Source organism: Sinomonas susongensis (assembly GCF_005877005.1).
GTDB lineage: Bacteria > Actinomycetota > Actinomycetes > Actinomycetales > Micrococcaceae > Sinomonas > Sinomonas susongensis.
Window position 1 is genome coordinate 56,439 of record NZ_SSNH01000004.1, and the last position, 55,667, is coordinate 112,105.

General features: G+C 67.1%; 61 protein-coding genes, 1 pseudogene and 1 riboswitch (2 of these 63 cut by a window edge). Of the genes and pseudogenes, 44 read left to right on the forward strand and 18 right to left on the reverse strand.

Features of this window, described 5'->3' with window-relative positions; genetic code table 11:
• The 6 genes from E6A21_RS06805 to ftsY form a co-directional block, all read left to right on the forward strand.
• A protein-coding gene (locus E6A21_RS06805) for a YceD family protein (RefSeq protein ID WP_138443397.1) crosses the window boundary here: on the forward strand, nt 1-113 show its end. Its footprint begins 418 nt before the window's first position; the window shows 113 of its 531 coding nt (coding positions 419-531); its start codon lies beyond the left edge, outside the window; the stop codon is at nt 111-113.
• A gap of 31 nt (nt 114-144) precedes the next feature.
• The gene (rpmF, locus tag E6A21_RS06810; protein WP_138443398.1) at nt 145-348 is read left to right on the forward strand and encodes a 50S ribosomal protein L32; all 204 of its coding nucleotides are present in this window, start codon (nt 145-147) and stop codon (nt 346-348) included.
• Nucleotides 349-367: 19 nt separating this feature from the next.
• Nucleotides 368-1,105 (forward strand): ribonuclease III, encoded by a 738-nt coding sequence (gene rnc / locus E6A21_RS06815; protein WP_138443399.1) that lies wholly within the window; start codon nt 368-370, stop codon nt 1,103-1,105.
• Between the two features lie 2 nt (nt 1,106-1,107).
• Entirely contained in the window at nt 1,108-2,064 is a 957-nt protein-coding gene (mutM, locus tag E6A21_RS06820; protein ID WP_138443400.1) for a bifunctional DNA-formamidopyrimidine glycosylase/DNA-(apurinic or apyrimidinic site) lyase, read from the forward strand.
• 109 nt (nt 2,065-2,173) lie between these two features.
• Nucleotides 2,174-5,752: a chromosome segregation protein SMC gene (gene smc, locus E6A21_RS06825; protein WP_171041299.1), complete on the forward strand. Its 3,579-nt coding sequence runs from the start codon at nt 2,174-2,176 to the stop codon at nt 5,750-5,752.
• 58 nt (nt 5,753-5,810) lie between these two features.
• Nucleotides 5,811-7,031 carry a signal recognition particle-docking protein FtsY gene (gene ftsY / locus E6A21_RS06830; RefSeq protein ID WP_138443402.1) on the forward strand — a complete coding sequence of 407 codons (1,221 nt, stop codon included), beginning with the start codon at nt 5,811-5,813 and terminating at the stop codon, nt 7,029-7,031.
• A 30-nt stretch (nt 7,032-7,061) separates the two neighbouring features.
• Here ftsY and E6A21_RS06835 read toward each other — a convergent pair whose 3' ends face one another.
• Nucleotides 7,062-8,285, reverse strand: coding sequence for an MFS transporter (locus E6A21_RS06835; protein WP_138443403.1), 1,224 nt, complete (start codon nt 8,283-8,285; stop codon nt 7,062-7,064).
• A 204-nt stretch (nt 8,286-8,489) separates the two neighbouring features.
• On the opposite strand from E6A21_RS06835, the gene E6A21_RS06840 reads away from it, so the two are divergent.
• From E6A21_RS06840 to E6A21_RS06855, 4 genes are all read left to right on the forward strand, one after another.
• Nucleotides 8,490-9,866: an ammonium transporter gene (locus tag E6A21_RS06840; protein ID WP_138443404.1), complete on the forward strand. Its 1,377-nt coding sequence runs from the start codon at nt 8,490-8,492 to the stop codon at nt 9,864-9,866.
• Nucleotides 9,863-10,201, forward strand: a complete 339-nt coding sequence (locus E6A21_RS06845) for a P-II family nitrogen regulator (protein WP_138443405.1) — start codon at nt 9,863-9,865, stop codon at nt 10,199-10,201. The genes E6A21_RS06840 and E6A21_RS06845 overlap by 4 nt, the downstream gene beginning before the upstream one ends.
• A 307-nt stretch (nt 10,202-10,508) precedes the next feature.
• Complete coding sequence (locus E6A21_RS06850) at nt 10,509-11,912, forward strand: ammonium transporter (RefSeq protein WP_138443406.1); 1,404 nt, start codon at nt 10,509-10,511, stop codon at nt 11,910-11,912.
• Nucleotides 11,909-12,247, forward strand: a complete 339-nt coding sequence (locus E6A21_RS06855; RefSeq protein ID WP_138443407.1) for a P-II family nitrogen regulator — start codon at nt 11,909-11,911, stop codon at nt 12,245-12,247. The genes E6A21_RS06850 and E6A21_RS06855 overlap by 4 nt, the downstream gene beginning before the upstream one ends.
• Nucleotides 12,248-12,297: 50 nt before the next feature.
• Here E6A21_RS06855 and E6A21_RS06860 read toward each other — a convergent pair whose 3' ends face one another.
• Entirely contained in the window at nt 12,298-13,824 is a 1,527-nt protein-coding gene (locus E6A21_RS06860) for a glucose-6-phosphate dehydrogenase (RefSeq protein ID WP_138443613.1), read from the reverse strand.
• A gap of 88 nt (nt 13,825-13,912) precedes the next feature.
• Between E6A21_RS06860 and ffh the strand changes: the two genes are divergently transcribed.
• Nucleotides 13,913-15,493, forward strand: a complete 1,581-nt coding sequence (gene ffh / locus E6A21_RS06865) for a signal recognition particle protein (RefSeq protein WP_138443408.1) — start codon at nt 13,913-13,915, stop codon at nt 15,491-15,493.
• A gap of 57 nt (nt 15,494-15,550) precedes the next feature.
• On the opposite strand, the gene thiC is transcribed toward ffh, so the two are convergent.
• Nucleotides 15,551-17,317 carry a phosphomethylpyrimidine synthase ThiC gene (thiC, locus tag E6A21_RS06870; RefSeq protein ID WP_281281560.1) on the reverse strand — a complete coding sequence of 589 codons (1,767 nt, stop codon included), beginning with the start codon at nt 17,315-17,317 and terminating at the stop codon, nt 15,551-15,553.
• Between the two features lie 7 nt (nt 17,318-17,324).
• Nucleotides 17,325-17,432: riboswitch (TPP riboswitch) on the reverse strand.
• Nucleotides 17,433-17,557: 125 nt separating this feature from the next.
• Here thiC and E6A21_RS06875 point away from each other — a divergent pair.
• The 17 genes and pseudogenes from E6A21_RS06875 to E6A21_RS06950 all read left to right on the forward strand — a co-directional run bounded on the left by E6A21_RS06875 (nt 17,558) and on the right by E6A21_RS06950 (nt 29,322).
• Nucleotides 17,558-18,451: a VOC family protein gene (locus tag E6A21_RS06875; RefSeq protein WP_138443410.1), complete on the forward strand. Its 894-nt coding sequence runs from the start codon at nt 17,558-17,560 to the stop codon at nt 18,449-18,451.
• 115 nt (nt 18,452-18,566) lie between these two features.
• On the forward strand, nt 18,567-19,028 hold the full coding sequence (locus E6A21_RS06880) for a hypothetical protein (RefSeq protein ID WP_138443411.1): 462 nt from the start codon (nt 18,567-18,569) through the stop codon (nt 19,026-19,028).
• Between the two features lie 182 nt (nt 19,029-19,210).
• Complete coding sequence (rpsP, locus tag E6A21_RS06885; protein ID WP_138443412.1) at nt 19,211-19,609, forward strand: 30S ribosomal protein S16; 399 nt, start codon at nt 19,211-19,213, stop codon at nt 19,607-19,609.
• Between the two features lies 1 nt (nt 19,610).
• Entirely contained in the window at nt 19,611-19,853 is a 243-nt protein-coding gene (locus tag E6A21_RS06890; protein ID WP_138443413.1) for an RNA-binding protein, read from the forward strand.
• 109 nt (nt 19,854-19,962) lie between these two features.
• The gene (rimM, locus tag E6A21_RS06895) at nt 19,963-20,529 is read left to right on the forward strand and encodes a ribosome maturation factor RimM (RefSeq protein ID WP_138443414.1); all 567 of its coding nucleotides are present in this window, start codon (nt 19,963-19,965) and stop codon (nt 20,527-20,529) included.
• The gene (gene trmD, locus E6A21_RS06900; RefSeq protein ID WP_138443415.1) at nt 20,530-21,336 is read left to right on the forward strand and encodes a tRNA (guanosine(37)-N1)-methyltransferase TrmD; all 807 of its coding nucleotides are present in this window, start codon (nt 20,530-20,532) and stop codon (nt 21,334-21,336) included.
• 211 nt (nt 21,337-21,547) lie between these two features.
• The gene (gene rplS / locus E6A21_RS06905) at nt 21,548-21,907 is read left to right on the forward strand and encodes a 50S ribosomal protein L19 (protein ID WP_138443416.1); all 360 of its coding nucleotides are present in this window, start codon (nt 21,548-21,550) and stop codon (nt 21,905-21,907) included.
• A 39-nt stretch (nt 21,908-21,946) separates the two neighbouring features.
• Nucleotides 21,947-22,633 (forward strand): signal peptidase I, encoded by a 687-nt coding sequence (gene lepB, locus E6A21_RS06910; protein ID WP_138443417.1) that lies wholly within the window; start codon nt 21,947-21,949, stop codon nt 22,631-22,633.
• A complete protein-coding gene (lepB, locus tag E6A21_RS06915; RefSeq protein WP_425471529.1) occupies nt 22,630-23,415 on the forward strand; it encodes a signal peptidase I in 786 nt (261 codons plus the stop codon). Before lepB (E6A21_RS06910) ends, lepB (E6A21_RS06915) begins: the two co-directional genes overlap by 4 nt.
• Before the next feature lie 76 nt (nt 23,416-23,491).
• Nucleotides 23,492-24,166: a ribonuclease HII gene (locus E6A21_RS06920; RefSeq protein ID WP_246036251.1), complete on the forward strand. Its 675-nt coding sequence runs from the start codon at nt 23,492-23,494 to the stop codon at nt 24,164-24,166.
• A complete protein-coding gene (locus tag E6A21_RS06925; RefSeq protein ID WP_043127802.1) occupies nt 24,163-24,486 on the forward strand; it encodes a DUF2469 domain-containing protein in 324 nt (107 codons plus the stop codon). Before E6A21_RS06920 ends, E6A21_RS06925 begins: the two co-directional genes overlap by 4 nt.
• A gap of 108 nt (nt 24,487-24,594) precedes the next feature.
• Nucleotides 24,595-24,951, forward strand: a complete 357-nt coding sequence (locus tag E6A21_RS06930) for a YraN family protein (protein ID WP_138443419.1) — start codon at nt 24,595-24,597, stop codon at nt 24,949-24,951.
• A pseudogene (locus E6A21_RS06935) lies at nt 24,948-25,916 on the forward strand (ATP-binding protein); the annotation flags it as partial. The gene E6A21_RS06930 and the pseudogene E6A21_RS06935, both read left to right, overlap by 4 nt.
• A gap of 282 nt (nt 25,917-26,198) precedes the next feature.
• On the forward strand, nt 26,199-26,783 hold the full coding sequence (locus E6A21_RS06940; RefSeq protein ID WP_171041300.1) for an HNH endonuclease: 585 nt from the start codon (nt 26,199-26,201) through the stop codon (nt 26,781-26,783).
• Nucleotides 26,784-27,660: 877 nt separating this feature from the next.
• On the forward strand, nt 27,661-28,551 hold the full coding sequence (locus tag E6A21_RS06945) for a TIR domain-containing protein (RefSeq protein WP_138443422.1): 891 nt from the start codon (nt 27,661-27,663) through the stop codon (nt 28,549-28,551).
• A gap of 98 nt (nt 28,552-28,649) precedes the next feature.
• Nucleotides 28,650-28,829, forward strand: a complete 180-nt coding sequence (locus E6A21_RS18005) for a hypothetical protein (protein WP_212745885.1) — start codon at nt 28,650-28,652, stop codon at nt 28,827-28,829.
• 193 nt (nt 28,830-29,022) lie between these two features.
• Entirely contained in the window at nt 29,023-29,322 is a 300-nt protein-coding gene (locus tag E6A21_RS06950; RefSeq protein ID WP_138443423.1) for a hypothetical protein, read from the forward strand.
• Between the two features lie 102 nt (nt 29,323-29,424).
• On the opposite strand, the gene E6A21_RS06955 is transcribed toward E6A21_RS06950, so the two are convergent.
• The 5 genes from E6A21_RS06955 to E6A21_RS06970 all read right to left on the reverse strand — a co-directional run bounded on the left by E6A21_RS06955 (nt 29,425) and on the right by E6A21_RS06970 (nt 31,692).
• On the reverse strand, nt 29,425-29,685 hold the full coding sequence (locus E6A21_RS06955; RefSeq protein ID WP_171041297.1) for a hypothetical protein: 261 nt from the start codon (nt 29,683-29,685) through the stop codon (nt 29,425-29,427).
• Entirely contained in the window at nt 29,639-29,899 is a 261-nt protein-coding gene (locus tag E6A21_RS18400) for a DUF3846 domain-containing protein (RefSeq protein ID WP_425471533.1), read from the reverse strand. Before E6A21_RS18400 ends, E6A21_RS06955 begins: the two co-directional genes overlap by 47 nt.
• Before the next feature lie 23 nt (nt 29,900-29,922).
• On the reverse strand, nt 29,923-30,108 hold the full coding sequence (locus tag E6A21_RS06965; protein ID WP_138443426.1) for a hypothetical protein: 186 nt from the start codon (nt 30,106-30,108) through the stop codon (nt 29,923-29,925).
• A gap of 657 nt (nt 30,109-30,765) precedes the next feature.
• Complete coding sequence (locus E6A21_RS17785; protein WP_171041301.1) at nt 30,766-30,903, reverse strand: hypothetical protein; 138 nt, start codon at nt 30,901-30,903, stop codon at nt 30,766-30,768.
• Nucleotides 30,904-30,954: 51 nt separating this feature from the next.
• A complete protein-coding gene (locus E6A21_RS06970) occupies nt 30,955-31,692 on the reverse strand; it encodes a DUF4839 domain-containing protein (protein WP_138443427.1) in 738 nt (245 codons plus the stop codon).
• A 154-nt stretch (nt 31,693-31,846) separates the two neighbouring features.
• Between E6A21_RS06970 and E6A21_RS06975 the strand changes: the two genes are divergently transcribed.
• Nucleotides 31,847-32,725, forward strand: coding sequence for a hypothetical protein (locus tag E6A21_RS06975; RefSeq protein WP_138443428.1), 879 nt, complete (start codon nt 31,847-31,849; stop codon nt 32,723-32,725).
• Here E6A21_RS06975 and E6A21_RS06980 read toward each other — a convergent pair.
• Entirely contained in the window at nt 32,722-32,973 is a 252-nt protein-coding gene (locus tag E6A21_RS06980) for a hypothetical protein (protein ID WP_138443429.1), read from the reverse strand. The two genes, E6A21_RS06975 and E6A21_RS06980, sit on opposite strands and share 4 nt — an antisense overlap.
• Before the next feature lie 78 nt (nt 32,974-33,051).
• Nucleotides 33,052-33,600: a hypothetical protein gene (locus E6A21_RS17790; RefSeq protein ID WP_171041302.1), complete on the reverse strand. Its 549-nt coding sequence runs from the start codon at nt 33,598-33,600 to the stop codon at nt 33,052-33,054.
• Between the two features lie 197 nt (nt 33,601-33,797).
• Between E6A21_RS17790 and E6A21_RS06990 the strand changes: the two genes are divergently transcribed.
• The 9 genes from E6A21_RS06990 to E6A21_RS07030 all read left to right on the forward strand — a co-directional run bounded on the left by E6A21_RS06990 (nt 33,798) and on the right by E6A21_RS07030 (nt 39,855).
• Nucleotides 33,798-34,169 carry a hypothetical protein gene (locus tag E6A21_RS06990; protein WP_138443431.1) on the forward strand — a complete coding sequence of 124 codons (372 nt, stop codon included), beginning with the start codon at nt 33,798-33,800 and terminating at the stop codon, nt 34,167-34,169.
• A 215-nt stretch (nt 34,170-34,384) separates the two neighbouring features.
• Nucleotides 34,385-35,488, forward strand: coding sequence for a hypothetical protein (locus E6A21_RS06995; RefSeq protein WP_138443432.1), 1,104 nt, complete (start codon nt 34,385-34,387; stop codon nt 35,486-35,488).
• A 166-nt stretch (nt 35,489-35,654) separates the two neighbouring features.
• On the forward strand, nt 35,655-36,176 hold the full coding sequence (locus E6A21_RS07000; protein ID WP_138443433.1) for a hypothetical protein: 522 nt from the start codon (nt 35,655-35,657) through the stop codon (nt 36,174-36,176).
• Nucleotides 36,177-36,242: 66 nt separating this feature from the next.
• Complete coding sequence (locus E6A21_RS07005; protein WP_171041303.1) at nt 36,243-36,638, forward strand: hypothetical protein; 396 nt, start codon at nt 36,243-36,245, stop codon at nt 36,636-36,638.
• A 195-nt stretch (nt 36,639-36,833) separates the two neighbouring features.
• The gene (locus E6A21_RS07010; RefSeq protein ID WP_138443435.1) at nt 36,834-37,589 is read left to right on the forward strand and encodes an NINE protein; all 756 of its coding nucleotides are present in this window, start codon (nt 36,834-36,836) and stop codon (nt 37,587-37,589) included.
• Nucleotides 37,590-37,863: 274 nt separating this feature from the next.
• Nucleotides 37,864-38,202, forward strand: coding sequence for a hypothetical protein (locus tag E6A21_RS07015; RefSeq protein WP_138443436.1), 339 nt, complete (start codon nt 37,864-37,866; stop codon nt 38,200-38,202).
• 258 nt (nt 38,203-38,460) lie between these two features.
• Nucleotides 38,461-38,646: a hypothetical protein gene (locus tag E6A21_RS07020; protein ID WP_138443437.1), complete on the forward strand. Its 186-nt coding sequence runs from the start codon at nt 38,461-38,463 to the stop codon at nt 38,644-38,646.
• Nucleotides 38,643-38,879, forward strand: coding sequence for a hypothetical protein (locus E6A21_RS07025; RefSeq protein WP_138443438.1), 237 nt, complete (start codon nt 38,643-38,645; stop codon nt 38,877-38,879). Before E6A21_RS07020 ends, E6A21_RS07025 begins: the two co-directional genes overlap by 4 nt.
• A 160-nt stretch (nt 38,880-39,039) precedes the next feature.
• Nucleotides 39,040-39,855, forward strand: coding sequence for an Rv1352/Rv1906c domain-containing protein (locus E6A21_RS07030; protein WP_138443439.1), 816 nt, complete (start codon nt 39,040-39,042; stop codon nt 39,853-39,855).
• Nucleotides 39,856-39,971: 116 nt separating this feature from the next.
• Here E6A21_RS07030 and E6A21_RS07035 read toward each other — a convergent pair whose 3' ends face one another.
• Nucleotides 39,972-40,928 carry a PDDEXK family nuclease gene (locus E6A21_RS07035; RefSeq protein WP_138443440.1) on the reverse strand — a complete coding sequence of 319 codons (957 nt, stop codon included), beginning with the start codon at nt 40,926-40,928 and terminating at the stop codon, nt 39,972-39,974.
• A gap of 396 nt (nt 40,929-41,324) precedes the next feature.
• Nucleotides 41,325-41,543, reverse strand: coding sequence for a hypothetical protein (locus E6A21_RS07040; RefSeq protein ID WP_138443441.1), 219 nt, complete (start codon nt 41,541-41,543; stop codon nt 41,325-41,327).
• Between the two features lie 234 nt (nt 41,544-41,777).
• Here E6A21_RS07040 and E6A21_RS07045 point away from each other — a divergent pair, with 234 nt between their 5' ends.
• The 4 genes from E6A21_RS07045 (at nt 41,778) to E6A21_RS07060 (ending at nt 46,378) form a co-directional block, all read left to right on the forward strand.
• A complete protein-coding gene (locus E6A21_RS07045; protein ID WP_138443442.1) occupies nt 41,778-43,340 on the forward strand; it encodes a YifB family Mg chelatase-like AAA ATPase in 1,563 nt (520 codons plus the stop codon).
• Nucleotides 43,337-44,584, forward strand: coding sequence for a DNA-processing protein DprA (gene dprA / locus E6A21_RS07050; RefSeq protein ID WP_138443443.1), 1,248 nt, complete (start codon nt 43,337-43,339; stop codon nt 44,582-44,584). The genes E6A21_RS07045 and dprA overlap by 4 nt, the downstream gene beginning before the upstream one ends.
• Before the next feature lie 136 nt (nt 44,585-44,720).
• Nucleotides 44,721-45,647 (forward strand): tyrosine recombinase XerC, encoded by a 927-nt coding sequence (locus E6A21_RS07055; RefSeq protein ID WP_138443444.1) that lies wholly within the window; start codon nt 44,721-44,723, stop codon nt 45,645-45,647.
• Between the two features lie 227 nt (nt 45,648-45,874).
• Nucleotides 45,875-46,378 carry a DUF3145 domain-containing protein gene (locus E6A21_RS07060; protein ID WP_138443445.1) on the forward strand — a complete coding sequence of 168 codons (504 nt, stop codon included), beginning with the start codon at nt 45,875-45,877 and terminating at the stop codon, nt 46,376-46,378.
• Nucleotides 46,379-46,466: 88 nt separating this feature from the next.
• On the opposite strand, the gene fabF is transcribed toward E6A21_RS07060, so the two are convergent.
• From fabF to aceE, 6 genes are all read right to left on the reverse strand, one after another.
• The gene (gene fabF, locus E6A21_RS07065; RefSeq protein ID WP_138443446.1) at nt 46,467-47,702 is read right to left on the reverse strand and encodes a beta-ketoacyl-ACP synthase II; all 1,236 of its coding nucleotides are present in this window, start codon (nt 47,700-47,702) and stop codon (nt 46,467-46,469) included.
• A gap of 106 nt (nt 47,703-47,808) precedes the next feature.
• Nucleotides 47,809-48,054 (reverse strand): acyl carrier protein, encoded by a 246-nt coding sequence (locus E6A21_RS07070; protein ID WP_138443447.1) that lies wholly within the window; start codon nt 48,052-48,054, stop codon nt 47,809-47,811.
• A 105-nt stretch (nt 48,055-48,159) separates the two neighbouring features.
• Nucleotides 48,160-49,221, reverse strand: a complete 1,062-nt coding sequence (locus E6A21_RS07075) for a beta-ketoacyl-ACP synthase III (RefSeq protein WP_138443448.1) — start codon at nt 49,219-49,221, stop codon at nt 48,160-48,162.
• A complete protein-coding gene (locus E6A21_RS07080) occupies nt 49,218-50,171 on the reverse strand; it encodes an ACP S-malonyltransferase (RefSeq protein ID WP_171041304.1) in 954 nt (317 codons plus the stop codon). The genes E6A21_RS07075 and E6A21_RS07080 overlap by 4 nt, the downstream gene beginning before the upstream one ends.
• Before the next feature lie 110 nt (nt 50,172-50,281).
• Entirely contained in the window at nt 50,282-51,520 is a 1,239-nt protein-coding gene (locus E6A21_RS07085; protein ID WP_138443449.1) for a PucR family transcriptional regulator, read from the reverse strand.
• A 204-nt stretch (nt 51,521-51,724) separates the two neighbouring features.
• Complete coding sequence (gene aceE / locus E6A21_RS07090) at nt 51,725-54,466, reverse strand: pyruvate dehydrogenase (acetyl-transferring), homodimeric type (RefSeq protein ID WP_138443450.1); 2,742 nt, start codon at nt 54,464-54,466, stop codon at nt 51,725-51,727.
• Between the two features lie 316 nt (nt 54,467-54,782).
• On the opposite strand from aceE, the gene E6A21_RS07095 reads away from it, so the two are divergent.
• Entirely contained in the window at nt 54,783-55,196 is a 414-nt protein-coding gene (locus tag E6A21_RS07095; RefSeq protein WP_425471530.1) for a DUF3052 domain-containing protein, read from the forward strand.
• On the forward strand, nt 55,193-55,667 hold the 5' portion of the coding sequence (locus E6A21_RS07100; protein WP_138443452.1) for a peroxiredoxin. 8 nt of this gene lie beyond the right edge of the window; 475 of the gene's 483 nt are visible here — the first part of the coding sequence; the start codon lies at nt 55,193-55,195; the stop codon falls past the right edge of the window. Before E6A21_RS07095 ends, E6A21_RS07100 begins: the two co-directional genes overlap by 4 nt.

A 55,667-nucleotide genomic window follows, 5' to 3' on the forward strand; every position in this document is an offset into this window, starting at 1 on the left:
CCGAGTGCGGGATCCGCCTCGCGGACGAGCCTGGCCACCATCACGAGGTCGTAGACCCCAGATGGTCGGCATTGGCGGATCTGATCAAGCCCGACCGGCACAGCGATGACTAAGTGTTGGCCCTAAGAGAGAAATGAGTTAGCCGTGGCAGTTCCCAAGCGGAAGATGTCCCGCTCGAACACCCGAGCCCGCCGCTCCCAGTGGAAGGCGACCGCGCCGAACCTGGTGAAGACGGTCGAAAACGGCCGCGTGGTCTACAGCCTTCCCCACCAGGCGAAGGTCGTCACCGACTCCGCTGGCACCCCGCTCTTCAAGGAGTACAAGGGCCGCAAGGTCGCCGACGCCTGAGCAGTGAGCCGGCCAGGATATGCCCGCTCGCGATGAGCTTCTGAAGCGTCTCGGCGTCGAAATCGACGCCGAGACGCTTCGTCTTGCCCTCACCCATCGCTCGTACGCGTACGAGAACGGCGGGATCCCGACGAATGAGCGCCTCGAGTTCCTCGGCGACTCGATCCTCGGGTTCTCGGTCACGGACTACCTGTACCGGACGTACCCGGACCTCTCGGAGGGCGAGCTCGCCAAGCGGCGCGCCGCCGTCGTCAGCACCCGGGCGCTCGCCGGGATCGCGCGCCGACTCGGCATCGGCGAGTGCATCTACCTCGGGCACGGCGAGAAGGTCACGAACGGCAAGAACAAGTCCTCGATCCTCGCGGACACGATGGAGGCGCTCATCGGCGCGACCTACATCTCCAACGATCTCGAAGAAGCCCGCCGCCTCGTCGTGCGCCTCGTAGGGCCTCTGCTCGAGGATGCGGCCGTGATGGGCGCGGGAACGGACTGGAAGACGCACATCCAGGAGCTCGCAGCCAACCGCCAGCTGGGCGCCATCCATTACGCGGTGGTCGGCGACGGGCCGGACCACGCGCGCACCTACACGGCCACCCTCTCCATCGGCGGCGTCCCCTACGGCACCGGAACGGGCAACTCGAAGAAGGAGGCCGAGCAGTATTCGGCGGCCGACGCCTGGAAGGTCCTCTGCCCGGACGAGTCCGGGGTCATCGGGAGCCCGACCGGCGAGCGCGAAAGCACTGGCGGGTCCGTCTAGCCTTGCCCGAACTCCCCGAGGTCGAGGTCGTGCGCCGTGGCCTGTCCACCTGGGTCGCCGGCCGCCGGATCGAACGCGTCGAAGTCCTGGACCCGCGTTCCGTCCGCCGCCATACGCTGGGCCCCGAAGACTTCCGCGGGCAGCTCGAGGGCTCCCGAGTGCTCGACGCCGTGCGTCGCGGCAAATTCCTCTGGCTCCCGCTCGCCGACGGCGACGATGACGGGAGCTCAGGCTCGCCGCCCCATACCGCGCTCATGGCCCACCTCGGGATGAGCGGCCAGCTCCTCGTCGAGGACGCCCAGCTGCCCGACGAGAAGCACCTCAAGGTCCGCCTCACGCTCTCCGACTCCCCGGGTGTGCCGGCCGAGCTCCGCTTCGTCGACCAGCGCATCTTCGGAGGACTCGCCGTCGTGCCGCTGGTGGCGACCGACGACGGCGGACCCGGCGGAGCTGCGTCCCGCCCGCTCCCGCTCATCGCGGCCGAGGCGGCGCATATCGCGAGGGATCCCCTGGACCCGTGGTTCTCGGCGGAGGCGCTCCACGAGCGCTTCCGCTCCCGCCGCACGGGCGTCAAGCGGGCCCTGCTCGATCAGCAGCTCGTCTCGGGGATCGGGAACATCTACGCCGACGAAGCCCTCTGGGCCGCGCGCCTGCACTATGCGCGGCCCACCGACACGCTCCGCCGGGCGGAGACGCTCCGGCTCGTCGACGCCGTCCGCGACGTCATGCTCCGCGCCCTCGAGGCAGGGGGGACCAGCTTCGATTCGCTCTACGTCAACGTCAACGGAGCCTCGGGCTACTTCGACCGCTCCCTCTCGGCGTACGGGCGCGCGGGCCAGCCGTGCGTGCGGTGCGCCCGGGAAGGACGCACGAGCATCATGGTGCGCGAAGCGTTCATGAACCGCTCGTCGTACCGCTGCCCCACGTGCCAGCGGACGCCGCGCAACGCCCGCTGGTAGGGGCCCCAGCGCGGAAACGACCGGGACGGGTGGCAGAATGGCGCCCAGCCGGTACTCGCCTTCCGCGGACGCTGGCTGCGCCCGCCGACGACAGGAGAACCCGGGTCCCTTGCACCTCAAGACCCTGACCATCCGAGGCTTCAAGTCCTTTGCCTCCGCCACGACGTTCGAGTTCGAGCCGGGCGTGACCGCAGTCGTCGGTCCGAACGGCTCGGGCAAGTCGAACGTCGTCGACGCTCTGGCATGGGTCATGGGAGAGCAGGGTGCCAAGACGCTCCGCGGCGGCAAGATGGAGGACGTCATCTTCGCGGGCACCGCAGGCCGGCCGCCGCTGGGCCGCGCGCAGGTCTCGCTCACGATCGACAACGCGGACGGCGCCCTCCCGATCGAGTACGGCGAGGTCACGATCTCGCGCACGCTCTTCCGCACGGGAGGCTCCGAATACGCGATCAACGGCGAATCGTGCCGGCTGCTCGACATCCAGGAGCTTCTGAGCGATTCGGGTCTCGGGCGTGAGATGCACGTCATCGTCGGGCAGGGCCAGCTCGACCGAATCCTCCACGCGACCCCCGAGGACCGCCGCGGCTTCATCGAGGAAGCCGCCGGAATCCTCAAGCACCGGCGCCGCAAGGAACGAACCGTCCGGAAGCTCGACGCCATGCAGGGCAACCTCCAGCGGCTCTCCGACCTCACCGCGGAGATCCGGCGCCAGCTGGGCCCGCTAGGTCGCCAGGCGCAGGTCGCCCGGCGCGCGCAGACCATCCAGGCCGACGTCCGGGATGCCAAGGCGCGCCTCCTGGCCGACGACGTAGTCCGGCTGCAGGACACCCTCGAGCAGGACCGCGCCGACCAGTCCGCGCTCGTGGCGCGCCGTGCCGACGTCGAGCGCGAGCTCGGGGCCGCGCGCCGCGAGCAGTCAGAGGCCGAGCGGGCCGCGGCCCTCGCGACCCCGAAGCTCAACGCCGCCCGTGACCTCTGGTACCGCCTCTCCGCCGGCCGGGAGCGCCTGCGTTCGCTCGCGAGCGTGGCCGAGGAACGACGACGCCTCCTCGGCACGTCCGAGGCCCTCCCGTCCGGCCGCGATCCCGAGCGGCTCGACCGGCAGGCCGGGGAGGCCCGCGAAGAGCTCGCCGTGCTCGCCGAGGCGATCGACGTCCGCTCCGAGGCCCTCGAGGAGGCTTCCGAGGCCCGTTTCGAGGCTGAGGAGGAAGCGGCTGCCGAAGACCGTCGGCACACCGCGCGGCTGCGCGCCTCTGCGGACCGCCGAGAGGGCCTGGCCCGGCTCGCGGGCGCCGTGGGAGCCGCGAGGAGCCGCGTCGAGGCGGCCGAGGGGGAGATCGGCCGCCTCCGGGCATCGATCTCCTCCGCGGCCGAGCGGCGGCGTGATGCGGAGATCGAATTCACCGCCCTCGAGTCGCAGGTTGCGGGCGTGGAGGAGGGCGAGGAGGGCCTCGATGCGGACTACGAGCAGGCCGCCGCCCGACAGGAGGCCGCGGAAGGGGAACTCGCCGCGATCGAGGAGCGCCGTCGGGCCGCGGAGACTGCCCGCCGCTCCCTCGAGGCCAGGCTCGACGCCCTCCGCGCGGGGCTCCGGGGCAGGGACGGCAGCGCGGCCGTCCTCGCGTCGGGCGACGGGGTCCTCGGCCCGGTGCCTTCCCTCATGAGGGTCGAGCAGGGGTTCGAGGCGGCCGTGGCGGCCGTCCTCGGGAGCGTCGCGGAGGGCCTCGCGATGGAGGATGCCCAGTCCTCCCTCCGTGCGTTGAACCGGCTGCGGGAGGACGACGGCGGCCAGGCGGCCCTGCTCGTGGGGGGAGCCATGCCGCCGTCGGGCCTTGCGGACCGGCCCGAACTCCCCGCTGGGGCGCGCTGGCTCGACTCCGTGGTGACGGCGGACCCGCGGGTGCGCGGCGCCGTCGTGCGCCTCCTTGCCGGTGCGGTTGCGGTGGAGGGGGCGGCGCAGGCCCTGGCGCTCCTCGAAGCCATTCCCGAGCTGACTGTCGTGACGGCCCAGGGGGACGTGCTCACGGCAGGAGCGATGAGGGGCGGCTCGGCCGGTGCGCCGTCGACGCTCGAGCTCCAGGCCCAGGTCGAGGAGGCGGAGTCCCAGCTCGCGTCCGCCGTCGCCGAGCATGAACGCGCGGGCTTCGAGCTCACGGGCGCGCGCGAGCGCGTCCGGGAGGCGTCGGAACAGGCCGACGCCGCCCTTGCGGCCCTCCACGACTCGGACGCCAAGTTCGCGGCCGTCGCCGAGCGCCTTGCAGCCCTCGGCGCCCAGCTCCGGGGCGCCACCGCCGAGGACGAGCGGCTCCGGGCCTCACTCGCCGCCGCACAGTCCCAGCTGGACACCGAGCAGGAGGCGCTGGCCCTGGCGGCTGAGCGTCTCGAGGCGGCGGAGGAGGCCGAGGACGCAGAGGAGGACGACGAGCCTTCGTCGGCCGAACGGGACCGGCTCGCACAACGGGCGACGGCGGCTCGGGCCGCCGAGCTCGAGGCCCGCCTCGCGCTGCGCACGGCTGAGGAGCAGCACCGTGCAGTCCAGGCGCGGGCCGAGTCCCTCGAGAGGGCTGCCGCCACCGAGCGGCGGGCCGCGGCCGAGGCTCGCCGGCGGGCCGAGGACCGGGCCCGCAAGGCAGCCCGGGCCGAAGCCGTCGTCGGGGCAGCGCTCGCTGGGGTCGCTGCCATGGACCGGGCCGTGGAGGAGGCCGCCGAGGAACGCGACGCCGCCGAGGAGCGGCGCCAGGCCCTCGACGAGCGGCTCTCCGCGCTGCGGACCTCGACGGAGGCCCTTGCGAAGGAGCTCGCCGAACTGAGCGACGCCGCCCACCGCGACGAACTGGCCCGCGCCGAGCTCGCCCTGCGGCTCGAGGCCCTCCAGGACCGCGCCATCGAGGAGCTCGGTCTCTCCGCCCGGCAGCTCGTCGACGAATTCGGGCCGCACATCCCGATCCCCATCCCGGACGACGGCGCCGACAGGTGGGCTTCGCTGCGCATGGAGGTGGACGAGGAGGGCCGGCCGGTCGGCGGCGCTCCGTTCGTGCGCGCCGAGCAGGAGAAGCGGCTCAAGAAGGCCGAGCGGGATCTCGCCGCCCTCGGCAGGGTCAATCCCCTCGCGCTCGAGGAATTCGCAGCACTCGAGGAACGGCACCGGTTCCTCAACGAGCAGCTCGAGGACCTCAAGTCGAGTCGGCGGGACCTGCTCGCGATCATCAAGGATGTCGACGAGCGCGTGCAGCGTGTTTTCGCGGAGGCCTTCGCCGACACGGCCGTCCAGTTCGAGCGCGTCTTCGGCCGCCTGTTCCCGGGCGGGGAGGGCCGTCTCGTCCTCACGGATCCCGAGGACATGCTCACGACCGGCATTGAGGTCGAGGCACGCCCCGCAGGCAAGAAGATCAAGCGCCTCTCGCTGCTCTCGGGAGGCGAACGGTCGCTCACCGCGGTCGCGCTGCTTGTCGCGATCTTCAAGGCCCGGCCGTCGCCGTTCTATGTCATGGACGAGGTCGAAGCTGCCCTCGACGACACGAATCTCGGCCGGCTCATCACGATCTTCGAGGAGCTGCGCGAATCGAGCCAGCTCATCGTCATCACGCACCAGAAGCGCACGATGGAGGTCGCCGACGCCCTCTACGGGGTGTCGATGCGGGGCGACGGGGTCTCGACGGTCGTGAGCCAGAAGCTCGAGCGGGTATGACGGCGGATGCCGCCTCCCGGAGCGCAGGGGCCGGAGGGCCTGTGAGAAGCTAGGTCTCGTGACAGACCTCTCCGCACTCCTGCCTTTCATCCTCGCCGTGATCGTGCTCTTCATCGTCGCCGGGTCCGTCATCGGGCTCGTCCGCGGTCGCCGCTCGAAGGTGCGCTACACCGGGACGAGGGACGCGAACGACCCCGTCCTCGCGCCCAACCAGCCGAACGTCGCAGGCGGCGACACGGGAGCGCCGACGGCGGTCGCCGAGCCCCCCACGCCGGTCCTCGAGCCCGACGAGGCCGTGGAGGTCCCCGAAGCCTTCGAGCAGCCGAGGGTCGAGGAAGTCCCGACCGAGACGCCGGCCCCAGTGGCGGGGCGCCTCCAGCGACTCCGCGAGCGGCTCGTCAGGAGCAACAACATGCTCGGGAAGGGCCTCCTTGCCCTGCTCTCGAGCGACCGCATCGACGACAACGTGTGGGATGAGGTCGAGGAGACGCTGCTCCTCGCCGACATCGGCACCGAGCCGAGCCTCGAGCTCGTCGAGACGCTCAAGGACCGGGTCAAGGTCATGGGCAGCCGCAACCCCGACGAGGTGCGTGAGATGCTCCGCGAGGAGCTCGTCCGGCTCGTCGATCCCACGCTCGACCGGTCCCTCAACGTCGACCGCAAGGCAGGCAAGCCCGCCGTCGTCCTCGTCGTCGGGGTCAACGGCGTCGGCAAGACGACGACGGTCGGCAAGCTCGCGCGAGTCCTCGTGGCCGAGGACAAGGACGTGCTGCTCGGCGCGGCGGACACCTTCCGGGCGGCAGCGGCCGAGCAGCTTGCGACGTGGGGTGCGCGGGTCGGGGTGCCGACCGTGAAGTCGGACGTCGAGGGAGCCGATCCGGCGTCCGTTGCGTTCGAAGCCGTCAAGGCAGGCATCGAGCAGGAGGCCGACGTCGTCATGGTCGACACCGCGGGGCGCCTCCAGAACAAGGTCGGCCTGATGGACGAGCTCGGCAAGGTCAAGCGCGTCATCGAGAAGCTGACCGAGGTGGACGAGGTGCTCCTCGTCCTCGACGCGACCACTGGCCAGAACGGGCTCAACCAGGCCAAGGTCTTCTCGGAGGTCGTGCGGATCACCGGAATCGTCCTCACGAAGCTCGACGGAACCGCGAAGGGCGGCATCGTCGTCGCGATCCAGAAGCAGCTCGGGGTGCCCGTCAAGCTCGTGGGCCTCGGCGAGGGTCCCGACGACCTCGCGCCGTTCGACGTCGAGGGCTTCGTCGACGCGATCCTGAACTAGCGTCGCCCACCGCCGACGGCGGGTGCCCGCTCAGGCGCGCACCCGCCGTCGGCGTCCTGCCCACACGGGCATAGCCAGGAGCAGGCACACGCCCGAGGCCGCAAAGGCCCAGACATACCCGACACGGTCGGCGAGGATCCCCGCGAGCAGTGGGCCGACGATGCTTCCGACGTCGGAGGCCATCTGGAAGACGGCGAGCGGGGCGCCGCCGCTCCGCTCGCGGCCGATCGTGTCCGCGACCGTCGCCTGGAGGGCCGGGCTGAGGAGCCCCGCGCCGAAGCCCGCGACGACGGAGAGCGCGAACAGGACGGGCTCGTTCGTGCTCAGCCCCATGACGCCCGTAGCCGCCGCGGCGGACGCCAGCCCCGAAAGTGCGAGGGGACGCCGCCCCCACGTGTCGGCGAGCCGTCCCGAGAACGTCAGCGCGGCAGCCGTCCCGAGGGCGAAGAGCGCAAGCGCGAGCCCTGCGGCTGCCGGCGCGGCGCGCAGCGCCTGCGCCGCGAACAGCGGAACAAGCGCCATGCGGATCCCGAGCGTGGCCCAGCCGTTCGCGAAGTTGGAGACGAGTGCCGCGCGATACGGAGGAAGCTCGAGGGCCTCGACGAGACGGAGCGGGGGGAGCGCGGTACGCGGAACCGCGTCAGGACCGCGGCCGAGCAGGATTCCCACGATCGACGCCGCGACGACGAGGGTCCCTGCGTAGACGAGGAACGGCACCCGCAGCCCGAACCCTGCGAGCAGGCCGCCGACAAGCGGCCCAGCGATGCTCCCGAGCAGGAACGACGACGCGTAGAGGCCGCTCACGCGCCCCCGGGCCTCAGGGGGAGCGAGCCGCACGATGAGCCCGGACGAGGAGATCGTGAACATCGTCGAGCCGAGGCCGGCCAGCCCCCGGAACAGGAGCAGCTGCCAATAGCTTCCGGCGAACGCGCACGCACCCGTGAACACGGCGACCGTCAGGACGCCCACAACGTACACGGGGCGCTCTCCGAGCCTGTTGACGAGGCTCCCCGCACTCGGCGCGAGGACGAGCCGGGTGAGGGCGAAGGCGCTGACGATGATGGACGCGGCAGTCGCGCCCACCCCGAAGCTCGCCGCGAACTGCGGGAGGACGGGAGACACGAGGCCGAAGCCGATCGCGATCGCGAAGGCTGCGACCACGAGCACCCAGACGTCCCTGGGAATCGGTGCACGGGGAGCGCGCCCGTCCCGGCTGGCAGGGCGGAGCAGCGTCCGGAAGGCAGGTCTGGGCATGCCACAAGAGTACGAAACACAGCCGAAACGAAGTTGTCACGCGACCTTAATTTCCAGGGCCAACTTGTAACGGCCGGGCAATTTCGGCCGCGAGCGGACGAAACACCGCGGCGTCAGTCTTTTCTCAGTGGCTCGTCTGGCCGCCGAGGCAGCGGCGGGGACGGGCCAGGCGTCCCCCGTTCACCCCTCGAAAGGCAACTCACCATGAATGCTGGCGATACCGCCTGGGTCCTCGCATCAGCAGCGCTCGTGCTGCTGATGACCCCTGGGCTTGCGTTCTTCTACGGAGGCATGACCCGTGCCAAGTCCGTCCTCAACATGATGATGATGAGCTTCGGCGCCATCGCCCTCGTGGGCGTCCTGTGGGTGCTGATCGGCTACTCGATGTCGTTCGGCACGGACGCCTTCGGGGGCCTCATCGGCAACCTCGACAAGTTCGGCCTCCACGGCGTGCTGTCGACGGGCAAGGACATGCCGCTCCAGGGCACGATCCCCGAACTCGCCTTCGTGGGCTTCCAGGCCGTGTTCGCGATCATCACGGTCGCGCTCATCTCCGGCTCCATCGCCGACCGGGCGAAGTTCGGCTCGTGGATGGTCTTCGCGGCCCTGTTCGCGGTCCTCGTCTACTTCCCGGTCGCTCACTGGGTGTTCGACGCCAACACGTCCGGCGGGAGCTTCGTCGGCGGCTGGCTCAACCACCTCGGGGTGATCGACTTCGCAGGCGGTACAGCCGTCCACATCAATGCCGGCGCCGCGGGCCTAGCGCTCGCGCTCGTCCTCGGCAAGCGCAACGGGTTCGGCAAGGACCCGAACCACCGCCCGCACAACCTCCCGTTCGTCATGCTCGGTGCCGGCCTCCTGTGGTTCGGCTGGTTCGGCTTCAACTCGGGCTCGGCCCTCGCGGCCAACGGCACGGCGGCGTTCACCTGGATCAACACGCTCGTGGCGCCCTGCGCCGCGACCCTCGGCTGGCTCCTGGTGGAGAAGATCCGCGACGGCCACGCCACGTCCCTTGGCGCAGCCTCGGGCGCGGTCGCCGGTCTCGTTGCGATCACCCCGGCCTGTGCGGCGGTCTCCCCGCTCTGGGCGATCATCCTCGGCGTCCTCGCCGGCGCGGTGTGCGCGCTCGCCGTCGGCCTCAAGTACCGCTTCGGCTATGACGATTCGCTCGACGTCGTGGGCGTCCACATGGTCGGCGGCATCGTCGGCACGCTCTTCATCGGTCTCGCGGCGGGTCCCGGTGCCCCTTCGGGGGGAACCGGCCTCTTCTACGGGGGCGGGTTCGACCTGCTCGGCAAGCAGGCCATCGGTGCCTTCACCGTCCTCGGGTACTCGTTCATCGTCTCGCTCCTCATCGGGCTCGCGATCAAGGCCACCATCGGATTCCGGGTCACGAACGAGGCCGAGGAGGCCGGCGTCGACATCGCGATCCACGCGGAGACGGCCTACTCGTCGGCCGCCTCGGGCGGCAACGGCTTCCACCCGCTCGGCGGCAAGGAGGCGGCGAGCGAGGAGATCTCGCGCTTCAACGCCGACGATCTGCTCACCCAATCCACGAAGGCAGGGAAGGTCACTTCATGAAGCTCATCACCGCGATCGTCCGGCCGGAGAAGCTCGACGCCATCCGGGAAGGCCTCGAGTCCTACGGGGTCCAGGGCCTGACAGTCAGCTCGGCAAGCGGCTACGGCCAGCAGCGCGGCTACACGGAGGTGTACCGCGGCGCAGAGTACAGCGTCGACCTCCTCCACAAGGTCCGGATCGAGGTCCTCTCGACCGACGAGCAGACGGACGACATCCTCGACGTGATCATCACGACGGCGAACACCGGCCGGGCAGGCGACGGCAAGGTCTGGACGGTGGATGTCCACGAGGCAATCCGGGTCCGGACCGGTGAGCGCGGGGCGGCCGCGATCTAGCGGTGCTGCCCAACGGCACGCGGACGACGGCGGGGCGCACCCGCCGTCGTCCGCTGGCTTGGATGGATTTGCCTAGATCCACTGGCCCGATCCCCTGGCCCGGAATCACGCGGACGAAACATGGCGGAAACACACGCGTGACCCCGGCTTAACGTCCGGGGCAAACTTGTAACTTTCGGGCAACACGGACGGTGAGAACCCGAAACACCAGCGCGGGAATCTGGTCCCAGTGGCCCTTCCGTCCACCGCCTCCGAGCGGTGGGGAAGGGCCCGACTACCGCCCCCGTCTGGAAGGCCCGCTCGGCTCATGAATGCTGGAGATACCGCCTGGGTTCTCGTTTCGGCAGCCCTCGTCCTGCTCATGTCACCGGGACTCGCGATCTTCTACGGCGGCATGACCCGGGTGAAGTCGATGCTCAACATGATGATGATGAGCTTCGGGGCCCTCGCCGTGATCGGCGTCCTGTGGGTCATGGTCGGCTATTCGATCTCGTTCGGCGACGACGCGTTCGGGGGCCTGTTCGGCAACCCGTTCGAGTTCTTCGGGCTGCACGGACTCCTTTCGACCGGAAAGGACATGCCGCTCGTCGGGACCATCCCGGAGATCGTCTTCGTCGGCTTCCAAGGGGTCTTCGCGACCGTTACGGTCGCCCTCGTCTCGGGCGCCATCGCCGACCGCGCGAAGTTCGGCTCGTGGATGGTGTTCGCAGCACTGTGGGGCGTCCTCGTGTACTTCCCGGTCGCCCACTGGGTGTTCGACGGCTCCAAGAACTCGGCCGGGACATTCGTGGGCGGCTGGCTCAACCACCTCGGCCTCATCGACTTCGCGGGCGGGACGGCGGTCGAGGTCAACGCGGGGGCGGCGGGCCTCGCGCTCGCCCTCGTCCTGGGCAAGCGCCTGGGCTTCGGCAAGGATCCGAACCACCGCCCCCACAATCTTCCGCTGGTCATGCTCGGCTGCGGGCTGCTCTGGTTCGGCTGGTTCGGCTTCAACGCAGGCTCGGCGCTCGCCGCCAATGGCACGGCGGGATACGTGTGGATCAATACCCTCGTGGCCCCGTGCGCGGCGGTCCTGAGCTGGCTCCTGGTCGAGAGGCTCCGCGACGGCCACGCGACGTCGTTCGGCGCGGCTTCCGGCGCGATCGCCGGCCTCGTGGCGATCACCCCCTCCTGCGCCTCCCTCTCGCCCCTGTGGTCGATCGTGCTCGGCGCCGTGGCGGGGGCCGTGAGCGCCCTGGCCGTGGGACTGAAGTACCGCTTCGGCTACGACGATTCGCTCGACGTCGTCGGCGTCCACCTCGTCGGCGGCATCGTCGGCACTCTCTTCATCGGACTCGCCGCGAGCCCCGGGGCGCCCGTGGGCGGGGCAGGCCTGTTCTACGGCGGCGGTTTCGGGCTCCTCGGCCGGCAGGCGCTCGGCACGGTGTCGGTCCTCGGATACTCGTTCCTGGTCTCGCTTGTGCTGGCCTACGCGATCAAGGCAGTCATGGGCTTCCGGGTCGCCAAGGAGGTCGAGGAGGTCGGCGTCGACCTCGCGATCCACGCAGAGACCGCCTACCACTCGGGCTCGTCGGCGGCCGGCGGCTTCCACCCGCTCGGCGAACGCGGCCCGGTCGGCGACGGTCTCGGCTTCGAGGACGACGAGCTCGTCGCCGGGCACCGTGAGCGTCAGCTCATTCACAGCGGCAGCGGCGCGAAGGCGGGCGCATGAAGCTGATCACAGCGATCGTCCGGCCGGAGAAGCTCGACGCCATCAGGGAGGGCCTCGAATCCTACGGCGTCCAGGGCCTCACGGTGAGCCGGGCGAACGGCTACGGCCGCCAGCGCGGCTACACGCAGGTGTACCGAGGTGCCGAGTACAGCGTCGACCTCCTCCCCAAAGTGCGCATTGAGGTGCTCGCCGCGGAGGACCAGTCCGAGGACATCCTCGACATCCTCATCACGACGGCGAACACAGGCCGGGCCGGCGACGGCAAGGTCTGGGTCATCCAGCTCGACGAGGTGGTCCGGGTGCGGACGGGCGAGCGCGGGCCCGACGCGATCTGACGCGCGGGCCCGCCGCCGTCCGACACGCTCCAGACCGACGGGGGAGGAGCCTATGCGTCGCCTGCCGTCTCGGGGCCGCTGAGCCCCGTGCCCGTTCCGTCCTCGCCCGGGGCCGACGTCGCCCAGCTCGACGGCCCGAGGCTGCCCGCCGGGTAGGTGTCCAGGGGAACCTCGCCGGCCGCCCAGGCATTCAGCACGGGCTCGACCACCTGCCAGCAGCTCTCCGCCGTGTCCCCTCGGACGGAAAGGAAGGGGTCCCCGTTGAGGACGCCGTCGAGGACCTCGCCGTAGGGCAGCAGATCGGTCGCGTTGAGTTCGGAGTTGAGCGTGACGCGGTCGAGGGTCAGGATGTCCCCGGGGCCGTTGACGTCGACGTCGAGCTGGAGGACGTCGGGGCCGAATCCGATGCGGAGCCGGTTCGGTTCGTCCACCCCGATGAAGCCCTCCGGGAGGTGCGGCACCGGCTTGAACGTGATGACGGCCTCTTTGCGCTTCGTGCCGAGCGCCTTGCCCGAGCGGAGGATGAACGGGACGCCGGCCCAGCGCCAGCTTGCAAGCGTGACAGTCACTTCTGCGAGCGTCTCCGTTTCGCGAGACGCGTCGACGCCGGGCTCCGCAGTGTAGTCCGGGATGTCGCGGTCCCCGATGCGACCGGCGGTGTACCGGGCGCGGCGTGTGGTCTCCGAGAAGGGCTCTTGGATACGCGCGGCCCGCAGGACGGCACTGATCTGGTCCCGCAGGTCGCGCTGGTCGAGCTTCGCCGGCGCGTCCATGGCGAGGATCGCCATGACGTGCAGGAGGTGGCTCTGGACCATGTCCCGCAGCGCACCAGCCCGGTCGTAGTAGCCCGCGCGGCCCTCGAGGGCGAGGTCCTCGTCGAAGAAGACCTCGACCTTCTCGATGTGGTCGCGGTTCCACACCGGCTCGAGGAAGTTGTTCGCGAAGCGCAGGCCAAGGATGTTCAGGACCGTTCCCTTGCCCAGGAAGTGGTCCACCCGGTGGATCTGCTGTTCGGGGAGGAGCGAACGGAGCGTCTCGTTGAGCGCCGCAGCCGAGGCCTCAGAGGTGCCGAACGGCTTCTCGAGGACAAAGCGGGTCCCGGGCGGAAGCTCGCCGGGCGCGAGGGCCTCGCAGGCCTTCTCCGTGATGTGGGGCGGGAGGGCGAAGTAGACGGCCACGGGCGCCTCGAGCTTCCCGAGGGCGCGTGCGAGCTCGCCGGGAGCGGTGACGTCGAGCTGCTCGTACCGGGATTCCCGGCGGATCCGCTCGAGTTCCTCCCGGCCCTCAGGAGCGGCGTCCGCGAGCGCGTCCTCCGTCGCGTCGTGCACGCGCTGCGACCATTGGTCCTCTGTCCAGGCCTCGGCCCCGGCTCCCGTCACCGAGAGCCCGGCGTGGCGGCCGGTGGCGATGAGGCGCGCGAGGCCGGGGAAGAGCAGGCGGCCGGTGAGGTCGCCTGAGGCCCCGAGAATGAGGAGGCTCCGCACAGGCTGGGGAGACCAGTTGCGCTCTGCGATCGACGGCGCGGTGGATCTGCTGTTCTTTTCGTCTGCAGTCTGGGTCGTCACGGTGCCCAGCATGTCACCGCACACGTGCCGTTGGTACCCTAGTCATTGGCAGATCCGTCGATTGGCGGGCAACTCACAGGACTGAAAGCGACTCCGTCACGTGTTCAACTCCCTCTCGGACCGTCTGACTGCGACGTTCAAGAACCTCCGCGGCAAGGGCCGCCTGAGCGAAGCCGACGTCGACGCTACCGTCCGCGAGATCCGGCGCGCCCTGCTCGACGCCGACGTCGCCGTTCCCGTGGTGCGCGATTTTGCGGCCCGCGTGCGCGAACGCGCCCTGGGCGCCGAGGTAGCCGCCGCCCTCAACCCGAGCCAGCAGGTCGTCAAGATCGTCAACGACGAGCTCGTCACGATCCTCGGCGGCGAGACGCGCCGCATCCGCCTCGCGAAGAATCCTCCGACCGTGATCATGCTCGCGGGCCTCCAGGGTGCGGGCAAGACGACGCTTGCGGGCAAGCTCGCGAAGTGGCTCAAGGGCCAGGGGCACTCGCCGATCCTCGTCGCGGCGGACCTCCAGCGGCCCAACGCCGTCACACAGCTCCAGGTGGTCGGCAACCGTGCCGGCGTCCCGGTCTACGCCCCGCACCCGGGGGTGCAGTCCGAGTTCGAAGCCGCGACGGGCGATCCGGTCGGCGTCGCACGGGGGGGCGTGGAGGAAGCCCGCCTGAAGCTGCACGACGTCGTCATCGTGGACACCGCGGGCCGCCTCGGCATCGACGCCGAGCTCATGCAGCAGGCTGCGGACATCCGCGCCGCGGTGAACCCGGACGAGGTCCTGTTCGTCATCGACGCGATGATCGGCCAGGACGCCGTCAACACCGCGAAGGCGTTCGAGGAAGGCGTCGACTTCACCGGCGTCGTCCTCACGAAGCTCGACGGCGACGCCCGCGGTGGCGCGGCCCTCTCCGTCGCGTCCGTCACGGGCCGCCCGGTGATGTTTGCGTCCACTGGCGAGGGCCTCGACGACTTCGAGCTCTTCCACCCTGACCGCATGGCGTCCCGCATCCTCGACATGGGCGACGTCATGACGCTCATCGAGCAGGCGGAGAAGAACTGGGACCGGGACGAAGCCGCCCGGATGGCGAAGAAGTTCGCCGACCAGGAGGACTTCACCCTCGAGGACTTCCTCGCCCAGATGCAGCAGATCCGCAAGATGGGCTCGATGAAGAAGCTGCTCATGATGATGCCGGGCGCTGCCCAGTTCCGGCAGCAGCTCGAGCAGTTCGACGAGCGCGAGATCGACCGGGTCGAGGCGATCGTCCGGTCCATGACGCCGCACGAGCGCGTCGCGCCGAAGATCATCAACGGCTCGCGGCGCGCGCGCATCGCACGGGGTTCCGGCGTGCACGTCTCCGAGGTCAACGGGCTTCTCGAGCGCTTCGGGCAGGCCCAGAAGATGATGCGGCGCATGGCCGCGGGAGGCGGCATCCCCGGAATGCCCGGGATGCCGGGGACGGGCGGGGGCTCGCGGAAGCCCGCCGGCAAGAACAACAAGAAGAAGGCCCGCTCGGGCAACCCCGCGAAGGCGGCCCAGCAGCTCCGCGAGGCCGAGCAGCGCCGGGCGGCCGGGGCGGCGAACGCCGTCACGACGGGCTCCTCCTTCGGCCAGCAGGCCTCCGAGGACTTCGACCCGGCGTCGCTCAACCTGCCCAAGGGCTTCGACAAGTTCCTCGGCAGCTGACACTGCGCGGCGACGAGAGGGCCCGGCCGTGAAGCCGGGCCCTCTCGTCTTTCCGACTCAGTCTGGCGTGCCGACCGTGATCGTCTCGGGCAGGTAGACCTTGCCGCCCCGCGCGACGAACTCGGCGCTCTTCTGCTTCATGCCCTCCGCGATTCCGGCGATGGCTTCCTGCGCCTGCTTCGAGCCGAACTCGTTGCGGATGTCCTGGGAGATGCGCATCGAGCAGAACTTGGGACCGCACATCGAGCAGAAGTGGGCTGTCTTCGCGGGCTCGGCGGGCAGGGTCTCATCATGGAACGCCTCGGCCGTCGCGGGGTCGAGCGAAAGCGAGAACTGGTCCCTCCAGCGGAACTCGAAGCGCGCCTTGGAGAGGGCGTCGTCGCGCTCGTGGGCTCCCGGATGGCCCTTCGCGAGATCGGCGGCATGCGCCGCGATCTTGTACGTGATGACCCCGGTCTTGACGTCGTCCTTGTTGGGCAGGCCCAGGTGCTCCTTCGGAGTGACGTAGCAGAGCATCGCGGTCCCGTAGCGCGCGATCTCCGTTGCCCCGATCGCGGAGGTGATGTGGTCGTACCCGGGCGCGACGTCGGTCACGAGCGGCCCGAGCGTGTAGAACGGGGCGCCGTCGCACAGCTCCTGCTGGCGCTCGACGTTCTCGCGCACGAGGTGGAACGGGATGTGGCCCGGGCCCTCGACCATGACCTGCACGTCGTACTCCCACGCCCGCTTCGTGAGCTCGGCGAGCGTGTCGAGCTCGGTGAACTGCGCGGCGTCGTTCGCATCGGCAGTCGAGCCGGGCCGGAGGCCGTCGCCGAGGGAGAAGGCGACGTCGTACTGGGCGAAGATCTCGCAGAGCTCGTCGAAGTGGGTGTAGAGGAAGTTCTCCTGGTGGTGCGCGAGGCACCAGCCGGCCATGATCGAGCCTCCCCGGGAGACGATGCCCGTGACGCGGTCGGCCGTGAGGGGAACATAGCGCAGCAGGACGCCCGCGTGGATCGTCATGTAGTCGACGCCCTGCTCGCACTGCTCGACGACGGTGTCGCGGAAGACCTCCCACGTGAGGGCCGAGGCGTCCCCGCTGACCTTCTCGAGCGCCTGGTAGATGGGCACGGTGCCGATGGGCACGGGGGAGTTGCGGATGATCCACTCGCGGGTCGTGTGGATGTCGTCGCCCGTCGAGAGGTCCATGACCGTGTCGGCGCCCCACTTCGTGGCCCACTGCAGCTTGTCGACTTCCTCGGCGATCGACGACGTCACGGCCGAGTTGCCGATGTTGGCGTTGATCTTCACGAGGAAGGCCCTGCCGATGATCATCGGCTCGGACTCGGGGTGGTTGATGTTGCTCGGGATGATGGCGCGGCCGGCCGCTACCTCGCTGCGCACCAGCTCGACGTCGCACCCCTCGCGGAGGGCGACGTAGCGCATCTCCGGCGTGACGACGCCGCGCCGGGCGTAGTGCATCTGGGTGACGCGGCGGCCGTTCCTGGCGCGCCGAGGAGCCGGCCGTGCGCCCCGCCACTCGGCGGAGGGGGCGCCGCGCCGCTGCGCTGAGCGGCCGTCGTCGAGCAGGTTCCGCGCGCGGCCCTCGTAGGCCTCGGTGTCGCCGCGCTCCTCGATCCAGCCCGCGCGGTACGGCGCGAGGCCGATCACCGGATCGCTCCCCGGACCGGCCGTGCGGTAGACCCGCAGAGGCGCGTTGGGGGAGCCGTCGGGCGAGTCGTCGAGCGCGATCTCCGTGACGGGCACCCTCAATCCATTGGCGTCGTCCTCAAGGAACGCGAGCGAGTGGGCGGGGTGCTGCTCTGTGGGTGCAGAAGGGCTCACAGCTTCTTCCAAAGGAGTTCTCACTTCCTACGCCGGCATGACCCGGACAGGTTCGACGGTCGCAGGCCGCGTCAGCCTGATCTCAGCCCTTGCGAGGGCACCCGTGTGGACAATCACGCAGGCTAGCAGACTGCCGCCCTGGGGGCTGGATGAGTCCTCGACCTGCGGGAACAATCCTTCTTGCTTGAATGTTCAACTAAACGTAGTCTAGGAAGCAAGCCATCCATCTGAGGAGCAACCATGAGCACGCCGTCCAGCCTCTCCACCCCGAGCCAAGACCTCCTGCCGGCAGACCTCAGCATGGGCACCGTCATGCTCAAGGTCGGGGACATGAATCTCATGCTCGACTACTACCAGCGCGCGCTCGGGCTCGTGCCCCTCAGCGAGTCCCTTGGCGGCGTGTACCTCGGGCGCGGGGCAGTCCCGATCATCCATCTGAGCCCCGCCGCCGGCCTGCAGGTCCCCGGGCGCGGCGAAGCAGGCCTGTTCCACACTGCGATCCTCTTCGACAGCCGCTCCGACCTCGCCGCCACGGTCGCGACCGCCGCCCAGTACGACCCCCGCCTCTTCGCGGGCAGCGCCGACCACCTCGTCTCCGAGGCGTTCTACTTCACCGACCCCGAGGGCAACGGCGTCGAGCTCTACTTCGACAAGCCGCGCAGCACGTGGCAGTGGCAGGGCAACCAGGTCGTTATGGACAGCCTTCCCCTCCCGCCACAGGGCTTCCTCCAGGCGAACCTGACCGAGCAGGCCGTGAGCGAGCAGAACGAGTCTGCAGCCGGAGTCGGGCACGTCCACCTCCAGGTCGGCGACGTCGCGACCGCGCACGGGTTCTACGTCCAGACGCTCGGGTTCGAGCAGACGGCCGGATGGCACGGCCAAGCCCTGTTCGTGTCTGCCGGAAAGTACCACCACCACATGGCCATGAACGTCTGGAACAGCCGCGGCGCGGGCCCGCGCAAGGACACTTTGGGGCTTGGGGAGGTCCTCATCCAGGTTCCGGGGAGCGACGACATCCTCGCCGCTGCGGACCGGCTCAAGGCGGCCGGGGTAGCGACCCAGCACGACGGGCTCGAGCTCCGCTTCGAGGATCCCTGGCGGAACCGCATCCGCATGGCGTCCGTGGCAGCCTGACCACTCCTGCGTTACGCTCGACGTGTCCGCGGTCTCCGCGGGCACGTTGCCCGTCCCACAGCCAGTTTCGCGGGGCCCGGCCGGGCCCGGCAGCTGCCCGATCGAGGGGGATACTGTGTCAGCTCCCAGCCCGTTCGCCGAAGTCTTCGTATCGACTCACACCGAGGCAATCCGCCGTGCCGCGGACCTCGACTCCGGAACCGCCGCAGACGTGGACGGCAGCGGAGTCCGCATTCCCGGCGTCTCCGACTACGAGATCGAACAGCTCGGGACGCTTGTGGGGGCCGCGGTGCACGCCGCGGGCGCCGACTACGAGCTCACCATGGTCGACGTCGCAAGCGACACCCTGCTCGCCGTCCCGTCCGCGATGGTCCGGGCCCTTGCCGAGCTGCTCGCCTACGAGACGGATGAAGGGGAGGGAGACGCCGTCGAACGCGTCGCGGCCGCGTGGGTCGACCAGGAGGACCTGCCGTTCGATGCCCAGGAGGCCTACGGCTACGTCGAGCAGCTCGCCAAGCTCGCAGCCGACGTGGATGACTCAAATCAGCAGGAGCTCTTCGTCTGGGCGGGCTCCTGACGCGCGTCGCCCCGCGAATCGCAAAATGCCCTGGCCGTCTGGCACAATAGAGGTGTACCCGACTGGCGCGGCCCCTCTCTCCGCGTGCGTCGCGTCCACCAGAGCCCGCCCGAGTATGGCCCGCCCCACGGGAGCAGAAAGCGCGAGTTCGCCCTTTTCCAGAAACAGGAGTGACCACACCCGTGGCCGTTAAGATTCGCCTCAAGCGCTTCGGCAAGATGCGCCAGCCGTTCTACCGCATCGTCGTCGCGGACTCGCGCACCAAGCGCGATGGCCGTGCCATCGAGGAGATCGGCAAGTACCACCCGATCGAGGATCCCTCGTTCATCGAGGTCAACTCCGAGCGTGCGCAGTACTGGCTTTCCGTCGGCGCCCAGCCGACCGAGCAGGTTCTCGCCCTCCTCAAGGTGACCGGCGACTGGCAGAAGTTCAAGGGCCTCCCGGGCCAGGAGGGCACCCTCAAGGCGCCGAAGGCAAAGGAATCCTTTGTCGCGCCTGAGAAGGACTCCGTGATCCGTCCGGAGGCGCCGAAGGCTTCGACGCCCGCCGAGGCACCGGCCGAGACGACCGAGGCTGAGTAGTTTGCTGTCCGACGCGCTCGAGCACCTCGTCCGCGGCATCGTGGACAACCCGGACGACGTCACAGTGGAGGCGAAGAACGGCCGCCGCGGTGACGTCCTCGAGGTCCGCGTCCATCAGGACGACCTGGGCCGCGTGATCGGCCGTCAGGGCCGCACGGCCCGTGCGCTGCGCACAGTCGTCGCCGCCCTCGCCGAGGGCGATTCGGTGCGCGTCGACGTCGTCGACACGGACCGGCGTCGCTAGGCGCCGGACTCGCATCAACAGCTGAAGGCCCCGGCCCCTCCGCCCGCTTGAGACGGCTGAGGGGCCGGGGCTTTTCTGCGCATCAACATCAGCACGAGGAGAGGAAGACATGCAGGTTCGCGTCGCGCGCATCGGCAAGCCACACGGCATCCGAGGCGAGGTGACCGTGCAGGTCCTGACGGACTCGCCCGAGGACCGCTTCGCCCACGGCGCCGTGTTCGACGTCGATCCCCCCTCGCATGGGTCGCTCACCGTGCGCTCCGCGCGCTGGAACAAGGACATCCTCGTCGTCGGATTCGAGGAAGTCGCCGATCGCAACCGGGCTGAGGAGCTGCGCGGCGCAACGCTCTCCATCGACACCGACGAGGTCGAGGACGGCGACGACGAGGGCTGGTACGAGCACGAGCTCGTGGGGCTTGAGGTGCGGGTCGACGGCGAGCGCGTGGGAACCGTATCGGCGCTCCAGGTGATGCCCGCCCAGGACCTGCTGGTCGTCGACACTCCGAACGGCGAGGTGCTCGTCCCCTTCGTCGAGGAGATCGTGCCCGACGTCGACCCGGAGGGGGGCTTCGTCGTCGTCGTTCCGCCGGCAGGACTGTTCGAGCTCAATGCCGAGCCGAGCGTGCCTGCCCAAGGCGGCGGCGCGACCGGGGACGACGGCGGGGAAGACGCCTAGATGCGTATCGACGTCGTCAGCATCTTCCCCGAATATCTGGCGCCGCTCCGCCTGTCCCTGCTGGGCCGCGCTCAGGAGGACGGCATCCTCGAGCTCGAGGTGCACGATCTCCGCGACTTCACGTTCGACCGGCATCGCACCGTCGACGACACGCCCTACGGCGGGGGCGCAGGCATGGTCATGAAGCCCGAGCCCTGGGCTCTCGCGCTCGACGCGGTCCTCGCGGCGCAGACCGCGTACAGCGACCCCGAGGGCCACGGGGTGCGGCCCACCCTCATCGTTCCCTCGCCCGCAGGCGAGGTGTTCACCCAGTCGCTCGCGTACGAGCTCGCCGAAGAGCCGACGCTCGCCTTCGCCTGCGGGCGCTACGAGGGCATCGACGAGCGGGTGCTCGACTGGGCGGCCGAGCGGTTCCGGGTTCGGCCTGTGAGCCTGGGCGACTACGTGCTGAACGGCGGCGAGGTGGCCGTCATGGCCATGGTCGAGGCGATCGGCCGGCTCCTTCCCGGGGTCGTGGGGAATCCCGAGTCGCTTGTGGAGGAGTCGCACTCCGATGGGCTCCTCGAGTACCCGGTCTACACGAAGCCCTCGTCCTGGCGCGGGCTCGACGTTCCGGAAGTCCTCCTGAGCGGCAACCACGGGCGGGTTGCGAAGTGGCGCCGTGAGCAGCAGCTGCGGCGCACCGCGTCACGCCGCCCCGAGCTGCTCGACGGAGTGGACGCGTCCCAGTTCAGCGGCGGGGAGCGCGAGGTCCTGCGCGAACTCGGGTATGGCGTGGACGAGAGCGGGCGGCTCGCGCGCGCCTGACGAGCGGCCTGCTGCAAGGGCGATTCGCGCGCCGAGGGCACCCCGTGGCAAAATAGAGCGTTGCGCCCGCCGGGTTCGGACTCTGCCACAGGGGAGCCGGCCAACGGCTTGGGCGTCCCGCCTCCGGGTCATCCGGCCGGCGGGTGAGAGCACGGGCCCTCGGGTCCGCGACTGAAGCGATTGACCTGTGGCAGTCGCCAGGAGAAGCATCATGCATCATCTCGACGCTGTCGACGCCCCCTCCCTGCGCTCCGACATCCCCTCCTTCGGCCCCGGCGACACCCTCAAGGTGCACGTCAACATCATCGAAGGCAAGAACTCCCGTGTTCAGGTCTTCCAGGGCTTTGTCATCGGCCGTCAGGGCCACGGCGTCCGCGAGACCTTCACCGTCCGCAAGGTTTCCTTCGGTGTGGGTGTCGAGCGTACGTTCCCGGTTCACTCCCCGATCATCGAGAAGATCGAGGTCGTGACGAAGGGCGACGTCCGCCGTGCGAAGCTCTACTACATGCGCGAACTCCGCGGCAAGGCCGCGAAGATCAAGGAGAAGCGCGACTACAGCTCGGCCAAGTAAAACCCTCTTGGTGGGCACAGTCTCAACAGCTGACGCGTCGTGACCGCTCAGGCAGACACCGACCGCAGCAACCGGTCCGAGCGCCGGCCCAGGCTTCTGGGCTGGCGCTCGGCGCTTCTCGGCGTCGTCGTCGCGCTCATCGTGTGGAGCCTCATCAGGGCCTTCGTCGTCGACGTCTTCTACATTCCGTCCGGCTCGATGGAGCCCCTGCTCCAGCCCGGAGACCGCGTCGCCGTCTCCCGCACTGCCTTTTCTTCCCGGCCCATCGAACGGGGCGACGTCGTCGTCTTCGATGGGCGCGGTTCGTTTGCGCCGCTCGACAGCGGGCGCGGCTGGATCGGTGACGCGCTGCAGGGCGCGGGGGAGTGGCTCGGAGTCGTGCCCACCGAGACCGTCTACGTCAAGCGGGTCATCGGCGTCGCGGGGGACCACGTCGCGTGCTGCAGTCCGGACGGGCGGCTCACCGTCAATGGAAAGCCGATCGACGAGCCGTACCTCTACCGTGGCGATGCTCCGAGCTCGATGAAGTTCGACGTCGTCGTGCCTTCGGGGCGCCTGTGGCTCCTCGGCGACCACCGGTCCGATTCGGTGGACTCGCGCGCACTCCTCGGGGCGCCCGGCGGCGGCCTGATCCCGGTCGGCCGTGTCATCGGCGCGCCCGTCGCCATTCTCTGGCCCCTTGATAGATTGGGGCCGATGACCACCACTCCAAAGGAGGTCCGGTGACCCACGGGGCCGAGACAGGACCGCACGACGCCGAGCAGCGCCCCTCCGCTGAGGATCCACGGGACGATCTGGACGCGCCTGATCCCGTAGACCCCGTGCCGGAGGACAAGCACCGTCGAGGCGGACTGCTCTCATGGATCCGTGAGGTCGCCCTCATCCTCGTCATCTCGATCGTCCTCTCGTTCGTCATCAAGACGCTCTTCTTCAAGGCGTTCTTCATCCCGTCAGAGTCGATGGTGCCGACGCTCGAAGAGAACGACCGGATCTTCGTGAACCTCATGGTTCCCCGCAACTTCGCCCTCCAGCGCGGCGACGTCGTCGTCTTCAAGGACACGAAGGGGTGGCTCCCGCCGTCGACCGACGGCGTGCAGAACTGGTTCCAGAAGAGCCTCGAGTTCATCGGGCTGCTTCCGGACACGTCGCAGCAGTACCTCGTCAAGCGCCTCATCGGCCTGCCGGGCGACCACGTCGTGTGCTGTGACGCCCAGCAGCGCGTCACGGTCAATGGCGTGGCGCTTGTCGAGCCCTACGTCAATCCCGCCGAGGTGCCGCGGCCGGTGCCGTTCGACGTCGTCGTTCCCGCCGGGGAGGTGTGGGTCATGGGCGACAACCGCAACCACTCGTCCGACTCGAGGTTCCACAACGCGGCGCAACCGGGGAATGGCTTCATTGACGAGAAGGACATCGAGGGCCAAGCTGTCGTTATCGCCTGGCCGCTCAACCGGCTGGGGACGTTGAGCAACTACCCGAGTACCTTCTCTTCCATTCCCGCACCCCACTGACATGACAGCCCTCGAGTCAGCACGCGTCCGGCCCCCGTCGCGAAAGCCCGCCGCCCCCGCACCCACACTGAGGTACGTGCGCCAGCTTGCGGTCGAGCACGGCCCGCTCGTTGCCGGGTGCGACGAGGTCGGCCGTGGGGCCCTTGCGGGTCCTGTCAGTGTCGGCGTGGTTGTCGTCGATGCGCGCACGGTCCGGACACGCACCGTCCTGCGGGACAGCAAGCTGCTCACGCCGGAGAAGCGCGTCGAGCTCGTGCCGCTTGTGAGGACTTGGGGTGTCGCAAGTGCCGTCGGGCACGCGAGCGCCGACGAGATCGATGCGTACGGGCTCATGGAGGCCCTCCGGCTCGCGGGCACGCGCGCTCTGGCCGAGATCGCGTCCGCGGGCGTCGTCCCGGATGTCGTTCACCTCGACGGCAACTACGACTGGCTCGGCCGCGGGGGCCAGAACGCCCTCTTCGGGGATGCTGTCGCCGCGCCGATGACGCCGGTTCGCACGATGATCAAGGCCGATCTGAAGTGCCAGGCCGTCGCCGCCGCGAGCATCCTCGCGAAAGTCGAGCGGGACACGCTCATGATGCAGCTCGGTTCCGAGGATCCGCGCTTCGGGTGGGCGGTCAACAAGGGCTACGCGACGCCGGAGCATCGCGCGGCCCTCCTCGCATTCGGTCCGACCGGCTGGCACAGGCGCAGCTGGAATCTCGAAGGCGGCGCGGTGCTCCTCGAGGACGATGGGAAGATAGAACTATGAGCGCTGAAGACCTCGAGAACTACGAGACGGACATGGAGCTCCAGCTCTACCGCGAGTACCGTGACGTCGTCTCGCTGTTCAGCTACGTCGTGGAGACCGAGCGCCGGTTCTACCTGGCCAACCACGTCGACCTTCAAGCCCGGTCCGCGGACGGCGAGGTCTACTTCGACCTGACCCTCCAGGACGCGTGGGTGTGGGACGTGTACCGCAGCGCGCGCTTCGTGAAGAGCGTCCGAGTCATCACGTTCAAAGACGTCAACGTCGAGGAGCTGCCGAAGGTGGAGGACCTCGCGCTTCCCAAGGACGGTCTCGGGACGTAGCCGGGCGCGGCTTGAGGCTTTGGTCCTCCACAGGGGCCGAAGCGGCGTTTTCCCCACATAGTTTCTGAACCGGCTGTCGGCTGTCCGGCCAGCGGGAATGCTGGCCGTATGAGGGCGAAGGACAGACTCGGTCAGCGTGGTGAGCGGCTCGCCGAGGACTACTTGAAGGCGAGCGGTGCCGTCATCCTGGATCGCAATTGGCGGTGCCGGGACGGGGAACTTGACCTTGTGGCGCTCGACGGCGCGGTGCTCGTCGCGGTCGAGGTGAAGTCACGCTCGTCCTGGGACTTCGGGCATCCCTTCGAAGCGGTCGACGACGCGAAGCTCGCCCGGGTCGCGCGCCTCGCCGCTGCGTGGGCCAAGGAGCATCGACTGCAGCGCGCCCGACGCCGCGTGGACGTGATCGCCGTGACAAGGCCGGAGGCGGCTTCGCCGTTGGTGGAGCATCTGCGGGGCGTCGCGTGAGCGGGGTGGGGCGTGCGCTGGGGATCGGGCTGGTGGGGCTGAACGGGTTCGTGGTGGAGGTCGAGTCGGACATCGGGCAGACGCTTCCGGCGTTCGTGCTGCTCGGCCTTCCGGATTCGGCGTTGAACGAGGCGAAGGAGCGGGTGAGGTCCGCGGCGCAGAACTCGGGCCTTCCGTTGAGCCGGCGCAAGATCACGGTCAACCTCATCCCGGCGTCGCTGCCGAAGCGGGGTACCGGGTTCGATCTGGCGATCACTGTCTCCGCGCTGGCCGCTGCGGGGGATATCCGTCCTCCTGCGGATACGGTCTTCGTCGCCGAGCTCGGCCTGGACGGACGGCTGAGGCCCGTCCAGGGGGTCCTGCCGGCGGTGATGGCGGCGGTCCGGGCGGGCTACCCGGATGTGGTCGTTGCGTCGGCGAACGAGGCGGAGGCGCGGCTCGTGCCGGGGGCGCGGGTGCGTGCGTATGGGAGCCTTGGGGCCCTCGCGCTCGACCTCGGTGCGGACCCGCTGAGCGTGGTCGTTCCGGAGGGGTCCGGGCGCGGTGCTCCGGCGGCTCCGGCGGGGGAGGGCGAGGTCGGTGGCGGGTCTGGCCGGGTGGGTCCGGACCTGCGTGATGTGGCGGGTCAGCAGGAGGCGCGGGCCGCGCTCGAGGTGGCGGCGGCCGGAGGGCATCACATCCTGATGCTGGGGCCTCCGGGTGCTGGCAAGACGATGCTGGCCGAGCGGCTTCCGGGGATCCTTCCGGATCTGGATGACGAGGCGGCGATGGAGGTCACGGCAATCCACTCGCTCTCGAGCCGGCCGAGTGCGACGCGCGAGCTCGTCCGCCGGCCGCCCTTCGAGAGCCCCCACCACACGGCGAGCCCGGCAGCGATCGTCGGCGGAGGGGCGGGGATCGCGCGTCCCGGGGCGGCTTCGCGCGCGCACCGCGGCGTCCTGTTCCTCGACGATTCAAGGGAGTTTATACACTCCCCGGTGGCAGCACAACATGGCGTCACCGCAAGGTCCCGCCTCGCGATCAGGATACCGAATTAAGAGATCGGATACCAGATACGTAGGAATCGACTCTTAACTGGGGATTCAACCGGCGCGACGACGGAAGAGGTTGGCGGCTTTTGCCGTCTTCGTCACATAGGGGCAAGCCAAAGAAACAAAGGCTGCCTGTGCATCAGGCACCGCAAGCCGGAAATGTCGCACCCTGTGGGCTATTTTGGATTCCAGCAACTTCGATCCGTAGGGGGGACAGTGGCGCTTCGTCGCGTTGATTCGGCCAAGCTTGTCCATGAGCCAGGGTGGTTCGGCAAAGGACCGTTCGTCATGGTCCTCGGCCGGCGCGAGTTCGACGTGGGACGGCAGCGCAAGTGGAAGCAAGAAGAGGTCGACAACTTCTGGGACGCCGCCACGAGGTACCCCGCATGGATCGCGACGACTAACGGAGTCCGGTACTGGCTCTTCCGCGGTCGCATCTTCTCGGAGAACGAGCACCTAGACCAAGGTGAGGTGTACGCGCTCCTCGTGTCTCGCGACCAGTACAACCAGCGCAAGGTCGATCGAGCCGTAGCAGCGGTTCAACAGGGAAGCACGCGCACCGCGCCGAACCGACGCCAGGGCATTCCCGATGAGGTGAAGCAGTACGTCTGGCAGCGGGACGGTGGCCGTTGCCGCAACTGCTGGACCGACACCGAGCTTCAGTTCGACCACATCATCCCCGTCGCCATGGGCGGCAGCAGTGAGCCTGAGAACCTCCAGCTCCTCTGCGGACCGTGCAACCGAGCCAAGGGTGCCGGCCTGACCAACCGTGGGGTACCGCCGGGGCCGACCTGGGGCTAGATCCTGTTGGTGACCGACGCAGAAGCCGTAGTTTAGGCGCATGACTAGCGAACCCACCGGAATCTGTTGGTGTGGATGCGGGACCGAGGTCGGACCAGGCTCCTACTTCGCCCCAGGGCACGACCGTGTCGCCGAAGCAGCGGTCTTGGCAGCCCGATATGGGAACTCGGTGCAGCAACTCGTCGAGAAGCACGGATTCGGGCCGGACAAGAGTGTCCGGGAGGCAGCGGTTCAGAGCGGCCGCTGGGAGCGGTGTCAGGCCCCGGGTTGCGACTTCGTTGGTTCCCCTTTTAGCCTCCACATGCATCGCAACAGGGAACACCACTAATCTCAGCGGGGGGATGGGCTTCAAATCCGGCATCCATCAACGGATATGGACGTGCGCGTCCTCGTGATTTAGGCAACATGCCCATCACGTTCATTTCCCGGCAACCTCCGGAGTGGGACGCTTGGTCTTGTCGCAGGAACTGCGACCTCGGACCTAACGAAAGAGGACCCGTGGCAGCGGGTCCTCTTCTCCGGCTCGAGGCCGATACGGGCAGCTCGCGTGCCGCTCCGAAATGGGTTCTACGTTCCTCACTGTAGGGGGACTCCATGGGCTTACGCCAGAAGGCACGCTTGCGAATCCCGGATGTTGCGCAGGGGAGGAGGAACCGATGCACATCAACGGGAAGGACATCGCCGCTATCGTGATCGCCGTGCTGCGGCTGATCAAGGCCGTCATCCAGCTGGTCGCCGACAACACGAAGTAAGTGCGACATGAAGTAAGTGCGACGGTTGGCCCCGGGCTGTTCCGGGGCCAACCACTCCACGGCGGTGCACGAGTCAAATTAGACTCTCACCAGTATCAAAGCGTCTCTCATGGGGGTAGTAGGTCTTGAAGGTCTTCATCAGCTGGTCCCAAGACTCGTGCGAGTTTGCCGGCGCCCTCAAGAAGGTTATGAGGCAGCTCTTCGATACTGTTGAGACCTTCTTCAGCCCGGAGATCCCCGCCGGTGAGCAATGGCTCAACATGATCGAAGAAGAGCTAACGGACACGGACTTCGGGATCATCTGTGTGACGCGCCAGAACCAGCTCGCCCAGTGGCTGAACTACGAAGCCGGCGCCTTATCCCGCCAGGTGGGAGATCGGCGCAAGAGGCTGGGGGTCCTGCTCCTTGATTTCGAGAACACGAACGACGTCGCGGGTCCATTCAAGAACTTCCAGATGAAGATGGCCACGCCGGAGGGCTTCAAGGGCCTGATGAAGTCGGTCAACGAGCTGGGCCCGAACATTGATCTAGACGTCCTTGATGGTCGTATCGCCGGGGCATGGCCGCTCCTTGACGAGGCTCTCACCGCCCTGAGGAGCAGTGGACCGGCACCGAAAGTACCAGTGCGAAAGCTCGACGAGAAGGTCGACGAGCTGCTGACTCTCGTGCGCGGGTTCGACAAGTCGCTGAACGCCCCCGTGATCGCACCATTCGTCGTCTCGCCCGAGGAACGTGAGCAGGGCCGGGAGTTCATTTCTAGGCTCTACAAGCTGATGCGCGGGCGCGATGTTCATCTGTCATTCCGCCCTCTCGATGAGTCGACCAACGTGCTCGACGTCTCACTTGCCGTAAGCGCTCAGGATCGCCGCTCGATCGAGGGGTACTATCGAGCTTTCTTCCCCGATGACACGAAGAGGCTCGTGATCATGGACACCGCTTGGAAGGATCGCTTCGCGGTCGCTGCCGAGCAAGAACCCGAGGAGTCCATGCTGGCCAGTGAGTACAGCGATCTGTGATTCGCGCACAAGGGCAGCACTTCCCTTTAGGTAACGAAAAAACTGGAGCCAATATAGTCTCCGCTACCCTTTCACCGGGGGAAGCGCCACAATCGAGTATGTGCGCCATTATCGTCGGTGTTCTCGCCTTCATCGTCGCCTCCGCTCTGGCTAACTTTCTCCATATATCGGTGCTTTGGTTCGTCGTCGGAGTGCCGGTCGCAATCTTCGGGTACGTGCTCTACGACGTGTTCTGGGACCCTACCGCCCGAAAACAGCGGCGAGAGCTGTACAAGTAGCCGGATCTTCGACACGGAGCGGAACGCCGCTTGCTGCGGTGCTTTTCGCGAGGTACTCGGCTAGGTTGAAAGACGGATTCATCTACTTCTATTTTACGAAATTCTTGACGAAATTGATAGGTCGCCTCTCAATAAGGGCCAGGAAGACCGGTAATCAGCCGGACTTCGCACCTAGCCCTGAAAGGGGAGAGCAATGGGGTTTCGCCAGATACGCACTTCCGACATCACCGGCGCGACGATTGACGACAACAAGGTGATCACCGTGGTCGTCCGAGCAGCTGGCAAGCAGTTCGACACGACGGCTGAGGAGATCGCGCCGCTCAAGCGGGTCACCAACGTCGTCCAGCTGGAACTCAAGCACGCGAACGGCAAGACCGAGGAGATCCTCGTCGACAAGGCCGACTTCGACAAGCTCGTCACGGCCGATGTCCTGAAGCGGGCAGACAGTTTGCGAGGGAGGAGGCAAGGTTATAGCCCGAAGAACGGTGGCTGACCCCAACCTTGGCCCTGGTCTTGCGCTCGAGTTATCGCGCGGGGCTAGGGCCTTTCACTTTGCATTGAAAAAGGGCAGCTCGCTAGGGGCTGCCCTCTCTCATCACGCAGGAATGACACGCACGTCGTTGACCAAAGCCCATTTTGAGGCGAGAACCTGGCCGTGGTTGTATGCCTCCCCGACGTCGTTGAACCGACGCAGGCTGCCACTCCATCTGTTCGTGTCCTCGATGGTGGTCACCTGGACGCGGTACGTCTCGGTGTGGAAGAAAAGGTCGATCAGCTCGTCCGGGACGGCCTGCGTATCGCCCTCCTCTTCAGCCGGCCGGCCCACGATCAGGACATCGCCCATAAGCGCGTCCATGCCGCCATCTGGTCAGATGAGTCCAGAGCGCGAGCGTGGCACGACGGTTGAGGGGAAGTCCCACGCTCTTACCGTCCTCATTGATGACTAGCGTTGCGTCGGGTCGATCGATGGCCAGGACTTCGATGTAGCCGCCGACACCCTTCTGCATGTCCGCCAGTCCGTCCACGTCGATCAGCTCGATCGGCTGGGACTCCTCAGCTGGGATCTTGATTGCCTGAGCCGAACTTGACGGGTCTACGCGGCCTCATCGCGGTCTCGTGGCGCCTCGCGCTGAAGTAGCTCAAAGACGATGTGGACGATCTCGCGCTGTGTGGCAGCGAGCCGATCGGGGGAGTGCCTGATGGCTTCGACGCTGCCGAGCAACTCTGCGTAGCGCGTCTCAAGGTATGCGGATGGTGACTCTTGAATGTGGTCGATCATGTTGGTTTCCTAGTTCCGCCGGCCAAGTCGTTTGGTAAGCGGGACTAGGTGCATCAATGCGAGTGCTGATGCATCCAGCGGGCCACGGAGGTGTACAAAAGATAGTTGTAGTTACTAAATGATAGTGGTGTGGCCCTTGCAAAAATAGATGTTTCGCTTGCGGGGGTGTGAACCCGTGCGAATAAGCTGCCAGCAGACGACTGCGAGTCCTCTGCTCTTCACGCGCCAGGTGAGGGTGGGCATCACCTGACGCTTGAAGAACCAAGGAAAGGGGTGCTGACGGCGAATGTCATAGCCGTCGCGGTCTGTGCCCCGTCCTAGATACTTTGGAGAATATCACTAAAAGAAGGTGGGCGAGGCACCCTAGAAAGGGCGAGCACTGCTTCTACTTGGTAGCTTGCTGGCGTTTTAGATTCAGTTTGTGAAGCTCGACGAAGAACTGTTCTGAGGGCAGTGCTTCGTAACTGAGCGTGATGCTAGATAACTTACTGATAGATCACCTCCTGACGCACAGTGTGAAGTATCACGTCCATTTTTGCAGTACAGGTTCATGAGTATTGCAGTTAGCAGAGGTGCCGACGGAAGGAAATGTGGAAAAGTCTGTCGGACAGAAGTGCTTGGGGGCGGCCAGCCTGCTCGAGCTGGCCACCCTCGGCGCTAGACCTGCTTCACCTGGAGCAGCTGCCATCCCTCGGGCACCCTGGCCTGGATGAGTTCGAACGCCTCCTGGTAGGCGCCGGCTTCGACCTCGATTTCTCTTGTCTCTGTGGGGCGGATGGTGCCACCAACTTTCACTCGTTCGACACTAGCGCCCTGCGGGGCACGACGGCCCTCGCCGCTCCGGTGTCACCGAACGGCGGTTGAGACTGGAGAGAGGTAGAAGAGGTTGCCGCTGGAGTTGTAATCGCCAACGTCGGCGACGAGGTGGACGTTATCTCTCTGGGCGACCGAAGGCTGCGTTCCGGTGAGATGCATTTGAACCATGCTGACGCCGTTGTACTGGAAAGCCGGCCCCACCTGATGGTCTGCACTGTAGTTTCCAGCAGTGATCAACACGTCATACACATATTTGTCGCCATCGTGACTCGATAGCAGAGTGATGTTTCCATCGAACTCGATCGTCCGTCCCTGGTACTTCGCAGCGAAATCCTCTTGCTGCTTCTCGGACGGTTCCGGTGCGGCCAGAAGCGCTGCGAGATCTGCATTGTTCTGGACGGTCAGATTCTGCACCGCCGGGGTCGCCGACGTTGCGGACGTCGACGGGGCAGAGGTGGCCTTCTCGCTCGCTACAACTGCGACGTCAGATGCGGACGCCGTCGGCGCAGCGGTAGCCCCGCCACCATGTGTTGCGTCTACTGTGATGCCGACGATAGCGAGGACCAGAAGCAAGGCCGCACCCGCTCCTATGAGCTTCAGCGGCAGCTTGGCCTTTACGCGCCGGAACTCCATCTTCGTCCGCAGCAGCTCCTGGTTCTGGGAGACAAACTCCCAGCCTTCCTTCTCCCACTTCGCCCTCGTCCTGGCTTCTGCGCCACGAATCGTCTGGACGTTCTTGACCTCGTACTTTGGCTGTTCGTCAGCCATGCGGCTTCCCCCTAGTCCCTCACTGCTGCGTGCGTCATCGTTTCACAGAGACGATCAGGCGCTGGCATGGTTACGCTTCCTGGCCTCCGCGACCGTCATGGCGTTGGGCTTGGTATCGGCGGAAGTCGCGGACACATTTGAGAGACTGAACGGCATGAGTGAAGCGTGGCGCCCGTTCGGAGTCGAAGACGATGCCGCGGAGGAATACGAGGCGTTGGTCGACGGCGTTCCCGACTGGATGTTCACGTCGTTCTGGTCGTGGGTCTTCAGCGCTTTTCAGTATGCGGTGAATCCTGAGATGCCATACGAGATGGAACAAGACGTCGCGTTCGACCGCGTGCGCCTGATGCGGTTCGAGCGCAAGTGTCGCGTGATGGTGGGCTTCATCAACACCTCCACTGTCTCCTCCGCTCTCGATAGCATGCAGCGGGCGATTCAGCGCCGGAATCTCGAGCTTGTCCTCGCTGACTTCATCATTTCTGAGGATTACCCGTCACGTGCTGAGTCACTGGAGACGATCCTGCAGGAGGCCGGCTCGGTGTGGAAGGTCGGCGCGCGGGCCGGTAAGCCGGCCCTCGTCCGCCGGGTACCGGAAGCTGTTCAAGACGCGGCCGACCGGACAATCGCATCGTCGCGACATGCCGGCAAGCGCCTCGCTGAAGCCTGGTCGGCTACGTTCGGCATGCGCCCTGACCCGTCCCAGGCCTACGCTCTCGCGGTCAAGGCGGTGGAAGACGCCGCGATTCCGGTAGTCTGCCCGACGGCCCGCAATGCCACGCTTGGCAAGGTCATCATCCAGATGCGCGACCAGAGGAATTGGTCCCTCCCGATGCAGCGGGACGACCCCGAAGTGACAAGCGGCGCAGCCCTCCTCGGCATGATGAAAATGCTATGGGCGGGGCATGCGGATCGTCACGGCGGACACGAAGCACAGCGGCTCGACATCACTCACGAGGAAGCTGAAGCCGCCGTCATGGCCGCCGTCACCCTCGTGCAGTGGTTCACTTCAGGAGCGGTAACCAGGCGCTCCTAGCGCGGCCCGCTCGGCGCGATGACACGCCGCGAGACGTGCTTGGCTTCGGTCCAGAGGTTCCGTGCTCCCACGAAGTACTCCTTGGGCCACTTGATCTGGATGAGCACGTGCTCTCGAGTCCAGGCGAGGGCGAAGCCCGGCATCGTGGTGGGGGATAACGACGAGTCCACCACGCTCACTTCGACCCACACCGGAAGCGCCTTCTGCGGCCGGTAGACGGAAGCCTGGCCGATCGCATCCTCGGGCACTTCCGCCGGCTCAGGGGCAGGTGGCCCTACTTCGTTGAGCCCTCCCACCATGCCTCAAGGATCGCACATATGTTCGAATCACATGCCGCAGGAAGCGGCAGCGTCTGAGGAGAGGCCGAGCTTGACACGGACGGCTTGGGCCTTGGCAGCTCCGCCGGAGTCCTTCCACCCGTTCCATGCCGTGGTGAGCCCTTGCTGGTCGACCTGGCTCGCCAGTGCGTTCGCGCTCGCGATGTCGGTGTAGAGGTCGTTTACGAACGCATCAACGTCGCCTTTGATGAGTGATGGCCAGGCAAGAGGCGGATTGGCGAGTGCCCTCGCAGCCGTGGCGAGACCATCACGATAGGCGCCGGCTGCGGACTTCTCTGCCTGCACGTTCAGTGGGTTGGCTGTGAACGCTGCGTTCAGCGGCATGATGAGCCGGTTAGCCGGGCAGATGCTATCGAGGAAGTACTTGCCTGCCGCCTGGGTGCTCAGTGCCGTCGGTGTGGGAGTTGGGGTGGGGGTCGGCGAAGGCGACGATGCGACGGGCGCTGTTGGGGTCGAGGCAGACTCTGGATGCGGCGAGCCGCAACCGGCCACAGCGATCAGACATGCCATAGACATGACGAGACCAAGCTTCTTCACTTGTATTCCCCCATTTTGGAGCGATTGGACCTGTCCAACCATATCCCGACGTCCAGGCAAGGATCAGGCGCGCGAATCGCTGTTGATCCGCCCCAGTAGTCGCCCGGAAATCGAGTACCGCCCAAGTGGTGCACCGCTGTCTCGGGCGTGCGAGCGTAGGACAACCAAATCCAGTATCGGCCATGGGGAGTATCGGAATGGAAACTGAAGCTGTCCTGACGTTCACCTCGCACATCGAAGGCAAGAACGCGAAGGTACACGTCTACCGTGACCGGATCGAGTGGGGAAAGAACCGGCATGTCATCAACCGGGCAGCGGGTCAGGCCGGCCGCGCTGTCCTCGCTGGGAGCACGTTTGGTCTCTCGCTTTTGGGGGGCGGCGTCAGCAAAGTAGCCTCCCCGGACATGATCCCGATGCGGCAGATAACCGGCGTGACGACGAAGCGGGACGGCCTGATCAACTCCAAGGTCTGCGTGATCACGAGCGGCGACACCATCGAGTTCCGCGTCTCCCACGGCGATGCTGCGAATATCAAGAACGTCATCTCGCAGCTCATGCTGGCGGTCTGAGCGACTGGACGCGACACACGTTCACTCCGGGACGTCGACGCCGTACTTCCACGCCAGGCCGCGGATGTCCTGGGGTCGATTACCAGATGAAGATCTTGGATCGGAGTTCAACTACGTCCCGCTGTCTTTCGCTCCTCGTGTGACAATGACCCCAGACGGCACGCCTGACGCGACCGGCTGGGGTCTATTCGTTGTTCTGTGCCGATGGAGTTCAGATGTCCCGCTTTTCGCCGCGATCGCTCATCGCACCGCTCGCACTCCTGGCACTGACGACCACTTCTCTGACGGGATGCTCGCCGTCATCGACGACGACAGCATCAAGCTCACCGACGCAGAATGCGGCCGACAACAGCGTCGGCGGCTGGGTCGGCACCGCCCAAGGCGCGGCAATGTTCCTTCAGTGGACGCGCAACGGCAACAGCGTCACGGGCAGCCTGGTCGAGACGAACGTTCAGTCGAGCGACAACACCAAGACGCAGAACTACAACGACTCGTTTACAGGGACGATCTCGGGCAGCAGCGCGACCCTCACCTTCAGCGGCCTGCTGGGCGCATCTTCCAACCTCTCGGCTTCCCTTCAGGGAGGCAACATCATCATGTCCTTCCCCCAGAGCAACGGCACGATCGACACGGTCACAATGACGCCGGGCACCGTCGCCCAGTACAACAAGGACGTCTCGAGCCTCGACGGGCAGGCGCAGGCCAATGCGCAGGCGTCCGCCAGTGCAGCCGCCGCGGCGGCTCAGGCAAGCGCGAGTGCGGCGGCAGAGGAGGCGTTCCAGCAGCGGGTGAACAGCGAGCAGCAACAGGCGAGCAGCGATCTCGCCTCGCTCCAGCACGACGACGACTTCACGCCTGGGCTGAAGACGATGGAGGGTGATCTCACGCAGACCGATGCGGACCTTCAGCGCACGCAGACCGATGCCGCCAAGGGTGGCGGGGACCAATGCCTCAACGCCAGCACGACGGTGTACAACGACGCGGCAACCACGGTCTACAACGACGTGCAGACCAACCTCTACAACCATTCACTCAATCTTGAGAATCAGGCCCAGACGGTCCGTCAGGAGATCTCCAGTCTCCAGAGCGACCTCCAGGCGCTTGAGAACGAGGGGGCGACCGGCCCCTCAGAAGCGCCGAGCGAAATTAGTGGGGCGAACGCGGCGATTGCCGGCGCGGTAGCAGCGGCCAACCAACACATTGACCAGGGCAACGCTTACGTGGCAACGGCCTACCAGGTGGCCAATAGCGTTGCCACCGGGTCATGTGCTGGGATGGGGCCGGGCAACCCGCCCGAGCCGGTGAAGCACATCAGCTGACCGGGTTCGTAACGCGTCTTTTACGTGTCCAAGCTGTGATACGTTCGCTCTACTTATTCCGTTCGCAGTCGCACCCACTGTTCAACGAGTATTGAAGCCGCAAGGCTCTCTTTGCTATGCCATGACCTCTTTTGGATGCGACCGTGCATTCATAAGGGGGACTCCTATGAAGAGGCTTATTTGCGGTGCCGTCGCCGGCACCGCGCTTTTCGCCCTGACGGCGTGCGGCGGCACTTCGCAGGCCTCTGCTCCGGCATCCAGTGCGAGCGCCTCGCCGTCACCGACGCCAACGCCGACCGCAAGCACGTCGACGACGACCCAGGTCGCCTCAGCGATCTACAGCGCCCGTCAGTCGTTTATGAAGGCTGCCTCCGACTGGGACAGCAACGAGTGCTCAATGGTGCTCCCGACGGGGCAGACGGGGATCACGCCCGGTCTCTGTGTCGCTGACCTCTCGATCATGAACTCGTCGGGGCAGACGATCGTCCTTCAGCTCGACGGGGTGAAGCCTTGGCCCTCGGAACTCTCTGACCTGGCAACCAGCACGCGCTCATATGTGAACCAGGCCGCGGGCCTCGCCAACACGACGGACTACTCGTCGACCAACATGCAGACCTTCGACACGGCGCGGCTCTTCGCCTTCAACAAGCTTCAGTCATGGGCGCCGTACATGGGGAGCGGGAGCTAGAAGCAGCGGCTCAACCTGAATGCCGGCCATCTCTTGGCTGTTATCACAACATGATGGGGAAAGCACTTGAAGAAAATCGCAATGGCCACCCTCTGCGTGGCCGCTCTCTCGCTTACCGGATGCGCACCGTCCACCTTCGCGGCGAAGGGGACCATTACGGTGACCGGCAGCGTGACCAACTACCAAACGGACAATGATCCGCAGTGCCACGGTTATAACGGGTTCGACGACATGCAGCACGGCGCCCAAGTCACCATCTCCGCCGATGGAAAGACGGTCGCTGTGGGGAGCTTGGACCAAGGCGTGTCAGGCGATGGGAACACCAGCTGCACGTTCAGTTTCTCCATCGCGGATGAGCCGGGCGGCAGCAAGTTCTACAGCGTCGAGGTCACCCATCGAGGCGCGATGCAGTACTCCGAAGACCAGCTGAAGAGTGGGGTCGGCCTGTCGCTGGGCTCATGACGAACGGTACGTGACCTAAGGGGATTGGATCAGGGCGACGAGCGGTGTTGCAACTCGCTTGCCCAATCCTTGGACATGTACGCCAAAGGGACGACCTATGCCATAACATCAGCGTGACGTCCGCGGCGGTCCGCCCCGACGGAGGGGCGCTTGAAGCAGTCCGAGTGCCGATAAACCTGCCTTGAAGGGGGAGCCATGGGCTACACCGAGCACCGGATTCTTCACACGAACAAAAAGCAGCTGAAGGTCCAGAAGCAGATCGCTGCCAACACTGCGGCCCAGGTGCAGATCCAGCGCCAGCAGCAGCGTCAGCAGCTCGAGATCCAAAAGCAGCAGCTCGAGATCCAGCGCCAACAGATGCTGATTTCTGAACGTCACCGTCTCGATTCACTTGCGGCTACTCATGTCGCTGAAGGCACGATGACGCGTCCCCAAGCTGACGAGTTCGTCGAGCTTGAGATGGTGAACTTTGCGGTGCCACCAGCGCAGCCCAGGCTCAGGGTTAGGCCGGCAGGGATACTTTCTGCGGGAGGGAATGACAGGGAAAGCCTCAAGATGAATCTGGCCGGCTGGTATAAGGACGATGCCATCGCCCGGTATTGGGACGGGGCGCGGTGGACACTCCAGACCATGCCGCTAGAGCAGGCGAAAGCGCTCGTTCGTCGAGAGTGGGAGGCCGCTGGAGATGCGGCCGCAGCGAGCGGCGCCCCGCTGAAGTCCCGCAAGGTGGCTGGGCTCCTTGCGATCTTCCTGGGCTGTTTCGGCATTCACCGCATGTATCTCGGGAGTGGAGCCCTCGGCTTTCTTCTCCTGCTCTTCTGCCTCTTGACGAGCTTCTTCCTCTTCGGAGTCCCGTCCCTGATCATTGGGATCGTCGACGGGGTCAAGATCCTTCGGGGTGTGAACCCAGAATTCCAGCGGGATTCTCGAGGGCTTCCTCTACGCGCCTAAGTCGGCGAGATGCTCGGTCATGTATGCGAGGGAGATACGAATTGAAGCAGAAGCTGATCTCCGCGACGATCGCCGGCGTGACGGTCCTGGCCCTCACCGGATGCGTCGGTTCAACCCAAGCGGCGCCGGCGACAGTTACCGTGACCGCGACTCCTCCTCCGGCCCTCTCTCAACCGCCTGCGCCAGCAACGCCTTCAGCCGTGGTCAACGCTGCTCCCGCTCCATCTGCCGTCGCCACGGCGCCGGAGCAGCCGAAGCCGGCGTACACACGCCTATGACCTTGAAGCTGGCGTACAACGAGACGATCATCGAATGCGTCAGCGACCCGAGTGACAAGGGAAAGGTGTTCAACCTCCTGGACGGTGACACCGAGATTGAGACCGTCATGAATCAGAATGAGGATCTTTACGGGGTGACCAACGCGATAAGTCCGTCCCAGCTTGGCTGTCTGTTCAAATACCTCGGGATTTCCTTGCAAGTAGCCAGCAACATCCTTCATTGCCAGCCTGGTGCCGCGACACAGACCACCACTGAAGGAAACCTTGATTACGCGTGGAAGTGCACCAGCAGAGAGCTTGGCTTAGTCGTCAAGGTTAACAATCCCGGAACCTAGCGAGCGCCTCCGCGGCCTACTAACAGAACGACCCCTGGCGGATTATCGCTGGGGGTCGTTCTGCGTGGGTTGCTTAGCATCCCCTGCCACAGGACGTTGCCTCTTTCTTATCGCATAATCTACCTTCGGTTTCAAGGCCCGCCGCTTTTCTGCCAGCGTGGGCTCGAAATGGCGTGTGTTCGTTTCAGGTACGGCATGGTGTTTGTTTAGCAGGTCTGAGAGGTTTATATGGCCTCATAATCGCACGAATGCGTCTAAATGTATCTCCCCGCCTATAGCGTCGACTACATCCTCCAAGCGATCGTCGATCGGTCCTCCCTCGAGCCAGCTGGCATCCTGCGGATGCTGGCTGACCACATCATCGAGGGGGAGAGCTTCGCAGACGCCGCTTGCCGCTTGGCAATTGACCTGATCAAGAGCGGCGTAATCGAGGGCGCGGCGTGATCGACGCTGCCACCTTGCGTAAGGGTCTCGCCCAAGGGATCAGCAACGCCGAGCGCACAAAGCTCGACGACAGCCGGCCGATGGTCGCGGGCTGCGCTCATCCGCTCCAGACCTATCGCCAAACCGTTGTCCCAACGAACGCCCGGTTCAAAGGCGCCGGTGCTCACTTCATCGTGAAGGCTTGTGTCACTTGCCGGACGAAGCGCGCCGTCGACTACGTGGTGGAGCGCTGACGGATAGCTCCCACCACCGATCTTCGACATATCTGCGAATACTTGTCTTTCACATGTCAAATTGAAAGGATGACGCTTGCCGCAAGCGGGACCTGACGTCGTCGAAAACATGGGGGTGCCGGCCGGCGTATCTGCTTCATACGAGTAGGGGGTCCCTGACATGACCGAACTGAGCGAAGAACGCCCCGCCGAGGCTGAGAGTACGCCGGAAGCGCCGAGCACACCGGTTGTCGAACAGCCTGTCGTCGACACCGGACAGACCGAGCCCGTCCCTGTGGAGCCAAGCCAAGAGCCGCCAGCAGGTGATGAGCCATCGGTCACAGACGCTCCCATCGTGGATGGCGCGTCGAGCACCGCGCCGTGGCCCCCGATGCCACCACAGCCTCCAGTCGCCACGCGCAAGCGGCCCGGCAAGCTGCGCAGTGTCCCTCGCCGGGCCTGGATCACCGTAGGCGCTCTCTTCGTCGCGGGCGGTGTGATCGGCGCCCTTATCGGAGTTGCTGCCCAGCCTGACCCGACGACGAGCAAGGCGTACGTCGCGCTCCAGAGTGCTGCCGCGAGCCAGAGCTCCCAGATTGTCGATCAGAATGGGACGATCCAGAACCTTCGCTCTCAGGTCGACTCCAATTCTTCACAGGCTGCTGCTCTTTCGGCTGCACAGGCGTCGGTCGCTGCCCAGGCATCAGCGGTGGCGTCTGAGCAGGCGGCTGTACAGTCCGCACAGGCTGTGGTCGTTCAGAACCAGATCCCCGCAGGTGAATACGTTGTTGGTAAGGACGTGAAGGCCGGGACGTATCGCAGCAACGGTCCTGATGGCAGCAATGGTGCCGGCTGCTTCTACGAGTGGCGAGCGGGAACTGATGCCAACGCCTCGATCATCGACAACAACATCTCTCAGGGAGCCGCGACGGCGACACTGACCGACGGTCAAGTGTTCCGTACCGATGGTTGCCAGCCATGGAACAAGGTCGGCTGATGCCAAGGTAACGCCAAAAGGTGAGGCCCACAGTGACGAAAAAGGCTGTGGGCCTCATTCATGTCTAGAGTGCGGAACTTCGGGCTTCACCCGTTTGATGCCTGGGGTATGTGCGCTCAGCCGTTGCCGTCTGGGAGATCGAGTGGCTCGCTCGCCCGCTCGGCCTCAGCCCGATATGCATTGGCCACGTTCGTCGCGAAGGCGATCAGGTCGTTGACGGTCGCGTCGGAAATCCAGCCAGGCCCAGTCCTAGCCGACTTGCTGTCCAGACGGAAGATCGCATTCGCCTGAGTGCGGAATGATTCTGTCGTCAACGCCGGAATGGCAATGCCGCTGTTGCTGCCGGCGTACGAGCGGAACGGGATGACGACGTGGCCATCCGGGTACAGCGCGATCACTGAGCGCTGCCTTATGCCGCCCGTTGCTGGTCCGCGAGCAGCCAGTGTCACGTGGCGACCGTCCCCGTAGAACCAGACCGCGTGGCCGAACGACCGCCATCTGCTGATGACCTGCTCGACCGCCTGCCTCAAGGAAGCGTCGGTGAATCGAGACCAGAACTCGTCGACGCCGCCACCGCCTTCGGTGCGCTTGACTGCCCCCACGCTTGCGGTGAAGCTGTTCGGGCGCACGACTGTGTCGAAAAGCGGCGCCCAGAGGCTGTCGCCGATCCGGACGGCCCGCGCCTCGAGCAGCCACACTTTGATGCCCTTATCCGGATCAAGTTCCGCCAGATCGTTCAAGTACTCGGCCACGGCGCGGAACTCGTCCCGGTGCTCCTCGGCAATGACCACCAGGCCGCGGGCGCGCGGGGGAGCGACTGCATATGCGAGACCGCGGGTCAGATGGTCGTGGTCAGCGCGGCCATACTGGTTCTCGATCACGAACGACGTGCCGTCCTCGCCTTCGGCGACAATGTCGATTCGGCGTCCACCGGTCGTCGGTACCTCTGTCTTGCCGATCTCGACGAGATCCACCCCGATAGCGGCGCCAATCTCGTCGAGACGCTCGGCCAGTAGCGGAGTGAAGTCAGATGCCTCGCCTCTCCACGCCTCGGTGAGGCGCCCGAACTCCACTCTCCCCATTGAAGTCACGAGCGAATCGTAGCGCTTCGAGCTAACACATGGCGCTCCTTATTCGGATCTCAGAGTTCGGAGCTGCCCCGCCACTGTTCGGGCTTCACACGCTTGATGCTCGATGCCCGCGCCCAGCCGACGTGGTAGACGGCCGCGGCGTCGACCACTCGATCAGGCCGTAGAACTTGGTCCAGGCGTAGGCCTTCCCTCAATGCTGCCGACCTAGACGAGGGGCTTGCCGTACTTCGGGAACTCCTGGAGCGATGATGCGTCGCCGATCGGCCGGGTCTCCTCGGCGCGCATCCTGGCCATCATGCGCTCGAACTCGTCCGGGCTCCCGCTCTTGGTCGCACGTCAAGATTAGAACATGTGTTCGAACGGGATCGATGGTTGGTGCTACACGAAGAAGCCGCGCTGGACAGCAGAGATCATGAACGAAGTAGCACCGATGGCTATCATCACGACCCACGCGACCCCCTGGCCTAGCAGCCGGCGGTTGGCTGAACGTAGTGCATGCAAGATTATCCAGCCGAAGACGGAGACATCTGCGACGTAAATGAGGATGACGAGCACAGCGCGGAGGAAGCTCGGCATGCTATCGACGGCGTACGGCATTTGCCCTCCACCGTGAGCGCTTCGGCGTGTTCCCCACATGGTCTCCGTTCCGGGGCCAGCTGATCGCTCCAGTGGGGAAGCTTGCCCTATGAGGTCGAAGGACAGAATCGGACTGTGCGGTGACGGGCTGGTCGAGAACTATTTGAAGATGAGCCAGGCCGCTTTCTTCGCTCGCGACTCCGTGACGGGGCCGGAGGCGGTTTCGCCGTTGGTGGAGCATCTGCGGGGTGTCGCGTGAGCGGGGTGGGGCGTGCGCTGGGGATCGGGCTGGTGGGGCTGAACGGGTTCGTGGTGGAGGTCGAGTCGGACATCGGGCAGACGCTTCCGGCGTTCGTGCTGCTCGGCCTTCCGGATTCGGCGTTGAACGAGGCGAAGGAGCGGGTGAGGTCCGCGGCGCAGAACTCGGGCCTTCCGTTGAGCCGGCGCAAGATCACGGTCAACCTCATCCCGGCGTCGCTGCCGAAGCGGGGTACCGGGTTCGATCTGGCGATCACTGTCTCCGCGCTGGCCGCTGCGGGGGATATCCGTCCTCCTGCGGATACGGTCTTCGTCGCCGAGCTCGGCCTGGACGGACGGCTGAGGCCCGTCCAGGGGGTCCTGCCGGCGGTGATGGCGGCGGTCCGGGCGGGCTACCCGGATGTGGTCGTTGCGTCGGCGAACGAGGCGGAGGCGCGGCTCGTGCCGGGGGCGCGGGTGCGTGCGTATGGGAGCCTTGGGGCCCTCGCGCTCGACCTCGGTGCGGACCCGCTGAGCGTGGTCGTTCCGGAGGGGTCCGGGCGCGGTGCTCCGGCGGCTCCGGCGGGGGAGGGCGAGGTCGGTGGCGGGTCTGGCCGGGTGGGTCCGGACCTGCGTGATGTGGCGGGTCAGCAGGAGGCGCGGGCCGCGCTCGAGGTGGCGGCGGCCGGAGGGCATCACATCCTGATGCTGGGGCCTCCGGGTGCTGGCAAGACGATGCTGGCCGAGCGGCTTCCGGGGATCCTTCCGGATCTGGATGACGAGGCGGCGATGGAGGTCACGGCAATCCACTCGCTCTCGAGCCGGCCGAGTGCGACGCGCGAGCTCGTCCGCCGGCCGCCCTTCGAGAGCCCCCACCACACGGCGAGCCCGGCAGCGATCGTCGGCGGAGGGGCGGGGATCGCGCGTCCCGGGGCGGCTTCGCGCGCGCACCGCGGCGTCCTCTTCCTCGACGAGGCCCCCGAGTTTCATCGGAACGTTCTCGATTCCCTGCGCCAGCCTCTCGAGAGCGGCGTGGTCAGCATCGACCGGGCGGCCGGGACGGCGGCATATCCGGCCCGGTTCCTGCTCGTGCTCGCGGCCAATCCTTGCCCCTGCGGCCAAGGCTCTGGCAAGGGCCTTCTGTGCACCTGCCCGCCCCAGGCGAAGCGACGGTACCTCGCACGGCTCTCCGGCCCGCTCCTCGACCGGGTGGACATCCAGCTCGGCGTACGGCACGTTTCTGCCGTCGATCTGGGAAGCAGCACCCCCGGGGAGGCCTCTCAGGCCATCGCCGCCCGGGTCCTGCGCGCGAGGGAGCGCCAAGCCGAACGGTTGCGCCCCTTCGGCTACTCGACAAACGCGGAGGCGCCCGGACGGCTCCTGCGGGGTCCGCTGAGGCTCCCGTCCACATCGACGGCCATCTTGGATCGCGCCCTTGAGACGCACACCCTCACGGCCCGGGGCTACGACCGCGTCCTCCGGCTCGCGTGGTCCATCGCGGACCTGGCCGGCAGTGCGCGGCCGACCGCCGACAACGTCGGGGAAGCGCTGCTCCTTCGCACGGCGGAGGAGGCCCGATGAGCGGCGAACCACAATCACGCGGCTGCGGCCTCGGGATTCCCACAGGGGGCGAGGCGCTCGCAGAGATCAGGGCGGCGAGAGCAGCTCTGACGCGGCTCATCGAGCCCGGAGACGCGACAGCTGCCCTGCTGGTGGGAGCGTTGGGGCCCGTCGAGGGACTCCAAGTGGCGACTGGAAAGCGCTCCGTCGATCCCGCCATCGAGGGGCACGTCAGGAGCCTCCTGCTGGGCTCCGGGGCCAAGGCGTGGGAGGGCTTCTCGGCGGCGGTGGAACGGTGGAAGGGCCGGGTACCTGATCTTGCACCCCACCGCGACCTCGAGACGATTGCCCGGTTTGGCGGCCGGTTCGTCATTCCGGAGGATCCCGAGTGGCCAGACGGGTTTGAGGATCTGGGGGAGCAGGCTCCCCATGGCTTGTGGGTGCGCGGGGAAGAACGCCTGCCAGCGCAGCGTTCGGCGGTCGCCGTCGTGGGGTCGCGCAATGCAACGAACTATGGGCTGAGTGTCTGCGGAGAGCTGGCCAAGGGGCTGGTCGACCGCGGTGTGACCGTCGTGAGTGGCGGAGCCTACGGAATCGACGCCCAAGCACATCGTGCGGCACTTGTGACCGACGGGACCGTCCTCCCGACCGTGGCCGTCATGGCGGGAGGACTCGACCGCTACTACCCTTCGGGCAACGAGGAACTCCTTCGTGAGGTGGCCCGTCGCGGACTGCTCGTCTCGGAGCTGCCGCCCGGAGGAGCGCCCACACGGCACCGCTTTCTTCGGCGGAACCGGCTCATCGCCGCGCTTGCGGCGGTGACGGTCGTTGTCGAGGCCCAGTGGCGATCCGGAGCCAGGAGCACCGCGCACCATGCAGCAGACATCGGGCGGACAGTGGCCGCCGTTCCGGGCTCTGTCTACAGCGCAAGCTCGGCCGGCTGTCATCGGCTTCTCCGGGACGGCGTGGCCGTCTGCGTCACCGACGTCCAAGAGGTCTACGAACTGCTCGCGCCCGTGGGCGACGGACTCGCAGCCGAGCGGGAAGGCCGCACCGCCATTCACGACGGCTTGGCAGTCGAAGACCTGCTCCTCCTCGATGCGCTGCCGGTACGGAAAGGAGCTGGGATAGACAGTCTGACGGCGGTCGCGGGCCTCAGCACGGCCCAAGTCAGGGCCGGACTCGGACGGCTTCAGCTCATGGGCCTGTGCCAACAGACTGCCGGAGGGTGGCGCAGGACGGACCAGAGCCCTGGGAAGAGATAAGGCGGTGAGAAGACATAGGGGCCAAGAAGCGATGGCGGCGCGAGTAGGAATGCGCCGTGAGAAGCGATAGGCGATCGTGACCGAGCGGGAAGAGTGTCGGCTTGTTGTCGGCGGGGGCAACGGCCAGAGTGGGTAGGTGACCGAAGAGACGCCGCTTCCCGCGGGCCTGCGCGAACCCCTCGAAGGGTTCCTGAGGCAAATCGCGCTGGGACGAGGCCGCTCCCAACACACGGTTCGCGCGTACGAGGGCGATCTCCTCTCGATGCTCCGATCAGCCCAGCAGGACGGGGCACAGGATCTCTCCGACCTCGACCTCGCGCGCCTCCGGAGGTGGCTCGGGCGGCAGAGCGAAGCGGGGCTCGCGAGGTCGACACTTGCGCGGCGGACTGCGGCTGTCAGGTCCTTCATGGCGTGGGCGGTCCGTGAGGGCCGTCTCGACGTCGACCCCTCCCTTCGGCTTGCTTCGCCGAAGCGCCATCCGAGCCTCCCCGGCGTCCTGCACCAGGAACAGACGAGGCGTCTGCTCGATGGCCTGTCGAAGGCGGCGGGCGAGGGGGATCCGGTCGCCGTCCGCGACTGGGCGCTTGCCGAGCTCCTGTACGCGACAGGGATCCGCGTCTCAGAGCTCGTCGGGCTCGACATCGACGACGCGGACCTCCACTCGCGAACCCTGCGCGTGCTGGGCAAGGGCAACAAGCAGCGAACCGTGCCGTTCGGAGTCCCGGCCGCTGACGCCGTCGTCCGCTGGCTCGGTGCGCGGTCCGCGCTCGTGACAGGGAGCAGCGGGTCCGCGCTCTTCCTCGGCCGTCGCGGTGGGCGCCTCGGCCAGCGGCAGGCCCGGGAGACGATCGACGCCGCGCTCAAGTCCCTCGGGGATACCGCTGCGAGCGGCCCGCACGCCCTGCGTCACACGGCGGCCACCCATCTCCTCGACGGCGGCGCGGACCTCCGGTCGGTCCAGGAGCTGCTCGGGCACTCGAGTCTCGCGACCACGCAGCTCTACACCCACGTCTCAGTGGAGAGGCTCCGCTCGAGCTACCTCCAGGCGCACCCGAGGGCCTGAGACGTCACGCAGAAGCGTTTCGCGCGCAACACGCCGCAACGACATCCACGTGCTGGCAGTTCTGCCGCCTGTCGTGCAGAATGGCCGTTGTCGGGTTTCTCCGCTCAAGGGGCGAGCATCATGCATCCTTGGGACGGCGGCCCGCCAACAACTGAAACAACCACAGGTTCACACGCTCCGTGCTGACGGTCGTAGGGGAAGACGTACCGACAGCGATGGAGGATGGAATGTCTGCAGTGATGACCCGTGGTCTGCTGTTCGTGCACTCGGCACCGAGTGCGCTATGCCCGCATGTGGAGTGGGCGATCGGCTCCGTCGTTGAAAAGCGCACGGATCTTGAGTGGAGCCCTCAGCCGGCCGCGCCCGGAATGTTCCGCGCCGAACTCTCGTGGGTCGGGGCGCCCGGCACGGGCGCTCAGCTCGCGTCGTCCCTCAGGGGATGGGCGCATCTGCGCTACGAGGTCACCGAGGAGCCAAGCCCCGGTGTCGACGGCGCGCGCTGGTCGCATACCCCAGAGCTCGGAATCTTCCACGCGACGACGGACGTCCACGGCAACATCATGGTGACCGAGGACCGCATCCGCTATGCGTACGAGGCCGGTGCCGGCGACCCCGCGGTCGTCTTCCAGGAGCTTTCGCTCGCCCTGGGGGAGGCGTGGGACGAGGAGCTCGAACCGTTCCGGCACGCCGCCGAAGGCGCCCCGGTGAGGTGGCTCCACCAAGTCGGCTGAGCTGGTTCAGCACCGACCTTCATCGCAAGCGAAGAGGGCCCGCATCATGCGGGCCCTCTTCGCTGTCTCCGCCGAGTTCTCGGCGGGGTCAGTGGCTGCGGACGACGAGGACGGCGTTGTGGCCGCCGAAGCCGAAGGAATTGCTGAGTGCAACGATGTCGCCCTGCGGGAGGTCACGCGCGTCCGTCACGACATCGAGCGGGATCTCCGGGTCCTGGTGGTCCAGGTTGATCGTCGCCGGGGCCTTGCGCTCGTGGACGGCGAGGACCGTGAGCACAGCCTCGACGGCGCCGGATGCGCCGAGGAGATGACCCATCTGGGACTTCGTCGCGGAGACCGCGACGTTCTCGACGTGGTCGCCCAGCGCCGCCTTGAGGGCCGTGTACTCGGGCTTGTCGCCGACCGGTGTCGAGGTCGCGTGCGCGTTGACGTGCACGATGTCCTCGGGCTGGACGCGGGCGTCGAACATGGCGGCCTTGAGCGCGCGCGTCGCGCCGAGTCCCTCGGGATCCGGGGCCGTGATGTGGTAGGCGTCAGCCGTCACAGAGGTGCCTGCCAGCTCTGCGTAGATGCGGGCGCCGCGGGCGAGGGCGTGCTCCTCGGCCTCGAGGACGAGAGCACCTGCGCCTTCGCCCATCACGAAGCCGTCGCGGTCGATGTCATAGGGCCGTGACGCGTGCTCGGGGTCGTCGTTCCGCTTCGAGAGGGCCTGCATGGACGCAAACGCCGCGAGCGGCATGGGGTGGATCGCAGCCTCGGCACCGCCGACCATGACGACGTCGGCCTTCCCCGAGCGGATGAGCTCCTGGCCCACCGCCACGGCCTCGGTGCCGGAAGCACAAGCTGAGACGGGCGTGTGCGCGCCGGCGCGGGCCCCGAGGTCGAGGCTCACGGCAGCAGCGACGCCGTTCGGCATGAGCATAGGAACGGTCATGGGCAGGACCCGGCGAGGGCCCTTCTCCCTCAGAGTGTCCCAGCCGTTGAGGAGCGTCCAGACACCGCCGATGCCGGTCGCGAAGGCCACGGCGAGGCGATCGTGGTCGATCTCCTCGATGCCCGAGTCCTTCCAGGCTTCACGGGCCGCGATGACGCCGTACTGTGTCGAGGGGTCCATGCGCTTCATCTCTACCCGTCCGAGCACGTCCTCCGCAGGCACGGAGAGCTTCGCGGCGATCTTCACGGGGAGGTCGTACTTCTCCACCCAGTCGTCGGTCAGCTGACGGACGCCCGAGACGCCCTTGACGACGTTCTGCCAGAGGGTGGGAACGTCCCCGCCGATCGGGGTGGTGGCGCCGAGGCCGGTGACGACAACTTTGCGGGCCATGCTGCACTCTTTCGGTTCGGTGGGCCGCCGCTGCGGGAGCTGCGAGGGCTGGCAGGTGGAGCAGACGGCCGGCACCGAGGAGGTGCCGACCGTCAGCGGAGAGAGATCAGGCCTGGGCCTTCGAGATGAAGTCGACAGCGTCGCCCACGGTCGAGAGGTTCTTGACCTCCTCGTCCGGGATGCGGACGCCGAACTTCTCCTCGGCGTTCACGACGATGGTCATCATGGAGATCGAGTCGATGTCGAGGTCGTCCGTGAAGGACTTGTCCGGCTGGACCGCCTCGGGGGCCAGGCCCGTCTCCTCGTTGATGATCTCGGCCAGGCCGGCGAGGATCTCTTCGTTGCTAGCCATTTCGGCTCCTTCTCTCTGATCGCCGGCTGGCGCCGACTGGCTGGGCAAGCCGCTTGTGCGGCTTGGCTTCGCGCGCGCCGGGCACGGACCCGGAACGCTTGGGAACTAGGGGAGGGTGATGACCTGTGCGCCGAACACGAGGCCGGCACCGAACCCGATCTGGAGCGCGAGCTTGCCGCTCAGCTCGGGGTTCTCCTTGAGCAGCCGGTGCGCGGCAAGCGGGATCGACGCCGCCGAGGTGTTGCCGGCGTCCGCGATGTCGCGGGCGACGACGACGCTCTCGGGCAGCTTGAGCTGCTTGACCATCTCGTCGATGATACGCATGTTCGCCTGATGCGGCACGAATGCGGCGAGGTCCTCCGCCTTGACCCCCGCGGCGTCGAGCGCGCGCTGCGCGACCTTCGCCATCTCCCAGACGGCCCACCGGAACACGGACTGTCCGTCCTGGCGCAGCGTCGGCCAGATCTTCGTTTCGGTGCCGAGGACGGCGGCTGCCTCCCCGGGACCCTCGCGTTCGGTCTCCTCCGAGAGGTCGCGGACGTCGAGGAGCGAGTGGGTCATACCGATGGTGCTCCACTTGCTGCCGTCGGAGCCCCACACCGAGGGGCCGATGCCCGGGACGTCGGACGGCCCCACGACGACGGCTCCCGCGCCGTCCCCGAGGAGGAACGAAATGCTCCGCTCGGAATTGTCGATGTAGTCGCTGAGCTTCTCCGCTCCCACGACGAGCACGTATTCCGCGACGCCCGAGCGCACGAGCGCGTCGGCCTGGGCGATGCCGTAGCAGTACCCGGCGCAGGCGGCCGAGATGTCGTACGCCGGGGCGGGCGTCGCACCGAGACGGTCACAGAGGAGCGCCGCGGCCGACGGCGTCGCGTAGGGGTGCGACACGGTCGAGATGATGACGGCGCCGAGCTGCGAGGCCTTGATGCCCGCCTTCTCGATGGCCTCGCGCGAAGCAGCCTCGGCCATGTCGATGAGGTCGACTTCTGCAGGGGCGCGGTGCCGCGTCACGATGCCCGTGCGTTGGCGGATCCACTCGTCGGACGAGTCGATCCACTGGCAGATCTCCTCGTTCGTGACGTAGACGCTGGGGCGGTAGACCCCGAAGCTCAGAACCCGCGAGTGGCTCTGGACCGGTGCCTGACGGAGCGTGGGGGTGCTCATGCGAGTTCCTCTTCGGCCGAGGGGTTCTGCTCCGCGTCCGCGGCGAACAGTTCGAGGGCCGCCGTGAGGTCGGCCGGCGTCTTGACGGCGACGGTCTTGACCCCGGGCAGTCCTCGCTTGGCGAGTCCGGTGAGGGTGCCGGCCGGGGCGAGCTCGATGAGGCCGGTGATGCCGAGGGCCTTGAAGGTCTCCATGCAGAGGTCCCAGCGCACGGGGCGCGACACCTGGGCGACGAGGCTCTCGACGGCGGCGGTGCCGGAGACAACCTCGCGTCCGTCGTAGTTCGACAGCAGCGGAACCGCGGGGTCGACGATGTTCAGGCTGGGACGGAGCTCCTCGAGGGCCGCCACCGCCGAAGCCATGTGCTGAGTGTGGAAGGCGCCCGCCACCTTGAGGGGGATGATTCGGGCCTTGGCCGGGGGAGCTGCGGCGAGGGCCGCAAGCTGCTCGAGCGTCCCGGCGGCGACGATCTGCCCGCCGCCGTTGACGTTCGCAGGGGTCGCGCCAACGGCTTCGATCGCGCGCTGCACCTCGTCGGGGTCACCGCCGAGGACTGCCGTCATCCCGGTCGGGGTCACCGCGGCGGCCTTGGCCATCTCGCGGGCGCGGAGGCCCACGAACTTCATCGCATCCGTGTCGTTCAAAACGCCCGCGAGGGAAGAGGCCGTGATCTCGCCGACGGAATGCCCGGCGAGGACGACGGGCAGCGTCGAGAGCTCGACGTCGAAGAGCGCCCGCGCGGCCACAAGGCCGGCGGCGACGATGAGGGGCTGGGCGACAGCCGTGTCCTTGATGGCCTCTTCGTCAGACGTGGTTCCGTGGGCGATGAGATCGAGGCCGACGACTTCGCCGAGCGCACCAAGCTGCTCGGCGACGGACGGCAGGTCGAGCCATGGGGCGAGGAAGCCCGGAGTCTGGGCGCCCTGTCCAGGGCAGACAATTGCTAGCACGTTTCCAGCTTTCCAAAGTGCGGTTGGTTCCAGCGGTGCCCCCACGCACCAAGCTCCAGAACCCGGATTGTAGGAAGTCTACAACGGGGCCATGCGCGTCGAGGGTCATCTCAGGGGGTCTGGCGCACCGCCCGCTCGCGCGTGGCGGGCTGCGCCGCGAGCCTTCCGACGACGAGCGCAGTCTGCAGCACGAACGCTTCCCGAGGCAGGAGGGGGTCCCAGCCGGTGACGTCGCAGACACGGCGCAGCCGGTACCGCACCGTGTTGGCATGCACGAAGAGCTCGCGCGCGGTGGCCTCGAGCGAGTGCCCGAGCTCGAGGTACGCGCTGAGGGTCTCCACGAGCCCGTTCGACGCGGCGAGGAGCGGGCGGTAGATCTTCTGGACGAGCGCGCGCCGCGCCGCGTCGTCGCCCGCGACGACCCGCTCGGGGAGGAGATCGTCCGCCGCGACGGGCCGCGGCGCGTTGGGCCACGCCCGCGCGGCCGACAGGCCGGCGAACGCGGCCTGGGCCGATGAACTGACCTCCGGGAGGCTTTCGGCACGGGGCCCGAACACGACAGGGCCGGGCGCGAACAGCTCGCTCAGGCGCGTGTACGCCGTCTCGTCCTCCTCGACGCCGCCGAGGATGAGGATGAGCCGGTCCCCCTGGATGCCCACGAGGGCGTCCTTCGCATAGCGGCTCGCGGTGCGCCGCATGTCGCCCACATAGCTGGGACTGGGTTCGAGTGGCGAGCTGCCCACCATGACCGCGAAGTTGCCCTGCGCCTTCCAGCCCAGCGCGGCGATCCGGGACCTCAGGGCGTCCGTGTTCTCGCCACGGAGGATTGCGTCGACGATGAGCGCCTCCAGCCGCGTATCCCATGAGCCGCGCGTCTCCGCGGCGCGCGCATACACGTCGGCGGCGGCGAAGGCCACCTCCCGCGAGTAGCGGAGCACAGCCTCTCGGAGCGCCGGCTGGTCATCCTCGGAGGCGAGATTCGGCACCTGGTCCTCGACCACTTCGACGACGATCCGGATGAGCTGGAGCGCCTTCTGGAGGCTGATCGAGCGGGTGAGCTCGGTGGGCGCGTTGCCGAAGACGTCGGAGAGCACCCACGACGGAAGGCTGGGCCGCTCGTACCACGTGACGAACGCGGCGATGCCGTTCTGGGCGACGAGCCCCAGCGCAGAGCGCTCGTCGGCGCTCAGCCGCCCGTACCAGGGGAGGGCCCGTTCGAGCTCGCGCGTCGTCGTCGTCGAGAGCTGGCCGACGCTGTTTCGCAGCTTCTTCAGGGTCTCGGCCTTCGCAGGGGAGGCCGTCAGGCGGCCACGGCGGGCACCTCCTGCTGCTTGCGTCTGAGTCGGCATGTGAAGAGCATAGGCTCCGCTCCGCCGTCGCCTGAATTTGTGAGAAGGCTACAACGACGCGGGTGGCTTCGAGTGCTCGGAGAGGGCGGCGCACCGGGGGCACGACGGCGGGGCGAGCGGACGACGACGACGGCGGCGCCCCCCGCTGTGGGGAGCGCCGCCGTCGTCTGTCATTCCTCCGGGACGAGACCCGGGGTGGGCCGCTTAGCTTTCGCCGCCCGCGTTGCCGGTCGTCCCGGCGTTGACGTCGAGCAGCTGGTAGCGCTCGAACGCCTGGCGCGGGGCGTCGGCGTCGACCTCGCCGCGGCGGGCGAGCATCTGCAGCGCCCGGACCACGACGGAGTGGCTGTCGATGTGGAAGTACCGCCGTGCTGCCGCCCGGGTGTCGGCGAAGCCGAAGTCGTCCGCGCCGAGCGACGCGAACTCGTTCGGCAGGAACTGCCGGATCTGGTCCGGGACGGCCTTCATGTAGTCCGTCACGGCGACGATCGGGCCCGTAGCCCCGGCGAGCTGCTGCGTCACGAACGGAACGCGCGGCTCCTGACCGGGGTTGAGGAAGGCCTCCTGCTCGGCGGCGAGACCGTCGCGGCGGAGCTCGTTCCACGAGGTCACGCTCCACACATCGGCTGAGACGCCCCATTCCTCGGCGAGGATCCGCTGGGCCTCGAGGGCCCACGGCACAGCCACGCCCGAGGCGAGCAGCTGGGTCCGAGGACCGTCGACCTTGGCGGGTGCGAGCAGGTAGATGCCCTTCACCAGACCCTCGACGTCGAGCTCCTCCGGCTCAGCCGGCTGGACGATGGGCTCGTTGTAGACGGTGAGGTAGTACATGACGTTCGGGTCCGGGTGGTTTCCGCCGTACATCCGCTCGATGCCCGACTTCACGATGTGCCCGATCTCGTACCCGTACGCCGGGTCGTAGGTGATGACCGCGGGGTTCGTCGAGGCGAGGAGCGGCGAGTGGCCGTCCGCGTGCTGGGTGCCCTCGCCCGTCAGCGTCGTGCGGCCGGCCGTCGCGCCGATGATGAAGCCGCGCGCCATCTGGTCGGCGGCGGCCCAGATGCCGTCTCCGGTGCGCTGGAAGCCGAACATCGAGTAGAAGACGTAGACCGGGACGAGCGTCTCGCCGTGTGTCGCGTAGGACGTGCCTGCCCCCGTGAACGCGGCGACGGAGCCCGCCTCGTTGATGCCCGCGTGCAGGATCTGGCCGGCGGGCGACTCCTTGTACGCGAGGACGAGGTCACGGTCCACGGACAGGTAGTTCTGGCCCTTCGGGTTGTAGATCTTGGCCGTCGGGAAGAACGCGTCCATGCCGAAGGTGCGGGCCTCGTCGGGGACGATCGGCACAATCCGCTTGCCGAATTCCTTATCCCGCATGAGGTCCTTGAGCAGGCGGACGAATGCCATGGTCGTCGCAGCCTGCTGCTTGCCCGAACCGCGCTTGGCGACCTCGTAGGCCTTCTCGTCCGGAAGGGCGATTCCCTGATGGGGGTCCCGCCGCTCGGGCAGGAAGCCGCCGAGGAGCTTGCGCCGTTCCATGAGGTACTGGATCTCGGGGGAGTCCATGCCCGGGTGGAAGTACGGCGGACGGTACGGATCGGCCTCGAGCTGCTCGTCCGTGATCGGGATGCGCAGGTGGTCGCGGAAGTCCTTGAGGTCCTGCAGCGTCATCTTCTTCATCTGGTGGGTCGCATTGCGGCCCTCGAAGTGCGGGCCGAGGCCGTAGCCCTTGACCGTCATGGCCAGGATGACGGTCGGCTTGCCCTTGAACTCGGTCGCCGCCTTGTACGCCGCGTAGACCTTCCGGTAGTCGTGGCCGCCGCGCTTGAGGTTCCAGATCTGCTCGTCCGTGAGGTCGCCGACGAGCTCCTTCGTCTCCGGCGTCTTGCCGAAGAAGTGCTCGCGCACGAATCCGCCCGACTCGGCCTTGTACGTCTGGTAGTCGCCGTCCAGCGTCTCGTTCATGATCTTGACGAGCTGGCCGTTGGAGTCCTTCTTCAGAAGGCCGTCCCACTCGCGGCCCCAGATGACCTTGATGACGTTCCAGCCCGCACCGCGGAAGAACGCCTCGAGCTCCTGGATGATCTTGCCGTTCCCGCGCACCGGGCCGTCGAGCCGCTGCAGGTTGCAGTTGATGACGAACGTGAGGTTGTCGAGATTGTCGTTGGCGGCGAGCTGGAGGAGGCCGCGGCTCTCCGGCTCGTCCATCTCGCCATCGCCGAGGAACGCCCAGACATGCTGGTCAGAGGTGTCCTTGAGGCCGCGGTTGTGGAGGTACCGGTTCGTCTGGGCCTGGTAGATCGCGTTCATGGGGCCGATGCCCATCGACACGGTCGGGAATTCCCAGAAGTCCGGCATCATGCGGGGGTGCGGGTAGGAGGACAGGGCGTGCCCCTTGTGGGACTTCTCCTGGCGGAAGCCGTCGAGGTCCTCCTCGCCCAGGCGGCCCTCCATGAAGGCGCGGGCGTACATGCCGGGCGAGGCGTGGCCCTGGAAGAAGACCTGGTCCCCGCCTCCGGGGTGGTCCTTGCCGCGGAAGAAGTGGTTGAAGCCCACCTCGTAGAGCGTCGCCGCGCCCGCGTACGTCGAGATGTGGCCGCCCACCCCGATGCCGGGACGCTGGGCGCGGTGCACCATGACCGCGGCGTTCCAGCGCATCCACGCGCGGTACCGGCGCTCGACCTCCTCGTCCCCGGGGAATTCGGCCTCCTGGTCCGCGGGGATCGTGTTGACGAAGTCCGTCGTGGTCACCATCGGGACGCCGACGCTCTGCGCGCCGGCCCGCTGGAGAAGGCTGCGCATGATGTACTGCGCGCGCTCTGTGCCATGCTCTTCGATCAGGGCGTCGAGAGACTCGATCCATTCGGCGGTCTCTTCGGGGTCGCGGTCCGGCAGCTGATTCGTCAGGCCGCTGAGGATGTGCGAGGTTTCCTCTCCTACAGACACGTCCAAACCTCTCTTCGAGCCCGAGGGCCCGGAGCTGGTAGCTGCCGGACGTCGGGCGATATCGTCGCTGGGCCCTACGTGCAGGCCCGTTTTCGTGTGGGCGCCCCTCTAGGCAGCCGGGTTCCCCAGCTAGAGCAGCGGCGCGCTCTCTGCCACTCTAGTCGGGTCGGCTGGGCACTCGCAGCGCGTGCGCTTGATGCTACGCGCCAAACGGTGTTGGCTTATAGGTACATTCCGTGCGCAGCCGGGCGTGGTATCCAGTACTCATGCCCGGAAGTCGACGCGGATGCACCTGAATACTGCAAGGAGGAAGAACGTGGGCGAGACCGACACCGCTGCGGGGAGTAACGTGGCGGGGCGATTGGGTTTCAAGGACGGAGACCTGATCCAGGAGTTCGGCTACGACGAGGACGTCGACTTCGACCTCAGAGCCGCCATCGAGGACACGGTGGGCTCCGAACTCCTTGACGAGGCTGACCATGACGTCGTCGACGCCGTCGTCGTCTGGTGGCGCGATGGCGACGGGGACCTCGTGGACATGCTGGTCGACGCCCAGACGACGCTCGAGGACCACGGGGTCATCTGGCTCCTGACGCCCAAGCAGGGGCGTGAGGGCTACGTCCCGCCGGCAGAGGTGCAGGAAGCTGCCCCCACGGCGGGCCTGCACTCGACCTCGACGGCGGGCGTCTCGAAGGATTGGCACGCGACGCGGCTCGCCCGCAAGAAGTGACGTTTCCGCAGGGCGACGCGGGTGCCCTGGAGGTCGGAAGCCAGGCTCCTGACTTCGAACTCCCGAACCAGTTCGGCGAGCCCGTTCGGCTCTCGTCGCTGCGGGGTTCGCCGGTCGTGATCGTCTTCTATCCGTTCGCGTTCTCGACGATCTGCACTGGCGAGCTCGGTGCGATCCGCGACGGGCGGGACGTCTTCGCCTCGGCGGGCGCGCAGGTCCTCGCTGTGTCCGTCGACAGCAAGTTCGCTCTCAGGGCCTTCGCCGAGGCCGAAGGCTACCCGTTCCCCCTCCTGGCCGACTTCTGGCCCCACGGTGCTGTTGCGAGGCGCTACGGCGTCTTCGACGAGGCGAGCGGGATGGCCCGCCGGGGCACCTTCATCCTGGACCGAGAGGGGACTCTGAGGTTCCGGGCGGTCAACCCGCCGGGGGAGCCTCGGGGCCTTGGAGTGTATTCGGCGGCCTTGGCCGATA

Coding starts and splice junctions, on each gene's coding strand:
- E6A21_RS06925 (WP_043127802.1), top strand. CDS start 24,163: ATGAGCGCTGAAGACCTCGAGAACTACGAGACGGACATGGAGCTCCAG.
- E6A21_RS06855 (WP_138443407.1), top strand. CDS start 11,909: ATGAAGCTGATCACAGCGATCGTCCGGCCGGAGAAGCTCGACGCCATC.
- E6A21_RS06930 (WP_138443419.1), top strand. CDS start 24,595: ATGAGGGCGAAGGACAGACTCGGTCAGCGTGGTGAGCGGCTCGCCGAG.
- E6A21_RS07040 (WP_138443441.1), bottom strand. CDS start 41,543: ATGCCGTACGCCGTCGATAGCATGCCGAGCTTCCTCCGCGCTGTGCTC.
- E6A21_RS07075 (WP_138443448.1), bottom strand. CDS start 49,221: ATGAGCACCCCCACGCTCCGTCAGGCACCGGTCCAGAGCCACTCGCGG.
- E6A21_RS06845 (WP_138443405.1), top strand. CDS start 9,863: ATGAAGCTCATCACCGCGATCGTCCGGCCGGAGAAGCTCGACGCCATC.
- fabF (WP_138443446.1), bottom strand. CDS start 47,702: ATGGCCCGCAAAGTTGTCGTCACCGGCCTCGGCGCCACCACCCCGATC.
- E6A21_RS06875 (WP_138443410.1), top strand. CDS start 17,558: ATGAGCACGCCGTCCAGCCTCTCCACCCCGAGCCAAGACCTCCTGCCG.
- E6A21_RS07000 (WP_138443433.1), top strand. CDS start 35,655: ATGAAGAGGCTTATTTGCGGTGCCGTCGCCGGCACCGCGCTTTTCGCC.
- E6A21_RS06850 (WP_138443406.1), top strand. CDS start 10,509: ATGAATGCTGGAGATACCGCCTGGGTTCTCGTTTCGGCAGCCCTCGTC.
- rplS (WP_138443416.1), top strand. CDS start 21,548: ATGCATCATCTCGACGCTGTCGACGCCCCCTCCCTGCGCTCCGACATC.
- E6A21_RS06995 (WP_138443432.1), top strand. CDS start 34,385: ATGTCCCGCTTTTCGCCGCGATCGCTCATCGCACCGCTCGCACTCCTG.
- E6A21_RS07020 (WP_138443437.1), top strand. CDS start 38,461: ATGTATCTCCCCGCCTATAGCGTCGACTACATCCTCCAAGCGATCGTC.
- E6A21_RS07070 (WP_138443447.1), bottom strand. CDS start 48,054: ATGGCTAGCAACGAAGAGATCCTCGCCGGCCTGGCCGAGATCATCAAC.
- E6A21_RS06840 (WP_138443404.1), top strand. CDS start 8,490: ATGAATGCTGGCGATACCGCCTGGGTCCTCGCATCAGCAGCGCTCGTG.
- E6A21_RS06975 (WP_138443428.1), top strand. CDS start 31,847: ATGAGTGAAGCGTGGCGCCCGTTCGGAGTCGAAGACGATGCCGCGGAG.
- E6A21_RS06950 (WP_138443423.1), top strand. CDS start 29,023: ATGGGGTTTCGCCAGATACGCACTTCCGACATCACCGGCGCGACGATT.
- E6A21_RS06835 (WP_138443403.1), bottom strand. CDS start 8,285: ATGCCCAGACCTGCCTTCCGGACGCTGCTCCGCCCTGCCAGCCGGGAC.
- rimM (WP_138443414.1), top strand. CDS start 19,963: ATGCAGGTTCGCGTCGCGCGCATCGGCAAGCCACACGGCATCCGAGGC.
- E6A21_RS06970 (WP_138443427.1), bottom strand. CDS start 31,692: ATGGCTGACGAACAGCCAAAGTACGAGGTCAAGAACGTCCAGACGATT.
- rnc (WP_138443399.1), top strand. CDS start 368: ATGCCCGCTCGCGATGAGCTTCTGAAGCGTCTCGGCGTCGAAATCGAC.
- E6A21_RS07030 (WP_138443439.1), top strand. CDS start 39,040: ATGACCGAACTGAGCGAAGAACGCCCCGCCGAGGCTGAGAGTACGCCG.
- E6A21_RS07010 (WP_138443435.1), top strand. CDS start 36,834: ATGGGCTACACCGAGCACCGGATTCTTCACACGAACAAAAAGCAGCTG.
- E6A21_RS06965 (WP_138443426.1), bottom strand. CDS start 30,108: ATGATCGACCACATTCAAGAGTCACCATCCGCATACCTTGAGACGCGC.
- E6A21_RS06860 (WP_138443613.1), bottom strand. CDS start 13,824: ATGCTGGGCACCGTGACGACCCAGACTGCAGACGAAAAGAACAGCAGA.
- E6A21_RS06990 (WP_138443431.1), top strand. CDS start 33,798: ATGGAAACTGAAGCTGTCCTGACGTTCACCTCGCACATCGAAGGCAAG.
- E6A21_RS07060 (WP_138443445.1), top strand. CDS start 45,875: ATGTCTGCAGTGATGACCCGTGGTCTGCTGTTCGTGCACTCGGCACCG.
- E6A21_RS07015 (WP_138443436.1), top strand. CDS start 37,864: ATGACCTTGAAGCTGGCGTACAACGAGACGATCATCGAATGCGTCAGC.
- E6A21_RS06955 (WP_171041297.1), bottom strand. CDS start 29,685: ATGGACGCGCTTATGGGCGATGTCCTGATCGTGGGCCGGCCGGCTGAA.
- trmD (WP_138443415.1), top strand. CDS start 20,530: ATGCGTATCGACGTCGTCAGCATCTTCCCCGAATATCTGGCGCCGCTC.
- dprA (WP_138443443.1), top strand. CDS start 43,337: ATGAGCGGCGAACCACAATCACGCGGCTGCGGCCTCGGGATTCCCACA.
- E6A21_RS07085 (WP_138443449.1), bottom strand. CDS start 51,520: ATGCCGACTCAGACGCAAGCAGCAGGAGGTGCCCGCCGTGGCCGCCTG.
- E6A21_RS18005 (WP_212745885.1), top strand. CDS start 28,650: ATGTGCGCCATTATCGTCGGTGTTCTCGCCTTCATCGTCGCCTCCGCT.